The organism is Tildeniella sp. (assembly GCF_059505325.1).
Genome location: NZ_JCACKI010000039.1, coordinates 1 through 52165, shown reverse-complemented (window position 1 = coordinate 52165; position 52165 = coordinate 1). Strand labels below are relative to the sequence as shown.

General features: G+C 51.0%; 54 protein-coding genes and 1 tRNA gene. 27 read left to right on the top strand and 28 right to left on the bottom strand.

All coding sequences use genetic code 11. From position 1 onward, the window contains the following. Positions 1–160: 160 nt before the first annotated feature. On the bottom strand, positions 161–1060 hold the full coding sequence (locus AC5JO6_RS14825) for a carbohydrate ABC transporter permease (RefSeq protein WP_496081840.1): 900 nt from the start codon (positions 1058–1060) through the stop codon (positions 161–163). Positions 1061–1284: 224 nt separating this feature from the next. On the opposite strand from AC5JO6_RS14825, the gene AC5JO6_RS14820 reads away from it, so the two are divergent. Both AC5JO6_RS14820 and purN read left to right on the top strand, forming a co-directional pair. Further along, on the top strand, positions 1285–1914 hold the full coding sequence (locus AC5JO6_RS14820) for a hypothetical protein (RefSeq protein WP_496081839.1): 630 nt from the start codon (positions 1285–1287) through the stop codon (positions 1912–1914). A 117-nt stretch (positions 1915–2031) separates the two neighbouring features. Next, positions 2032–2685, top strand: coding sequence for a phosphoribosylglycinamide formyltransferase (gene purN / locus AC5JO6_RS14815; protein ID WP_496081842.1), 654 nt, complete (start codon positions 2032–2034; stop codon positions 2683–2685). Positions 2686–2786: 101 nt separating this feature from the next. Here the strand turns inward: purN and AC5JO6_RS14810 are convergent, their stop codons facing one another. After that, positions 2787–3266 carry a DUF3122 domain-containing protein gene (locus AC5JO6_RS14810; RefSeq protein WP_496081838.1) on the bottom strand — a complete coding sequence of 160 codons (480 nt, stop codon included), beginning with the start codon at positions 3264–3266 and terminating at the stop codon, positions 2787–2789. Positions 3267–3525: 259 nt separating this feature from the next. Here AC5JO6_RS14810 and AC5JO6_RS14805 point away from each other — a divergent pair, with 259 nt between their 5' ends. The 3 genes from AC5JO6_RS14805 (at position 3526) to vapC (ending at position 4912) form a co-directional block, all read left to right on the top strand. After that, on the top strand, positions 3526–4146 hold the full coding sequence (locus AC5JO6_RS14805; RefSeq protein ID WP_496081837.1) for a hypothetical protein: 621 nt from the start codon (positions 3526–3528) through the stop codon (positions 4144–4146). Positions 4147–4290: 144 nt separating this feature from the next. Further along, positions 4291–4503: a type II toxin-antitoxin system VapB family antitoxin gene (locus AC5JO6_RS14800; RefSeq protein ID WP_496081836.1), complete on the top strand. Its 213-nt coding sequence runs from the start codon at positions 4291–4293 to the stop codon at positions 4501–4503. After that, entirely contained in the window at positions 4490–4912 is a 423-nt protein-coding gene (vapC, locus tag AC5JO6_RS14795; RefSeq protein ID WP_496081835.1) for a type II toxin-antitoxin system VapC family toxin, read from the top strand. Before AC5JO6_RS14800 ends, vapC begins: the two co-directional genes overlap by 14 nt. A gap of 56 nt (positions 4913–4968) precedes the next feature. Here the strand turns inward: vapC and AC5JO6_RS14790 are convergent, their stop codons facing one another. From AC5JO6_RS14790 to AC5JO6_RS14780, 3 genes are all read right to left on the bottom strand, one after another. Beyond that, entirely contained in the window at positions 4969–5886 is a 918-nt protein-coding gene (locus AC5JO6_RS14790; protein WP_496081834.1) for a hypothetical protein, read from the bottom strand. A 31-nt stretch (positions 5887–5917) separates the two neighbouring features. Continuing rightward, positions 5918–6781: an alpha/beta fold hydrolase gene (locus tag AC5JO6_RS14785; protein ID WP_496081833.1), complete on the bottom strand. Its 864-nt coding sequence runs from the start codon at positions 6779–6781 to the stop codon at positions 5918–5920. A gap of 91 nt (positions 6782–6872) precedes the next feature. Continuing rightward, positions 6873–7598 carry a hypothetical protein gene (locus AC5JO6_RS14780; protein ID WP_496081832.1) on the bottom strand — a complete coding sequence of 242 codons (726 nt, stop codon included), beginning with the start codon at positions 7596–7598 and terminating at the stop codon, positions 6873–6875. A 231-nt stretch (positions 7599–7829) separates the two neighbouring features. Here AC5JO6_RS14780 and AC5JO6_RS14775 point away from each other — a divergent pair, with 231 nt between their 5' ends. The 3 genes from AC5JO6_RS14775 (at position 7830) to AC5JO6_RS14765 (ending at position 9606) form a co-directional block, all read left to right on the top strand. Further along, positions 7830–8351 (top strand): GNAT family N-acetyltransferase, encoded by a 522-nt coding sequence (locus AC5JO6_RS14775; protein WP_496081831.1) that lies wholly within the window; start codon positions 7830–7832, stop codon positions 8349–8351. Between the two features lie 315 nt (positions 8352–8666). Then, positions 8667–8740, top strand: a tRNA-Pro gene (locus tag AC5JO6_RS14770). A 662-nt stretch (positions 8741–9402) separates the two neighbouring features. Next, positions 9403–9606, top strand: a complete 204-nt coding sequence (locus AC5JO6_RS14765; RefSeq protein WP_496081841.1) for a hypothetical protein — start codon at positions 9403–9405, stop codon at positions 9604–9606. A 27-nt stretch (positions 9607–9633) separates the two neighbouring features. Here AC5JO6_RS14765 and rlmN read toward each other — a convergent pair whose 3' ends face one another. The 3 genes from rlmN to pds all read right to left on the bottom strand — a co-directional run bounded on the left by rlmN (position 9634) and on the right by pds (position 13506). Next, a complete protein-coding gene (gene rlmN, locus AC5JO6_RS14760) occupies positions 9634–10824 on the bottom strand; it encodes a dual-specificity RNA methyltransferase RlmN (protein WP_496081830.1) in 1191 nt (396 codons plus the stop codon). 94 nt (positions 10825–10918) lie between these two features. Beyond that, positions 10919–11851 (bottom strand): 15-cis-phytoene synthase CrtB, encoded by a 933-nt coding sequence (crtB, locus tag AC5JO6_RS14755; RefSeq protein ID WP_496081829.1) that lies wholly within the window; start codon positions 11849–11851, stop codon positions 10919–10921. A 218-nt stretch (positions 11852–12069) separates the two neighbouring features. After that, positions 12070–13506: a 15-cis-phytoene desaturase gene (gene pds, locus AC5JO6_RS14750; RefSeq protein ID WP_496081828.1), complete on the bottom strand. Its 1437-nt coding sequence runs from the start codon at positions 13504–13506 to the stop codon at positions 12070–12072. 602 nt (positions 13507–14108) lie between these two features. Between pds and AC5JO6_RS14745 the strand changes: the two genes are divergently transcribed. Continuing rightward, positions 14109–17363, top strand: coding sequence for a phosphorylase b kinase regulatory subunit alpha/beta (locus tag AC5JO6_RS14745; protein ID WP_496081827.1), 3255 nt, complete (start codon positions 14109–14111; stop codon positions 17361–17363). A gap of 52 nt (positions 17364–17415) precedes the next feature. Here AC5JO6_RS14745 and AC5JO6_RS14740 read toward each other — a convergent pair whose 3' ends face one another. Then, positions 17416–17991 (bottom strand): Uma2 family endonuclease, encoded by a 576-nt coding sequence (locus tag AC5JO6_RS14740; RefSeq protein WP_496081826.1) that lies wholly within the window; start codon positions 17989–17991, stop codon positions 17416–17418. 174 nt (positions 17992–18165) lie between these two features. On the opposite strand from AC5JO6_RS14740, the gene AC5JO6_RS14735 reads away from it, so the two are divergent. From AC5JO6_RS14735 to AC5JO6_RS14725, 3 genes are all read left to right on the top strand, one after another. Then, positions 18166–18522 (top strand): Spx/MgsR family RNA polymerase-binding regulatory protein, encoded by a 357-nt coding sequence (locus tag AC5JO6_RS14735; RefSeq protein WP_496081825.1) that lies wholly within the window; start codon positions 18166–18168, stop codon positions 18520–18522. 163 nt (positions 18523–18685) lie between these two features. After that, positions 18686–19315 carry a ribonuclease H-like domain-containing protein gene (locus tag AC5JO6_RS14730; protein WP_496081824.1) on the top strand — a complete coding sequence of 210 codons (630 nt, stop codon included), beginning with the start codon at positions 18686–18688 and terminating at the stop codon, positions 19313–19315. Positions 19316–19435: 120 nt separating this feature from the next. Continuing rightward, positions 19436–19930 (top strand): DUF427 domain-containing protein, encoded by a 495-nt coding sequence (locus AC5JO6_RS14725; RefSeq protein WP_496081823.1) that lies wholly within the window; start codon positions 19436–19438, stop codon positions 19928–19930. A 58-nt stretch (positions 19931–19988) separates the two neighbouring features. Here the strand turns inward: AC5JO6_RS14725 and AC5JO6_RS14720 are convergent, their stop codons facing one another. Both AC5JO6_RS14720 and AC5JO6_RS14715 read right to left on the bottom strand, forming a co-directional pair. Continuing rightward, positions 19989–20522 (bottom strand): phycobiliprotein lyase, encoded by a 534-nt coding sequence (locus AC5JO6_RS14720; protein ID WP_496081822.1) that lies wholly within the window; start codon positions 20520–20522, stop codon positions 19989–19991. A 329-nt stretch (positions 20523–20851) separates the two neighbouring features. Beyond that, positions 20852–21727, bottom strand: a complete 876-nt coding sequence (locus AC5JO6_RS14715; RefSeq protein WP_496081821.1) for a hypothetical protein — start codon at positions 21725–21727, stop codon at positions 20852–20854. A gap of 180 nt (positions 21728–21907) precedes the next feature. Here AC5JO6_RS14715 and AC5JO6_RS14710 point away from each other — a divergent pair, with 180 nt between their 5' ends. Next, positions 21908–22039, top strand: a complete 132-nt coding sequence (locus tag AC5JO6_RS14710) for a hypothetical protein (RefSeq protein WP_496081820.1) — start codon at positions 21908–21910, stop codon at positions 22037–22039. Positions 22040–22652: 613 nt separating this feature from the next. On the opposite strand, the gene AC5JO6_RS14705 is transcribed toward AC5JO6_RS14710, so the two are convergent. Both AC5JO6_RS14705 and AC5JO6_RS14700 read right to left on the bottom strand, forming a co-directional pair. Then, positions 22653–23366, bottom strand: a complete 714-nt coding sequence (locus AC5JO6_RS14705; RefSeq protein WP_496081819.1) for an ABC transporter ATP-binding protein — start codon at positions 23364–23366, stop codon at positions 22653–22655. A gap of 41 nt (positions 23367–23407) precedes the next feature. Then, positions 23408–24214 carry an ABC transporter ATP-binding protein gene (locus AC5JO6_RS14700; protein WP_496081818.1) on the bottom strand — a complete coding sequence of 269 codons (807 nt, stop codon included), beginning with the start codon at positions 24212–24214 and terminating at the stop codon, positions 23408–23410. A 103-nt stretch (positions 24215–24317) separates the two neighbouring features. Here AC5JO6_RS14700 and AC5JO6_RS14695 point away from each other — a divergent pair, with 103 nt between their 5' ends. Next, complete coding sequence (locus AC5JO6_RS14695) at positions 24318–25541, top strand: acyltransferase family protein (RefSeq protein ID WP_496081817.1); 1224 nt, start codon at positions 24318–24320, stop codon at positions 25539–25541. Positions 25542–25571: 30 nt separating this feature from the next. Here AC5JO6_RS14695 and AC5JO6_RS14690 read toward each other — a convergent pair whose 3' ends face one another. Further along, complete coding sequence (locus AC5JO6_RS14690; RefSeq protein ID WP_496081816.1) at positions 25572–26498, bottom strand: branched-chain amino acid ABC transporter permease; 927 nt, start codon at positions 26496–26498, stop codon at positions 25572–25574. Between the two features lie 55 nt (positions 26499–26553). Between AC5JO6_RS14690 and AC5JO6_RS14685 the strand changes: the two genes are divergently transcribed. Further along, complete coding sequence (locus AC5JO6_RS14685) at positions 26554–26988, top strand: GxxExxY protein (protein WP_496081815.1); 435 nt, start codon at positions 26554–26556, stop codon at positions 26986–26988. A gap of 34 nt (positions 26989–27022) precedes the next feature. Here the strand turns inward: AC5JO6_RS14685 and tyrS are convergent, their stop codons facing one another. Beyond that, positions 27023–28228, bottom strand: a complete 1206-nt coding sequence (gene tyrS, locus AC5JO6_RS14680) for a tyrosine--tRNA ligase (protein ID WP_496081814.1) — start codon at positions 28226–28228, stop codon at positions 27023–27025. Positions 28229–28465: 237 nt separating this feature from the next. Here tyrS and AC5JO6_RS14675 point away from each other — a divergent pair, with 237 nt between their 5' ends. Then, positions 28466–30379 (top strand): transglycosylase domain-containing protein, encoded by a 1914-nt coding sequence (locus AC5JO6_RS14675; RefSeq protein WP_496081813.1) that lies wholly within the window; start codon positions 28466–28468, stop codon positions 30377–30379. A gap of 74 nt (positions 30380–30453) precedes the next feature. Here the strand turns inward: AC5JO6_RS14675 and AC5JO6_RS14670 are convergent, their stop codons facing one another. Together AC5JO6_RS14670 and holA are read right to left on the bottom strand one after the other, a co-directional pair. After that, positions 30454–30777: a DUF1825 family protein gene (locus AC5JO6_RS14670; protein ID WP_496081812.1), complete on the bottom strand. Its 324-nt coding sequence runs from the start codon at positions 30775–30777 to the stop codon at positions 30454–30456. 256 nt (positions 30778–31033) lie between these two features. Further along, positions 31034–32014: a DNA polymerase III subunit delta gene (gene holA / locus AC5JO6_RS14665; RefSeq protein ID WP_496081811.1), complete on the bottom strand. Its 981-nt coding sequence runs from the start codon at positions 32012–32014 to the stop codon at positions 31034–31036. Positions 32015–32347: 333 nt separating this feature from the next. Between holA and AC5JO6_RS14660 the strand changes: the two genes are divergently transcribed. The 4 genes from AC5JO6_RS14660 (at position 32348) to biuH (ending at position 36178) form a co-directional block, all read left to right on the top strand. Next, positions 32348–33133: a DUF1868 domain-containing protein gene (locus AC5JO6_RS14660; RefSeq protein WP_496081810.1), complete on the top strand. Its 786-nt coding sequence runs from the start codon at positions 32348–32350 to the stop codon at positions 33131–33133. A gap of 379 nt (positions 33134–33512) precedes the next feature. Further along, a complete protein-coding gene (locus AC5JO6_RS14655; RefSeq protein ID WP_496081809.1) occupies positions 33513–33983 on the top strand; it encodes a DUF4168 domain-containing protein in 471 nt (156 codons plus the stop codon). Between the two features lie 368 nt (positions 33984–34351). Next, positions 34352–35401, top strand: a complete 1050-nt coding sequence (locus AC5JO6_RS14650) for a formamidase (RefSeq protein WP_496081808.1) — start codon at positions 34352–34354, stop codon at positions 35399–35401. 96 nt (positions 35402–35497) lie between these two features. Continuing rightward, complete coding sequence (gene biuH, locus AC5JO6_RS14645; protein ID WP_496081807.1) at positions 35498–36178, top strand: biuret amidohydrolase; 681 nt, start codon at positions 35498–35500, stop codon at positions 36176–36178. Positions 36179–36240: 62 nt separating this feature from the next. On the opposite strand, the gene AC5JO6_RS14640 is transcribed toward biuH, so the two are convergent. The 4 genes from AC5JO6_RS14640 to AC5JO6_RS14625 all read right to left on the bottom strand — a co-directional run bounded on the left by AC5JO6_RS14640 (position 36241) and on the right by AC5JO6_RS14625 (position 40056). Further along, positions 36241–36822 carry a Uma2 family endonuclease gene (locus AC5JO6_RS14640; RefSeq protein WP_496081806.1) on the bottom strand — a complete coding sequence of 194 codons (582 nt, stop codon included), beginning with the start codon at positions 36820–36822 and terminating at the stop codon, positions 36241–36243. 62 nt (positions 36823–36884) lie between these two features. Next, entirely contained in the window at positions 36885–37880 is a 996-nt protein-coding gene (locus tag AC5JO6_RS14635) for a DnaJ C-terminal domain-containing protein (RefSeq protein ID WP_496081805.1), read from the bottom strand. A 241-nt stretch (positions 37881–38121) separates the two neighbouring features. Further along, the gene (locus AC5JO6_RS14630; protein ID WP_496081804.1) at positions 38122–38682 is read right to left on the bottom strand and encodes an AAA family ATPase; all 561 of its coding nucleotides are present in this window, start codon (positions 38680–38682) and stop codon (positions 38122–38124) included. Positions 38683–38757: 75 nt separating this feature from the next. Next, entirely contained in the window at positions 38758–40056 is a 1299-nt protein-coding gene (locus tag AC5JO6_RS14625; protein ID WP_496081803.1) for a glucose-1-phosphate adenylyltransferase, read from the bottom strand. A 140-nt stretch (positions 40057–40196) separates the two neighbouring features. Here AC5JO6_RS14625 and AC5JO6_RS14620 point away from each other — a divergent pair, with 140 nt between their 5' ends. Beyond that, a complete protein-coding gene (locus tag AC5JO6_RS14620) occupies positions 40197–40355 on the top strand; it encodes a hypothetical protein (RefSeq protein ID WP_496081802.1) in 159 nt (52 codons plus the stop codon). A gap of 161 nt (positions 40356–40516) precedes the next feature. Beyond that, positions 40517–41503 (top strand): Hpt domain-containing protein, encoded by a 987-nt coding sequence (locus AC5JO6_RS14615; protein ID WP_496081801.1) that lies wholly within the window; start codon positions 40517–40519, stop codon positions 41501–41503. A 110-nt stretch (positions 41504–41613) separates the two neighbouring features. On the opposite strand, the gene AC5JO6_RS14610 is transcribed toward AC5JO6_RS14615, so the two are convergent. The 3 genes from AC5JO6_RS14610 to def all read right to left on the bottom strand — a co-directional run bounded on the left by AC5JO6_RS14610 (position 41614) and on the right by def (position 43966). Further along, the gene (locus AC5JO6_RS14610; RefSeq protein WP_496081800.1) at positions 41614–43020 is read right to left on the bottom strand and encodes a PrsW family glutamic-type intramembrane protease; all 1407 of its coding nucleotides are present in this window, start codon (positions 43018–43020) and stop codon (positions 41614–41616) included. Between the two features lie 101 nt (positions 43021–43121). Then, positions 43122–43316 (bottom strand): hypothetical protein, encoded by a 195-nt coding sequence (locus AC5JO6_RS14605; protein WP_496081799.1) that lies wholly within the window; start codon positions 43314–43316, stop codon positions 43122–43124. Between the two features lie 83 nt (positions 43317–43399). Beyond that, positions 43400–43966 (bottom strand): peptide deformylase, encoded by a 567-nt coding sequence (def, locus tag AC5JO6_RS14600; RefSeq protein ID WP_496081798.1) that lies wholly within the window; start codon positions 43964–43966, stop codon positions 43400–43402. Between the two features lie 226 nt (positions 43967–44192). Here def and mscL point away from each other — a divergent pair, with 226 nt between their 5' ends. Next, positions 44193–44618: a large conductance mechanosensitive channel protein MscL gene (gene mscL / locus AC5JO6_RS14595; RefSeq protein WP_496081797.1), complete on the top strand. Its 426-nt coding sequence runs from the start codon at positions 44193–44195 to the stop codon at positions 44616–44618. 3 nt (positions 44619–44621) lie between these two features. On the opposite strand, the gene AC5JO6_RS14590 is transcribed toward mscL, so the two are convergent. Further along, entirely contained in the window at positions 44622–45044 is a 423-nt protein-coding gene (locus tag AC5JO6_RS14590; protein ID WP_496081796.1) for a fasciclin domain-containing protein, read from the bottom strand. 84 nt (positions 45045–45128) lie between these two features. After that, on the bottom strand, positions 45129–46109 hold the full coding sequence (locus AC5JO6_RS14585) for an ABC transporter ATP-binding protein (protein WP_496081795.1): 981 nt from the start codon (positions 46107–46109) through the stop codon (positions 45129–45131). 388 nt (positions 46110–46497) lie between these two features. Between AC5JO6_RS14585 and AC5JO6_RS14580 the strand changes: the two genes are divergently transcribed. The 3 genes from AC5JO6_RS14580 (at position 46498) to AC5JO6_RS14570 (ending at position 48297) form a co-directional block, all read left to right on the top strand. Then, positions 46498–46671, top strand: a complete 174-nt coding sequence (locus AC5JO6_RS14580; RefSeq protein ID WP_496081794.1) for a hypothetical protein — start codon at positions 46498–46500, stop codon at positions 46669–46671. A gap of 4 nt (positions 46672–46675) precedes the next feature. Continuing rightward, positions 46676–47668, top strand: a complete 993-nt coding sequence (locus tag AC5JO6_RS14575; RefSeq protein ID WP_496081793.1) for an endonuclease/exonuclease/phosphatase family protein — start codon at positions 46676–46678, stop codon at positions 47666–47668. A 155-nt stretch (positions 47669–47823) separates the two neighbouring features. After that, positions 47824–48297, top strand: a complete 474-nt coding sequence (locus AC5JO6_RS14570; protein ID WP_496081792.1) for a tellurite resistance TerB family protein — start codon at positions 47824–47826, stop codon at positions 48295–48297. Positions 48298–48754: 457 nt separating this feature from the next. Here the strand turns inward: AC5JO6_RS14570 and AC5JO6_RS14565 are convergent, their stop codons facing one another. Next, positions 48755–50365, bottom strand: coding sequence for a YcjF family protein (locus AC5JO6_RS14565; RefSeq protein ID WP_496081791.1), 1611 nt, complete (start codon positions 50363–50365; stop codon positions 48755–48757). A gap of 196 nt (positions 50366–50561) precedes the next feature. Between AC5JO6_RS14565 and AC5JO6_RS14560 the strand changes: the two genes are divergently transcribed. Next, the gene (locus AC5JO6_RS14560; RefSeq protein WP_496081790.1) at positions 50562–51083 is read left to right on the top strand and encodes a DUF937 domain-containing protein; all 522 of its coding nucleotides are present in this window, start codon (positions 50562–50564) and stop codon (positions 51081–51083) included. A 131-nt stretch (positions 51084–51214) separates the two neighbouring features. Here AC5JO6_RS14560 and AC5JO6_RS14555 read toward each other — a convergent pair whose 3' ends face one another. Beyond that, positions 51215–52051: a Cof-type HAD-IIB family hydrolase gene (locus tag AC5JO6_RS14555; protein ID WP_496081789.1), complete on the bottom strand. Its 837-nt coding sequence runs from the start codon at positions 52049–52051 to the stop codon at positions 51215–51217. Positions 52052–52165 lie beyond the last annotated feature (114 nt).

Sequence of the window (52165 nt, the reverse complement as noted above, 5' to 3'; positions counted from 1 at the left end):
TTCCTGATTTTGCTACCTTTCCTCCCCTTCACAATGGACAAAGTCGAGCTAAGAGCTTGTTTGGAAAGTGTCTGGCGGTTAAAACCGCGACTATGAAAACAAAGTCTGCCAATGCAGACTACTGAGCTGCAAGGGCTTTATAACTGCGGCGGCAGGTTTGCTACAGTTCAGTGTCTTCCCGTCCTGCTCTGAGCTGTACGTACACCAACACGAGCGTTGCGCCTAGCAGTAGCGTTGCTGCTGCTGCTGCATAACCAAAGTCAAACTGAGCAAACGCTTGTTCATAAATGTAGTAGACCAACAGATTAGTCGTGTTGAGCGGTCCACCACCTGTAATCACATAAACCTGCTCGAAGCTCCGCAAGGTGAAGATAGCCGTCGTCACTGCAGCGAAGATCAGCGTGGGACGTAAGCCCGGAAGCGTAATGTGCCAGAACTGTTGCCACGGTGCAGCGCCATCCAGTTCGGCAGCTTCATAGCGACTCACAGGAATCGTTTGGAGTCCAGCGAGAAAGACTACCAGGTTAAAGCCAAGCTGTTTCCAGATGCTTAAAAGAATGAGGACAGGCATCGCCCAGACAGTGCTGCTCAACCAGGGGATGGGGGCAATGCCAAGCACTTCTAGCCATTGATTGAGCGGTCCTTCCATTTGAAAGAGCCAACGCCAGCCTAAACCAACGGCAACCAGGGAGGTGATGGATGGCAGAAAGTAAGCAGCCCGCAGGAGGTCACGAAAGGCGATCGCGCGATCGAGTAACACGGCTAAACCCAACGGCAGCAGCAAGCTAGGAATCACGGTCGCTAACGTGAAATAGAGGGTATTTTCTAACACTTGCCAAAAGTCAGGATTCAGCAGCAAGCGCCAGTAGTTGTTCAAGCCAACCCAGTGAATGCCCGCTCTTGTAAAGCTGCCTGTTGTGAAGCTGAGGTAGAACAGGTACACGATCGGATATAGGACGAAAATGCCCAGCAAGAGGAGGGCAGGCGCTAGAAAAATCCAGGCAGCCACTCCATCATTGTCAAAATCAATGAGTGTGCGCGGTGTCTTCTCAAGTGCCATGCTAGATTGATCACTCTAAAGTGATGGATTATAGCTGTCGCCATAAAAGTTAAGACATTGGGATTAAAAGGGGTGTGGGGGCTTCGCCCCCAGCCAGGGGTTTCACCCCTGCACCCCGTCCTAACCCGTGTGACTGTCGCTATACTAAACAGCTTGCATTTTAGCAGTCGGGCGATCGACGGTTTGCGCTGGTAAGATGCTGGTAATCCGCTGGCAGTCTGTTCATGCAACAATCCACTCGAAGGCACCGTTCCACTATTAGCAACAGTTTCCTTGGGCAATCAGCTTACCGCGATCGCGCTGTCCTGCTGATCGGTCAGACGATCGCATGTTTAGTTATTGGATGCTTCACGTTGGCTAGTTTTGTAGCGGTCTTGTTTCCCGATCGGGCGCTAAGTGCAGTCCCAACGCCTGTTCTGGTTGTGCCATCGCCGTCATTGCCCACGGTTAAACCAGAGTCGGTTGCGCCGCTTCCTGTTGCCAAGCGAATTTTGGGGCAATGGTTGGCGAAGGAACCGCTAGAAGGCGATACGATCATGTTTGTCTTTGCACCCGATGGGAAAGCGTTCATTGTGTCAGGCGCAGCGGCATCGGGGAATGCGATCGCGACCCAATTCCAATACCGCCTTGATGCCAAACCCCAGCCGATGCATCTGGACATCGTTCTAACACCGGATACTACGGTTGAAACCCTGTTTGAATTCACCACGAACGGTGATCTGCGCTTGCAAATGTTGGGTACGCGCCCTGGTAAGCCTCGTCCTGTAAAGCTGACAGATCATGCCACGCTGTTTCAAAAGATTTCTGACGATACCACTCCGCCATCGGGCACTGAGATTAAGCCGTTCCGTTAACTAGCTCGGTTGTAAGCGCTGAATGTTGCACTCTAAGGAGATCACAGCGACTGAGTGTAAAGCGTTTCAACCATTCCAATGCTGCGTTCGCTATTCAATATTGACCAGAGAGCTTGTATGAGCGGCATGACAACAGTTGCTAGTTTGATTTCGCCCACAGTGCCCGTTTCTGTAACGCTCGATCGCCCTTTGAAATTGGGCGTGATGGCATCTGGCAGCGGCAGTAATTTTGAGGCGATCGCCCAGGCAATTGCTGATCGACAACTCAATGCTCAGGTACAAGTCCTGCTTTATAACAATCCTGGCGCAAAGGCGGCTGCCAGAGCTGATCGTTGGGGCATTCCGTCGGTGCTGCTCAACCATCGTGAGTTTGCCAGTCGGGAAGCACTGGATGCGGCGATCGTCGCCACGTTGCAACAGCATGAGGTGGAATGGGTCATCATGGCGGGCTGGATGCGGATTGTCACACCTGTTTTGATCAATGCCTTCCACAGACGTATTCTGAACATCCATCCCAGCTTGCTTCCCAGCTTTAAGGGCAACCGAGCCGTCGAGCAAGCGCTGGCAGCAGGCGTAAAAATCACGGGCTGCACAGTGCATCTCGTCGTACCAGAAGTCGATAGCGGCGACATTATCATTCAGGCTGCGGTGCCTGTGTTGTTCGGTGACACACTGGAGACACTCCACGATCGCATCCACACGCAGGAACATCGTATCTTTCCATACGCGATCGCGCTGGCAGCACAGGCTCAACAGCACTCAAAATCTTGAAGCTATTAGCTATCAGCTATCAGCTATCAGCTTTCAGCTCTAAATTCAAGGCTGACGGCTGACCGCTGACGGCTGACCGCTGACCGCTGACCGCTGACCGCTCACTCCTGAGCCACCTGTCGCCATTCTTCAACTACAAACGGCGGAATGGGCAGTTCGATCGCCGTTCCCTCAAGTGGCAACGTCAACCGCAGCGGTGTCGTCGAGTTCAACTGGCGCATCACTTCAAACAGGTCATACTCAGCAACGTTGACGGCATTGGTCACGGGCGCTGTCTCTGCTGCCAGCCAAACACGCTCCGTTCCTGTCGTAATTTTCAGCGGATGAGGATGCTCCAACGCTGACCCGCCTGGAAAGCCGACTAATCGCAAATGAATGCTCTCAGTTTGTCCTCCCTGCATTCGCTTGTAGAAAACGACCTGCCACGCCTGATCAGTACGATCGCGCAACGTTTGTAAGGAGCGGTACATCACGCGATCGTTGCCTTCGGGATAAGTATGCACAGACGCTAACCCATCAGGCATACCCAACGCTAAAAAAAGCGCAAGAACTGTCCCGATGAACGATAAAAGCCGATCCATCTCGTGATTCTCCTGCCTATCTCTTTTGCATCGAGTTTACTGTAACCAAAGTATAGATGGAATAAATTCCAAAGCTTTACAGAAGCTTTCTACTTATCTATTCACATCAGAGTTAGTATGCAGACACATCCCTTTCATCCACTACATTTAGATGGACAGCAGCAACCAATCTGCTCATTTCTTCAGTAGATAACTGAACGAAAAGCTCTATTCAACAGTTGCCATATCTCATTGATTAACTATTTAGTGGTATCGAATTATGTCTAGTAGCAACTACCCGAAAGCGTGGTCGCGTTTTACTACCCAGATGCGTAAGCCAGATGGTGAAACTCCTAAAGAGTTAGTGGATAATTTTGGGCAGTTAGCTAGATGGTCGGCTCGATTTAGACTAGCAAAAAGCTTCAAATCACTAGATTTAGGCGATGCCTATTCAGGCTCAGATACGCCTCAACTGTATTCAGCAATTACTAGAATTTTTCTTGTTTACTCAGCCTTTGAGATTTATTGCGACATCATCTGTTTCAAGTCTAGTAAAGAATCTCAAATAAAAGCGCTTCAAGATGCTCTATCGCAACAAGCAACTATTAAAACCATTCGTGACTTAGATCCGCAGAATGCTTTTGCAACATTTCTTTTACAGCATTTGACAGGTGTCAAGCTAAAACGAACGATGTGTGATTTCATAGGCAACGAAAAGGAGATTAATGTTAGTTGTTTAGCTAAATCTATACGCCATGTTTTTGCTCACGGCATCTTAACAGCTAACGCGATGGGTTTATCGCCAAAACGATTTGATCAAGTGTCTCAAATCATCTCAGACTTCTTGTTAAATTGTATGGATAAAGATTTTGATGAGCGTATACCTGCAAACCTTGACTAATCAAACTCGCCAAACTCTAGAATGGGGCTAGTTTGTTCTAGTGTAGGGTAGTCGCTTAGCAGGTTGGCGATCGCTGTTTCAATCCCTTAGCTATACTAAATTGAAGACCGATCGCCCTGAAGCTGAGCGCCCTGTAGTTACGCCATGCAAACCACTATCAATCTTGATGAAGTCCTTCTCAACGAAGCTTTCCAATTAACCAATCTTACCAATCAGGAAGAGCTCATTAATCTGGCGTTGCAAGAACTTGTAAGGGCGCGCAGAAAGAAGAACCTTCTCGACCTCGCTGGACAAATTCGCTTGGCTCCAGACTTCGACCACAAGGCACTGCGCGCAACTCGTCATGTTGCTGATTGACACATCAGTTTGGGTCAGCGTCTTTCGCGATGGTCTTCGACCGACCGAAGGTCAACGAAGTGGTCAAATCCGCCAGCAACTAGAGACACTAATCGCCGATCGTGAAGTCCTACTGACCCGCTTCACTCAGCTTGAACTGCTTCAAGGTAGCCTGAACGAGCAAGAATGGACTCTCCTCTCAACCTACCTTGCGACACAAGATTACATTGAACTCACAGTTCATTCCTGGCAAGCTGCTGCACGCATTTACTATGATTTGCGTCGCCAAGGCTTGACCGTTCGCAGTCCAATCGATTGCTGTATTGCTCAAGCCGCACTAGAAAATAATTTACTTTTGATCCACAACGATCGCGACTTTGAAACCATTGCCCAAGTGCTATCGCTCCAACATCTCCGCTTTCAAGCTTGAGCGTTTCCCTTGAAGCCTGGATAGTCGTCTATGGTCGAGAAGCAAAATGCTATCAACTAATCAAACTCGCCGAATTCTAGAATGGGGCTGGTTTGTTCTAGTGTGGGGTAGTCGCCCAGCAGGTTGGCGATCGCCAAATTCGCTACCCGACTGCTCCTCCAATAGCGGCTGTGGTCTGCCATCAATCCAAGCGCCATCGTCACATCGCCCATCTGCCGTTTGAGGAAATTACGTTCGCCCAGGTAATGGTCACGAAAGTACAGCGATGAGTCGTCTAGCTCCAGACTAGCACGTATGGGGTACGCAAAGATATCTGACGCGTGGATGACATTGACCCAGCGCAGCGGCTCAGACGTATAGCGGCTGGCAAACTGCTTTAAGCGTTTTGCATTAGGGCTGAGAAGCTGGTTGAAAATAAGAATAGGGGAGCCGATCGTGGTGATGCTTCTGAGTTTCACTTTGCGCCCTTCACTTGCTCCACTCAACCCCTTAATCGCATTGCGGACATAGAACGCGGGATCAGAGCTATCAAAGCTGTCTGAAAACAAAAGATCCCAGAGAATGACGCTGCCAAGAGAATGCGCCACGATATGCAGGTCTTCCTCAAACGGGTTGTCGGTCAAAAAGGTGAGAAACTGCACTGCGATCGTTCGCCTTGCTTCGCGCCCTTGCATTGTGTTGAGATAGTGAAAAATGTCGTTGAAGAAGCCTGTAATCAGTTGTTCTCGACGCAGACGATAGTGAAACACGTCATCAATGTCAGTCTGAGGCTGATCCCACTTAAACGCTTCCAGATCTTGCTGAATCCAGTCCCAAAGCTGATTGGTGCTGCCCAGAGTATCGCCCCAGAAGCAAGCATAGAACTCTGGAACCGACAGCCCTTGATCGGAAAACTCACTAATAATGCGCGATCGCAACGGGTCGGCATAGCCACTTTGCCTCACCGATGCTCCATGCATAAACCAGACCAACATTGCACCCGCTCCCAAACGATCGCGCTAAAACTCATGCATCATACCTGGCAAGAATGGTTTGCAGTTGAGCCGCAACCGCTGCCGTTTGCTCCACCATCGCCATGTGTCCACAATCGCTAATTTCAGCCACGTTCGCTCCACACGCTTCAAACAGGGGATGAAAGCTTGCCAAATGGCGCACATACTGCGGCTCCATAATTGGGTCTTGTGCCCCAGCAATAAAATAAACGGGTTGCTGCAACCGAGCCACGACTTGCGGTAAACAGTGGACTTCTGCTTCGGTGGTCGAGTCCAGGAGCATTCCTAGTGCGGCTTCGGCATCTGCCGTCACAAAGTCAATTAAGCGCTGCCGTCCCCACCGACGCTCGATCGTCCGTGCCACACTTGCCCGCGTAAACAGCAAATCAAGCAATGGCACCTGACACAACCAGCGCGGACGCAACTTTACCAACTGTTGTCCTGCTGCCCGAAAGCGATCGAACTCTTCCTTCAGATAAATGCCCCCACCCGAATTCAGGCAAATCACGCCCTTTACCTGCGGCAGTTGGTCTGCTGCCCACAAAGCAATGCTGCCGCCGATCGAATGCCCCACTAACCAGGCAGTTTCAAGCTGCAATTGCTTCAGCAACAGCGCTAAATCCTTGGCATAATCAATCAAGCTATAGCCAGTGCAAGCGCGATACTTTACCTCTGTCGCTTGAGCTAGTTGAGAATCACCAAAGCCACGCAAATCATAAGATAGGCATTGATAGCGTGGTGACAGTTGCTCAATCAACGGTTGCCAATAGTGGCGGCTAAGGAGCCAACCGTGAATAAAAACCAACACATCGTTTGAGGCAGTGGGAGCGGTCAGCTCGTAAGCGTGTGGCACTCCCAGAATGTCGATCGTCTGCATAGCTCTATCGTAACCCGATAGGAGAAGGCTAAAGGCTAAAGGCTAAGGGCTAAAAATTTTAGCCTTCGTACGTTAGCCTTCATACTTTCTTCTAAAACCGCCTGCCCAAGAGACGTTGCTTCACCCCTTCCGCAATTTTTTGCCCCAGATACTCTGGGATGAGGCTTTCATTTGGTCCTAGCAGATAGAGGATCAGGCGCGTGCGACCACGCCAGACCAGCAGGTTAGCATTCACCACCAGCAGATCTTCCTGCCAGATCGCATACATCACTTTGTAAAACAATCCTGGTTGGTTATCGGCTTCAATCAACAGCGCTGGTAGGTGAAACACGGGGTCAACGTAGAACTCAGTTTCGACCTGCTCCAATCCGGCATCCAGATTGAACTCGACTGCCAGCATTTCCTCCACTTCAAAGCGCCCTGCTAACGCTTCCCGAACGGCTCGGCAGACGTTCTCGGCGGTCTTCTCGCTCAACGTCTTGCCACTGCGAGACACAATGAGCTTGATGAAGACCAGCATCGGAGGATAAATTTGACCATACAGGCTCAGACTGTGAATGGTTAGCCCATAGGCAGCCAGTACACCAAAAATGTCGCTGAGCAAGAAAGACTGGTTGCGATACGCAAAATGGAGGGCGCTCTTGCTACCCTCTTGCTTGAGTTCGATGACAGCCTGTTTGGTTTTGTAAAGATGGTACGCCAGTCGTAGATTTTGTAGTTGAATCTCGCTGCTGACAAACTGCTCATAAAACTGTGGAAACGCTCGGTTGAAGCGCTTCAACAGTTCTAGCGTCGATGACTTTAAGCCGAGCGCCATAATCAGAAAACTCGTTTGGTTAGGTTAAGCCCATCTGTACAAGGAGCCGATCGTCTGCTGTTGAAGCTTTAACTTTAGGTCAATGCTCACCACATTTCCAAGCTCTGTCGTCATTTTCCCAGGAGAATGATGACTTGTTATAAATCCAGCGTGGCAAAACCACACGAGGAAAGAGCACAGAGCGTATACTATTCATTACTGTGACTTTACTACTACCTTAACCACGCTCGCATGGGTTTTTGGAAAAGCCTGTTTAGCAGTTCTGATGCTACCTCCGCACCTCAGGCGCTGCAGATGGAGGACTATACCAGCAGAGCTACTGGCGATCGCGCTAACGCTCGAATTTTCTTCAGTACAGAGCGAGAAATCGATCTGTATGAGCTAGAAGAACTATGTGACGCAGTCGGCTGGTCTCGTCGCCCTCTGCGAAAAGTTAAAAAAGCGATTCAACACAGTTTCTTAGTCGTTTCGATGTGGGAACAACAGGGTTCGCATCGGCGACTGATTGGTTTTTCACGCGCCACGTCTGATCACGCCTTTAACGCCACCATTTGGGATGTTGTGGTTCATCCAGATTTCCAGAGCAAAGGGCTAGGCAAGGCACTCATGAAGCAGGTGATCAAAAAACTGCGGAGCGAAGATATTAGCAACATTACGTTATTTGCCGATCCTCAAGTAGTCGATTTTTACCGGAATTTGGGCTTTATGTCTGATCCAGAAGGCATTAAAGGTATGTTCTGGTATCCAGATTAAGCAGTGAGTTGGTATTGAGGCTGAGCAACGAAACACTCAGACTTTCAGATTGCCCATCAACCTTAGCCTTCTACCACGAGTTTGATCGATCGCAGGTTCAGCTCAGACAGCCTTGGTTGCCAAATCTATACGTCTACATGCCATCCGGCTAGAGTATATTTTGCTGCGTGCCCAAGGTAGTGACTCTTTGGTAGAAGTCCCTTTTCTGACATTGAAGCCGATCGCCTTACCCCTGCGTTTCCTGCTTAACGGGCTGTATTCACGCTGTCAAGCAAAATTAGGGTGACCAGGATATGTTAAGCTAAAGACCGACGACGGGATGTAGCGCAGCTTGGTAGCGCGCCTGCTTTGGGAGCAGGATGCCGCAGGTTCGAATCCTGTCATCCCGATTGAGCTTCAAAGATTAAGCTACACACTAGAGAAAATTAGCAGTTTGAGTTAAGGCTCAAGCTTTTTTTGGCGTACGCATGGTGACGGGCTGGCATTGGGAGCAAGAACGTACATCATCATGCCCTCTCCCCCCTTGATTCCATATCTTTGCAGGCAGCCTAACTTGCTGTCTACATCTCTCAACGTCTTAAAGCATTGTCGTCTTCGTTACCTACAAGCTGATCCGTCTTTGTGATCAGTTGGAACTGATATAGCAGTCCTAAATTATTCATGAAAAGTATGCATTGGTTAAGCACTCAGCGGTCAGCCGTCAGCTTGGACATGAGGGCTGACCGCTGAAAGCTAGGAGTTGAAAGCTAACCCAGCACAACTTTCACAAATCCAACAGGATTGCTATAGCACCAGACTCAAAACGTTTAGAAAAGCGTTGATCCCTGACTAGAACGTGTGCAAAACAAGCGATCTCTAACCAGGGTCTCATTGCCAATCGGCAGCAATATCGACATAATAAGGAGATAAGCCGGAGCGATTAAACGTTCGTATCACGCTTTTGCTTTGTTGTTTTTGATACATCTTTCTGATAACAATTTAGAACGGTGCAGGGTGACGATCGCCCTTTAGCTCAATGTTCCAAACTGCGCTGAATCCGAAAGCACTTAATATGTCTACTGTTTTAGATTTAGAGACACCGACTGCTTTAGATGTTCATTGCCCCAATTGCGGTAGCCACGCCGAACGTTACTATCTCACCATTGATCACTTGACCAGAACGCAATGCTCAGCCTGTGATTATTTGATGGTCACCTGTTCACAAACGGGTAGGGTAATTGAAGCTTACGCGCCTGGTCTTTACGCCTGTCGTTAGAAAGCAACTCTGGTTATAGTGCAAGTATCACTTCGTAGCAGACGCACGTAGCTGACCGCAGGCGGCATCGGCTGCAAGCCCACGCGACTGGCGGACGCTGACGACGATATGCTTGGCTTTCAGAGCGTTGACAAACGTTTGAATGCGCTGAGGGCTGGGTCTCTGATAATCAACCTCAGAGATAGGATTGTAAGGGATCAAGTTCACGTGGCTCTGGAAGCCACGTAGATGCTTTGCTAGCTCGATCGCGTGTTCTGGGCAGTCATTCAACCCGGCCAGCAAAATGTATTCAAACGTGACTCGCCGACCTGTGATCTGAACATAGTCACGACACTCGTCTAGCAGCGCTTCTAACGGGTAATGTCGAGCGCTAGGAATGAGTTTCTCTCGTAATGTTTGGTTAGAGGCATGGAGGCTGACCGCAAGAGTTGCGCGGAGCTGACTTGCAGCAAGCTTACGGATGCGATCGGGAATACCAACCGTAGAGACGGTCATAGTACGCTGCCCAATGCCCACGTCCTGGTTTAAGCAGCGTAGTGCAGCCACCACATTCTCTGTGTTCAGCAACGGTTCACCCATGCCCATGAAAACAACGTTGCTCACACGCTGCTGGAAATCAGCCTGCACGGTCAGCACTTGATCCACGATCTCTGCTGTGGTCAAGTTACGAACAAATCCGCCTTTGCCAGTCGCGCAGAAATCACACGCCATTGGGCAACCGACCTGTGAAGAAACGCAGACGGTAAGGCGATCGAGAGAGGGGTGTGGGGTGTAGGGTGTGGGATGAGGTAAGGGCGTTGTTAGTTTTCGGTTGTTAGTTGTCGGCAATGAGGTTTCCTCATTCCACTGATTTTCCCACTCCTCTCTCCTCTCTCCTCTCTCCTCTCCCCTTTCCTGATCCCAGTTGAAGGTGGGGATGCCTACCGTTTCAATGATTTGACCGTCGGCAAGGCGCAGAAGAAACTTGACGGTGCCATCTGGAGCCGCAGACCGCTGGTGTAAGGTCGATCGCCCGATGTCAACATGCTCTAACTCAGCACGCCATTGTTTGGGAAAGACAGAAATATCAGTGAGCGATCGTACCCCTTTTTGGTAAAGCCATTCGTGTAGCTGTTTCCCCCGATAAGCACGCTGTCCACGCTGCTGTACCCACTCGGTTAACTCAGCAAGAGACTTGCCCAATAATGGCGATGATGTTTCTAGTGATACAGAAGACATAGGAGGAATCAAGAGGATAAGAGTAAAGAGCTTGAAATTTTAAGTTGGCTCTTTTCACTCAAAACTCAACGCTCATCACTTAAAACTAACAAAATCACAGCACGGCTGCTCTCAAACGGGCGATCGGCAGACACGTTAGCTTACGAGCGCTGGGCACATATGCCCGATAGCGAAACACATCATAGTCATTGCGCTCAATCTCATCCAGAATGCCGCTGTAGAGCATTAGGGCTGCCCAGACCGGGAAGCGGGCATCTCGATCGAGTGCGCGGATGCCGCGTTCGGCAGAGGTGAAAAACTTGCGGGCACGCTGAATTTGGAAGCGCATCAGTTCGCGCCAACGTTCATCCACCACACCGTTGAATAAGTCTTGCTCGGTGTAGTTGAACAGCGCTAACTCATCTAACGGTATGTAAATTCTGCCACGGCTTGCGTCTTCACCGACATCGCGCAGAATATTGGTGAGTTGGTTGGCAATGCCGAGAGCAACGGCTTCGTCGGTTGGGTCGGTCTTGACCTTGCGGTAGAGATCCCAGGGAGCGGTGCGTAGAGTGGCATCAATGCCCATTACAGGAGTGGTCATTAAGCCAACCGTGCCTGCGACCCGATAGCAGTAGAGCTTCAGTGCTTCAAAGGTTTCGTAGCGCGATCGGTGCAAGTCCATGCGTTGACCAGCGATCATATCTCGAAATGGCTGAATCTTGATGGGAAAGCGTTCTAGCGTATCCACCAAGGCTACGTCGGGGTCTTCAACAGGATGACCTGCGAAGACCGATTCTAGCTGTCTTTCCCACTGATCGAGTGTTTCAGAGGTTGTTAAGCTGGCGCGGGGACCATCCACTAGTTCGTCGGTACGACGACACCAGACGTAAATTGACCAGATTGCACGACGTTTGACCTCGGGCATCAGCATCGTGCCCAGGTAGAACGTTTTCGAGTACTTTGCCGTAATCTGACGACAGAGTTCGTAGGCATCGTCTAAGGAAGCGAGAGTCCTCACGCACGAATAATCAGGCAATTTCAGCATTTCCTTGAGAACGCTTGGCGAATATAGCAGGGAAGCAGGTTCAATTTAGGCAGTGGTTCGATCGACAGAAAAGGGAGGTAACGCGCTGTCTAGATTGCTCCAACGACAGAGCTTTTCGCCCTTAGCCCCAGTTTTCTAGTGGCATCATTCACTCATGCTGTTGACTGAGAGAACCAGCATCCAGTCAAAAGTATGACCATTATATCGATCGCGAACGGTTAGACATTCGCCATTGGCTGGGGCTGATTACTTGTGGTGGTTGGTTTCACAACGTCAGTCACTGAGCGACTGTTCACAAGTGCCTGCGCTGTCAGCTTACCAGAAAGTACGGCACCCTCCATACTGCCAAGATACCGTTGCATGGTGTAACTGCCTGAAAGAAAGAAATTCGGGATCGGTGTTACTTGATCAGGGCGGTATGCTTGTCGCCCTGGCGTAGCGGTATAAACCGATCGTGGCGTTTTGACGACTTTAAATTTTCGCAGCTTAGCAGGATTCTCAGTGCCAAAATGCTGCGGGAATAGTCGCTCTAAATCTTTCATCGTTGCGGCAATAATCTCGTCATCAGATCGATCGATCCAATCTTTTGCAGGTGCCAGCACTAGCTCCAGCATGGAGCGATCGGGATCGGCATACTCTTTGCAGGTCACGCTCATGTCAGCGTAGACACTCAGCAAGTCCGATCGCGAGAAGAGGAGTTGATCAATATCCGTCAGCTTGCGATCGAACCACAGATGCAGGTTGATGACAGGCACACCTTCTAAGCCGTCGAGCTTTTGGAAGAACGCCATCGACTTCCAGGCAGGCGGCATCAACACCTTCATCACATCAACTGACATGGCAGAGACGTATGCATCGGCAGTAATCACCTCATCCGCCGCCCCATCCAAACCGCGCATCAGGAATCCACGCACCGTCCCATCATCGTGAAGCTGGATTTCCTTCAGCGGCTTCTTGAGATGGACTTCGCCACCTCCTTCTGTGATGTGATCGACGATCGGCTGACACAATCGCTCCGTCGGCGAGCCATCCAGAAAGGCAATCTTAGAGCCGTAGCGTTCTTGCAGAAAGCGATTCAGAGCCGTGAGAAGAATCGTTGATGAGACCTCATCGGGGTTGATAAACGTGAGCGCTTTGCACGCCGCGATAAAGACATCACTGCTTACTTTTTCGCCGATTCCCTGCCGTTCCAGCCATGCTGCAAAGCTGTACTGATCCATCTCCTCAACGTACTTTTGACCGCGCACGATCGCAGGAGTCAACCCGATCGCAAAGCGGATCTTTTGTTCCCACGTCAGCATGTCATTGTTGCGTAGAATCGACACAATCACGTTGAACGGTGCAGGAATATCCGGCACGTCGAAGCGCGACAGCACTCCAGGCTTGTCGGGCTGGTTAAAAATCAGCGCATGCTGCTTCCACTGAAGTCGGTCTGCAATGCCGAGTTCTGCCATCAGTTGCAGCATATTGGGGTAGGCTCCAAAAAAGGCATGGAGTCCCGTTTCGTACCAGTCACCGTCTTCATCTTTCCAGGCAGCGACCAGTCCGCCTAAAACATCTCGGCTTTCTAAAACAATGGGGGTATGTCCCGCATCGATCAGGTACTTAGCACAGGAAAGACCTGCCAGACCTGCTCCAGCGATCGCAACTCGCATGTGGCTTCTTTAAACTTCTTCAAGGTTGGCTAGCCCTCATTATACGTTGCAAACCGTTACATTTGGCGTGAGGGTGCTCCGGACTTGAGAAGACTGACTGAAAAGAAAAAGCCCCGACTACAAGAGCCGAGGACTATGATCAGGGTGCATCTACCACTACATTGTTCCCATTTTTCGCAGCCGATCCGGAGCAAACGGGAGCTTTGCTTAAATTACGCAAACCTCGGCGGTTGGAAGCAAGCATCGCGCATCGTACCCAACGTGGTCGCTTAAACCTCCGAGGTTTTAGTCAATGCTTAAAACGCCTCTGCGTGTAAACGGCGACGACAGTGCAGACCGAAAAGGCGATAATGAAAAAATTTAACAGTGCGATCGCTGGTTTCTTCACCAGACGCTCACTTTCATTTTCATACTCATTACTTCATAACCACTGCTACTGTACTAGGACTTACGAAGGGGTTTAGATCCCCGACTTCTGATGAAACCTCAGCCATCAAAGCCTGCGCCCTTGTAGAAGTCGGGGATCTTTGCGTAAGTCCAATGTACGCTGCTACTTTTTATAAACTCTGTTTGCGTCCCTTCTCAGCCCGTTTGAACAGAGTATGTCGATGCGAACTGCGACGTTACAAGAACGACTCGATAGCTATTACGAACAGATTCAGGCAATTATCCTGGTGCGTCAGAATCCCATCACGGGGTTGCTGCCAGCCAGTACAGCGGTCAATGCTCACGGTGACTACACCGATGCCTGGGTGAGAGATAACGTCTATAGCATTCTCGCCGTTTGGGGGCTGGGATTAGCGTATCGCCGTCTGGATGACGATCGCGGGCGCACTTTTGAGCTGGAACACAGCGTCATTAAGCTCATGCGCGGGTTGCTGTTTGCCATGATGCGGCAGGTACAGAAAGTCGAACGCTTCAAAGAGACTCAATTACCGTTAGATGCGCTGCACGCCAAGTACGATACCCACACGGGCGGTACCGTTGTGGGAGATGACCAATGGGGGCACCTACAGCTGGATGCGACCTCGATCTTTCTGCTCATTCTGGCGCAGATGACGGCTTCCGGACTACACATCGTCTTCACAACCGATGAAGTCAACTTTATTCAAAATCTGGTCTATTACATTGGACGCGCCTATCGCACACCCGACTTTGGCATTTGGGAGCGAGGCAACAAAATCAACCACGGCAACCCAGAACTAAACGCGAGTTCTGTCGGCATGGCAAAAGCGGCACTGGAAGCCATGAGCGGGCTTAACTTATTTGGCGCGTACGGTAGCCAAACGTCTGTGATTCACGTGCTGCCCGATGAAATTGCCCGATCGCGCATCACTCTCGAATCGCTCTTGCCGAGAGAATCCAGTTCTAAGGAAGTCGATGCAGCACTCTTGAGCGTCATTGGCTTTCCGGCTTTTGCGGTGGACAATGAAGCACTGCGCGATCGCACTCGCAACGACATTGTGACCAAGCTTGAGGGCAAGTACGGCTGCAAACGCTTTTTGCGCGATGGGCACCAGACAGTGCTGGAAGACACCAGCCGTCTGCACTACGAACCGTGGGAACTAAAGCAGTTTGAGCATATTGAGTGTGAATGGCCCCTGTTTTTTACCTATCTGCTGCTGGATGCGGTGTTTCGGGGCGATCGTGAACAGATAGACGCATACCAGCAAAAGCTACAGGCAGTTTTGGTAGAACGAGACGGACTGCATCTGCTGCCAGAGCTGTACTATGTCTCAGCAGACTGCGTAGAGGCAGAACAGGCAGAACCTCAAAGTCAAGACCGCCTGCCAAACGAGAATGTTCCGTTGGTGTGGGCACAAAGCCTTTATCTGCTGGGGCAACTCTTGAGCGAAAAACTGCTGGCGGTTGGTGACATCGATCCACTCGGTCGCCATCTTCACGTGCGACAGCAACGAAAACCGCCAGTGCAGCTTGCGCTCTTAGCCGAAAATGAAGCACTCCAGTCGCAGTTAGCAGGTTATGGCATTGCCACTCAAACGCCAACTCAGGCAGAAGCCTTCCAGGTGCGGGAAGCACAGGAGTTAGCCGCCATTTATACTCAAATTGGGCGCAACGATAAGTTAGGACTGACGGGTCGTCCTGCCCGTCGCTTACGGAGCCTCACGACATCGCGCATTTTTCAAATTCGGGGCGATCGCATCGTCTTCCTACCGTCCATTCTGGATAAACAGCACTTTTACCTCACCTTCGATCCACATTTTCTAGTCACCCAAATTCGTACCGAACTGGCACACATTCAACGACACTGGAGCCAGCTTGGACGACCGACAATGACACTGCTCGTGACCCAAGACATGCTGGCAGCCGACAACCTGGAAGCCAGCGATACAATGCCCTTGCTAACGCTTCTAAAGGAATTAAACAGCGGCGACTGTAACGGCGTTCAAGTGAAACTGGGACGGCTAAACCAGTTGATGCTGACCTCGGCAGTCGAACGCATTGATTTTCTGCACGATTTCGACTTCACCCGATCGCCCGTACAGGATGCGCTGCCCGAAACCCCGTACCTGAGCTTTCATCCCGACAGTTTGGTGCCACTCAGTATCACTCAAGAATTCAAGCTAGAGTGCCAAACGAACATTACGCTCTTGCTCTCCAGCCTCAAGCAATCTGCCAACCTGTATGAACAAGTCGAACTCTTGAGTACACTAGTGCGGCTGAAAGGTTTGGACTTTGATACGGGCTTTGGACAACCCGCTCGATCGATCACCGTCGGCAATTTGCTGGATGAAATTTACGCCAAAGCGGGCAAGCTGAAACTCTGGGCGATCGTCCGTCGGGCTGCTGGACTCCGCAACAAGGTGGACATGAGTCTCGTCGATGCAGTCATTGACATTTTAGTACGGCAAAAGCAAATTGCTGTCGGTCGTGCCTATAGTGAAGCCTCGCTGATCACCCGACCCGGAACGCCACCCGAAATGCTGGAGAAAATCGCTGAATTCTGTCGAGAAGACATTCGCGATCGGATGCTCACCCAGGAGATTCTGGTTTACCTGAGCCTGTTAATCAAAGCCAACCCCTCGCTGTTTGATGGACTGCTTACCCTGAGAGTCGGCTACCTCATTTTGTTAATTACTAGCGAACTGGCGTGGGAACTGGATGTGCCTCAAGATGAAGCATACGAACGTCTCATGCAGCTCAGCCCCCACGAAATCCAGACTCGTTTACAGCATGTACTAGAAGGCTATCAAGGCTTGGACAAAGCTCTCTTTCAGCAGGAGTCGTTGCCCGTCAAACAGCGGCAGATGAACATTGAATGGGTCGTGCGATCGGATCAAGAACTAACCAGCGATGGCTCTCAGCCTGCGATCGAAAACTGGTGGCGCAAACGCCAGCTTGATGGCTCGTTGAACCGTGTACCCAAAGATTTTTACCCTAGCGTCTGGAACCTGCTGAAGCACTGCAAAGGCTTAGTCATTGGGGACAAGCTAGAACGCCGCAACCGTTTGGATAGCGATTTGTTGCTGGCAGAAACCACCCCCGGCGAGAAAAACTTTGCCCTTCAGGTGGAGCACCTGCTCAACAAAATGCAAGCGCCCGAATACCGCCAGGTCAACATCGAAGCACTCATGGAACTGAGTGCGATCGGCGATCGCAACCCCAACTTACAAATCGAAGACTACATTGTTCTGGATGTGCTGGTCGGTCACGCCGTTCGTCTGGCATGGCTGGAGCAGCATCCTGATCATCGCGATCGCTACGATGAACACAAGGCGGCGGCATGGCGATCGTTCTACGCCAGTTCACCTTACGATTGCGCTAGCTATGTGGCGAAGGCGCTACGCTTCCTGACAGAATTGGCGCAAACGGCGGGAGTAGGGAGTAGGGAGTAGGGAGTAGGGTTTTGTTTTTAGTTGTACAGGCACTTTGAACTAACAAGGCTTTCTAGCGATCGCCACCCAACTTCAACCAGCCAAATAATTCCCCTATGGTCAAATGTAAATCCCCTGCAAAAGCTGGAACAGGCAGCAAATCAGTTGCTTCCTCAAAAAAGCTAGGTTGTTGACTGGGTGCATATGCCAACACCATTTGCTCCTCTGGATCGATCAACCAACCGATCTGAGTGCCGTGCGTGAGGCAATGCAGAATATTTTTAGTGACTTTTATATACTTTTGATCGGGAGAAAGAATCTCAATCGTCCAATCAGGAGCCGATTGGAACACATTTGCCACATCGCCGCGATCGTCCAGGGGAATGCGCGACCAGGTAAAGACCGCGATGTCTGGCACAATCGATCGTCCACCAAACGTACAACGCAGCTCAGGAAATGCGAGAGCAACTTGTTGAGGCTTAACAATGGCGTTGATTTGGGTCACCAGTTCACCCTGAAGTCTGCTGTGCTTTCCCTGCGGCATTGGTTTTTGAATAATTTGTCCATCGATATATTCACTCGCAGGTTTTGTCTCTGGCAGTTGCAGAAACGCGTCCAACGTCAGTGTTTTTTCAGGGACTTGTACCATTTTTACGCCTCCTAACCCTGTCGCTCTTCTCTTAGTGGCTACCAGATCCCCGACTTTTCCAAAAAGTCGGGGATCTCAATCCGGCTATGCGTTGATGTTGGCGATCGTACGACTTTGCTTATGAACGATCAGCGTGAGCCTAAACTAAGAAAAGCTGTATCGCATCATTCAAGCATGTCTCTTCAAGTCTATGGCATTCCCAACTGTGGCACCTGCAAGAAAGCCTTTAGCTGGCTGGACAGCAACAGTGTCGCGTATGACTTCATCAACACGAAGGAGAACCCGCCCGATCAAGCGCTCATCCAAAGCTGGGTCGAGGCGATCGGTGCCAAACCCATGCGAAACACGTCTGGTCAGTCTTACCGCGCTCTAGGGACTACCAAAGATGATTGGACAGATGCACAATGGGTAGCGGCATTTGCTAACGATGCCATGCTGCTCAAGCGTCCCCTTTTTGTCAAAGATGGCACGGCTGTCATGGTCGGCTTCAAAGACAAGCCCGAAGTCATTCGTGAAAAATTGGGACTGTGATGATCAAGCACCTACCGCTCTTTGGCTGCGAACACAGGTCAGGGAATTGACAAAGCGCTAATAAAAATCTCGTTCTTTAGGCGAATCAGCGATTACGAGTAATGCTAAACTGCCTCCCCGATACCCTGTACCCTAGTGGTTGTACCTTACTCTCTAACTCACGATGGCATTGGTAGATTTCCAGATTTGCGATCGCGATCTCTCTGAACAACAGCTTGCAGGCTATTTGCAGGCAGAGTCGATCGCGGTTGACACAGAGACGATGGGACTACTGCCTCAGCGCGATCGACTTTGCTTGGTGCAACTCTGCAATCCCCTCGACCAAGTGACCGTCGTGCAGATTGTCCGTGGACAAACCGATGCACCGAACCTTAAGCGGCTACTAGAAGCTGAAAGCAGTGTGAAAGTCTTTCATTTCGCTCGCTTTGATGTGGCGACGTTGCAATACCATTTAGAAATCAGTGTCAACCCGCTTTTCTGCACAAAAGTTGCCAGCAAGCTTGCTCGTACCTATACACCCAAACATGGGCTGAAAGACCTGGTGCAGGAGCTTGAGCAGGTTGAACTCGACAAAAGCGCTCAAAGCTCGGACTGGGGCAACGCAGCCAATTTATCGCCCGAACAGCTCCGCTACGCTGCGAATGATGTCCGCTATTTACTCAGCGCTCGTCAGAAGTTGATCATGATGTTGAAGCGCGAAGAACGGTGGGAACTGGCGCAGCAGTGCTTTCAGTGCATTCCGACGATCGCCAAGCTCGACCTGCTGCAATATCAAGGCTTGTTTGAGCATTGATGTTGGACGGTAGAGCGGTCGCCCTTAGCAACAATCTTCCCTGCTTCAAACAACGTTCCATCACGTTTGACCAAGAGCAACTGGCTTCAAACGTCCCTATGCCGCTGTTAAAATAGCCGTATGAGCCAACAACGCCTTGAACCTCAACCCGGACAGGAATCCGTTTGGGATTATCCACGTCCGCCTCGACTGGAAGTTACCCACAAGCACATCCAGATTATTTTTAATGGTGTCACGATCGCCGACACACATCAGGCACAGCGCGTCTTAGAAACCAGTCATCCTCCGGTTTACTACATTCCACTTGATGATATCAAGCAGGAATACCTCATCAAAAGCACACGATCGACCTTCTGTGAATGGAAAGGGCACGGTGCCTACTACAGTCTCGCCGTCAACGAGAAGCGAGTTGATGATGTCGCCTGGTACTATCCTGAACCAACGCCTGCCTTTGCAGCGATCGCCAACTACGTCGCGTTCTATCCAGCACCAATGGATGCCTGCTACGTTGATGGCGAGAAAGTAGAGCCACAGCCCGGAAACTTCTATGGTGGCTGGATCACCAGCGATATCGTGGGACCGTTCAAAGGCTCGTTAGGAACATGGGGCTGGTAGAAAGGCAACAGGACAGCATTTCCTTAGCGTTGCCTTTTCCCGCTGTCATCGCCTTCAGCTAAAGTCGTTTTTCCAGGTACTGACCAATCATCTGTTGCTCTCCCGCACGGGAGATGATGGTTTGGCGAGTACGGTAGTTTTGCCCAACGAGCTTCAGCTCTTCCTCAAACACAGACCCTTTGTATTCTGTCCGTAAGCAAAGCGTCAACGGGTTAGGGAAGTAGAATGTGGCTGAAACTGGTTTAGTCGTGGCAAACCCACGATCGCGATACAAGATTGATCCAGACGCACCAAACACGGTAGAACCCTCCGATTGTGGCTTGCCGGTCGCCGAATCATGGCTGTCCCAAAGAACTTCAGCACCGCAACTCAGCAACGCTGCATCAACACCATGTAGAGATGCCAAATGACATAGCTCAGGGCTGTTTTGCTCTAAAAATCGAATGGTAATCAAGCTCACGACTTCCTTAGTTTCTCCATCTGGGAGAGTGTAGTAGCGTCGCTCGGATTTCCAACGCCCTGCTGATTGCCGAAAAAAGTCAGCAATGAGGGACACCTCAGCCGTTTGGGTTGCATGCAGTAAAGAAGTCACTTTGTTCAATCCTCACTCAAAGCGTAAACAACGTTTTTGTACCGAATTGCAGATTGTTCAGCACTCCCATTTGTTACTTTTCTTAATGTAACACTTCGTCACCATCTAGCCTCTGCCGAAAGTGCATCATCTTGCAGCCAGACAGTACAGGTTGTAGCTCAAGATACACCTGTTTCGCCCAGTATGCGTTTATGTACACCAAGCGGTTCATCAGCCGTTTGCTGTCTCGCTGCTTACTGTTCTAACCATTTGCAAACAGATTCACTACCCCCTCAAGGGTACTTTTGAGTCATTCAACCTGGGCAAATCATTGGGTGCCTGCTATTCCGTTACTGGTTAACCGCCCGCCCTTCGCGGTAGCCCTTTAGATCGATCGGTTGCTGTAAATCGAGCGATGCGTCGTCCAAGCGGAATCTCAAGTGACTTCCTTCTACCACAATGTCACCTAAAGCAGTTGTGACATACAGCTTGCCCTGGCGAAACCGCAGCACTTGCTTTAGCTCAGAACGAGAGCCATCGTCCAACGCGTCTCGTTTGCTCAAGAAGGCAGGCGGTATAGATACAGGCTGCTGCTCTTTGTGAGCAATGCTAGGTTGAAGTGGTGAGTTTAACGGTTGTAGCGATCGGGCGGGTACTGGCGAAATCTGTAGTTCGGCGCTATCGGGTCGTGATGGAGGCAGTTGACGCAGCCATGTAAGCTGCTCACTACTCTCAAACGAAACCTCGCTCACCAAAGTCGTAACGAACAGTGAACCCTGACTACAAACAATATTGCGAATGGGGTACCAGGTGTCGCGGACAAAAATAAGTATGTCCATATAGATGCCCTGACTACTTCTCTTGCGGGCAGTTCTCCACCATTCTTTCCACAACACGTTTGCTGTAGCGTAGGTTGCTTCATAGCCTGACGGAATTTCGTCTGCCCGGTACTGCTCGAAGCCCGATTGGTCGCCCACCCCTGCGACTGGAACAAATCGACGGGCAAGCAGGATCTGACGCATAGTGGCGCTGTAGTCGGTTTGTTGCCGTAGCAAGACGGTTTGACGGCTGCCACTCCGCTTCATTGTGGCAATTAACCCTCCCCGTTTTGCCATTAACTGCACACTGTTGAACGCAGGTTCGATTCTCAGTTTTTGGTTCGCCGCTAACGTCGCTTCGCCGCTGATAAATTGCTGCATTAACGTAATGTCATCGAGTATGTGCATGATTCAAAAGATGCTGTGAATAGTGATGCATTACGGGCAACCAGGGTGAATTTCACCCTGGTCAGGCGCTTGACAGAGGACAAAAAGATGGACGAAGCAACGTGCGATCGAAGCGAGTGGGCTAACCCTTTGTCAAGGGGGCAAGGCAAAAAACTGAATTGAACGTCTCTTATTCCGGTTATGGGGCGGTTACCTTGTGAGGACTTTAAGCAGTCACCTTTAAAGCGCAACGTGACAGTCTATTACCCACAGTGGCGGCACAGTCCTGCCATTCAGGCAACGGCTAAAGGCATCAGAACTGACGCATTTTGACCAAAACCTCGGAGGTTTAAGCGACTACATTGGTGACGATGCTTGGTGAAAACCTCGGAGGTTTGCATCAGCCCCAGGTATTTCAGAGCGCGACTGTATGACTACGTTGGTTTTCATCAGCACCACAGGCAAACGCCAATGTGTGCAAACGTTCAATCGACCAACATTTGTTTTGAGGGCTGTATGGAGAGCCTTGAGGCGACGGCAAGGTCACAGCTCTGATAACGCCCTAAGTTTTACAGATTTGCCTAGTGTCGGGGCTGCTTACAAGGCGATCGGCTGCTTTTTAAGTCAACGACGGACGGCGTTACGGCTCATAGAACGACTGAGAGAGACATTTGAACGTTCTTGTAGCCTGCTAGGTGGGGGCACCATGCTTGCTGCGTTGCTACTAATGGTTCGTTCGAGAAGGTTTCAATGCCAGTAGATCGATCACCCAAGAACCGTTATTCCCTATAGGTAGAATCATAGTAAGGTTGCGGAATCGTCGGCAGCATCTTTATCGAGTCTTTGAAGAACGGGACGGCTTTCTAAGCAAGAGATGAAGTTGACAGAAACAAAGCTCTTAGGCAGCAAGCCAGCCAAGCTTTAACAGCGTAAAAGCAGTGTAGTTTTAGCCCAGGTAGGCTTTTCTGACTTGATCATTGGTCAATAGCTGGTCAGCAGCGCCTGTGAGGGTAATGCGTCCAGCTTCCAAGACATAACCACGATCGGCGTGTTGCAGCGCCAGAGTAGCGTTTTGCTCTACTAGCAGAATGGTAACGTCGGTCGCATGAAGGTTTTGAATGATAGTGAAAAGTTCACGGACGATCGCGGGTGCAAGTCCTAAGCTGGGTTCATCGAGCAGCAGCAGTTGAGGGCGGCTCATGAGGGCACGGGCGATCGCCAGCATTTGCTGTTCCCCGCCACTAAGGGTACCTGCCAATTGATCACGACGTTCTGCAAGACGTGGAAAGGTAAGAAACTGTTGTTCGATATCAGCTTTGATGCCGAGGCGATCGGAGCGGGTGTAAGCGCCTAGCTGCAAATTGTCGAGCACAGTTTGGCGTGCCAAGATCCTGCGCCCTTCGGGGCTATGGGCGATGCCTAATTTGACCACCGTATGAGCTGGTTCGCGGGTAATATTCCGCCCCTTGTACATAATTGAACCATCACCAATGTTGAGCAGGCGGGAAATCGCTTTGAGTGTTGTAGTTTTGCCTGCGCCGTTTGCTCCAATGAGCGTGACAATTTCGCCCCTGTTGATTTCTAGATCGATCGCCTGCAACGCCTGAATGCCGCCATAGTTCACGCTAAGCTTTTGGATTTCGAGCAAGGGGATGGACATGAGGGCAGAGGGCAGAGGGCAGAGGGCAGAAGAAGAGTGAGTTATTCAGCGCCTAGATAGGCTTCGATGACGGCTGGATCGGTTCTGACTTGGGCTGGCTCGCCCAAGGCAATGAGTTGTCCAAAGTCGAGCACAGCGATGCGATCGCACAAGCCCATGACGAGCGGCACATGATGCTCGATCAGCAGTATGGTCAAGTTGAACTGGTCACGAATTTGTCGGATAAAGTCACTGAGCTGATGCTTTTCGTTGGGGTTCATGCCAGCGGCGGGTTCATCGAGTAGCAAAACTTGCGGTTGTAGTGCCAGGGCGCGGGCGATTTCGAGACGACGTTGGTTGCCGTAAGCGAAGTTCTGAGCTGGTTCGTCAGCGCGATCGCTCAGCCCCACTAGCTCCAGTAGTTCCATCCCCCTCTGGCGAATTGTCCGCTCCTCTTGAGGTGCTGGCGGCAACCCCAACACTCCAGTGAATACGCCACTTCGGCTATGCACATGCTGAGCAATCATCACATTTTCTAGCGCGGAGAGGTTACCAAACAGCCGAATATTTTGAAAGGTTCGAGCAATCCCCTTCGTTGCTACCTGATGCGGACGCAAGCGAGAAATTTCTGTCCCTTGGTAAAGCATTTGTCCATTGGACGGTGGGATCAACCCTGTAATCAAGTTGAAGAAGGTTGTCTTACCTGCTCCGTTGGGACCAATCAACCCAAAGATTTCGCCTTTGTTGACGGTAAAGGAGACATCGTTGACGGCAATAAGTCCGCCAAAGCGTCGAGTCAGTCCTTTTGCTTCAAGTGCCAAATCACTTTTGAATTCTGGGCTAACATTGACAGGTTCCGTTTGAGGCATGGAGTAGTGAGGGAAAAGCACAATTGACCGCAGATGCTTTCATTGTCTCCGATCGCGCCCAATTTTCGATCTTGAACTGAAAATTAGCTCACGGCTCCTCGTTATGACACTTACCAGCATTTTTCCTGCGATCGGTCTTAGCATTCTGTTCTTTGGGGCTGCAAAATTAGTTGTCAGCCGCTCAGTTTTTTATCAATCAGCTATTCAGACTGCTAATAAAGCACAGTTTAAAGCATTAGATGGCTTAAGGGGTTTCTTAGCGTTGGGAGTGTTTTTTCACCACGCGGTTGTGAGTTATCAGTATTTTCAGCTTGGCATTTGGCAATCAGCACCATCAAACGTGTATGCCTTTTTGGGACAGGGAGCGGTTGTTTTCTTTTTTATGATCACCGGATTTTTATTCTGGTCAAAGATCATAGTTGAGCCTAAATTTAATATCAAGCGTTTCTACATCAGGCGAGCATTAAGAGTGTTGCCAGCTTATTGGTTTTCACTTGCTATCATGATTCTGATCGTTCTGATCATGTCCAATTTTTCACTAAGGGTTAGTCTGCCAAGATTCTTGCTGCAAGTTGGTAGTTGGCTGATTTGTGGCATCTATGGTTTCTCTGATGCTGACAAGGTTCTGTTTCCTGATATAAACTATGGCTCCGTTGGCTTGATTAATGCTTCAGTGCAGTGGACATTGAGGTACGAGCTACAGTTCTATCTCTTGCTGCCGCTGCTTGCCTGGTTTGTGAAGCCTTTGAGGTTTATAGGATTATTCGTTGCATTGCTTGCGTGCATTCTGTTGACACGTTACTTCCCGCTGCTAACGTTGATGAACTTTATGTTTGGCATGGCGGCGGCTTATCTGGTGAAACGGTTTGAGTCGAAAAAATGGTTTCTCGATCGACGAGTGTCGCTAGGTATTATTTTTCTCTTGGCGGCGATTCCCCTTTTGATTCCACAACCTTATATTTCAAATCAGTGGGCGATCGTGCTCATTTTTTGTGCCTTTGTCTTCATTGCTAGTGGTAATGATCTGTTTGGTTTGCTGACTGCACCTGCATCTAAATATCTTGGCACTATTAGCTACAGCGTTTATCTGCTGCATGGCATTGTTCTTTTTTGCGTCTTACGGCTTGTCAATCTGGTCTATCCCATTAAGGGAATGCACCCGCTTTATTTCTGGGTGTTGGCAGGTGTTTGTGGCTTGCTTGTAATTGGCTTGTCAGGCATTACTTACCGCTTTATCGAGCACCCTTTTCTACAATTAAAGCCATCATCAAGTGCTGTGAAAAAACCAGACATTATTCAAACGAACTTCTACTCGGCTAAAAAGTGAATACTACGCTGTGATGATAGCTTGGTATTTTTATACTCTCTGTCGTCGTTTGCGTGGTTTAAACAGGTTCAGAGTCACCAATCCTTGAGGAAAGAAGACAGTGCCGATCACAATCAGAAGACCAAATAAAATGAGGCGACCATCACGTAGAAACTGAGCCAACCACAGGGGTAGCCCGGGAGTGTCAGCGGCAGCACGCAGAATTTCTGGTAAAGCGGTGAAGACCATACCACCTATAACAGGACCAACGACCGTTCTGGAGCCGCCGATCAGTACAAACGTGAGGTAGATGATGCTGGCATCAAAGGTGCCTTGACGGGTATTCCAGGTGTTGAGGAAGTGGGCACTGACAGCACCGACAATGCCTGCCAGCATAGCACCCAGCGCAAACGCCAACACTTTGTAGTAAGTCGGGTTGATACCCATGGCATCGGCGGCGAGTTCGTCTTCGCGAATGGCAATGAAGGCGCGACCAACCCGGATATTTTCTAGCCGATAGACAAAGGCGATGCTGATTACTATTAAGGGCAGGACGATCCAGAGATACTCGATCGCCGTCTGAAACGGTTGAGGAATGCCGAAAATACCAACAGCGCCGCCTGTGATGTCCAGATTTAGCGCCAGAATGCGGAGAATTTCGACAAAGGCAATGGTGGCGATCGCCAGATAAATGCCCCGTAACCGCAAGGCTGGAATGCCTACCACGATTCCCACTAAGCCACAAATGACTCCAGCAAGAAGCATTTCTAACAGCAGGAGGGGGATGGGAAAGCTGCCCTCTATTTTAAAGACCTGGGTGGATAAGATGGCGGCAATGTAACCACCCAGCGCATAAAAGCCGGGACTGGCTAACGACAGTTGTCCCGCCATCAAAGGTAGATAGAGTGATAGACCTAACATTGCTCCCAATAGCATGGAGACGATGAGAAAGCCGTAGGTGGAAAGAAAATCGGGCATTTGTAAGGGAGTTTTGGGAATGCTAACAGAAGAGTTTGAGACAGGAGAATAGAGGATGAACCGCAGAGACGCGGAGGCGCAGAGTTTCAGTGAGTTGACACGGCAGACGATCGGGTCGTGTATTGAGGTGCATCGTCATCTTGGTCCGGGATTGTTAGAGTCTGCTTATGAACACTGTCTCTGTCATGAATTGTCGTTAGTGGGTCTGGTGTTTGAGCGACAAAAACCTTTGCCAGTCGTCTATAAGGGTGTGCGGCTAGATTGCGGGTATCGCCTGGATTTGGTGGTAGAAAGCAGATTAATTCTGGAACTGAAAGCCGTTGAAACGCTTTTACCAATCCACGACGCGCAACTATTAACCTATCTCAAACTCTCTCGATTAACGCTGGGATTGCTGATCAACTTCAACGTCCCCGTCCTAAAAAGTGGTCTAAAGCGGATCGCCAACAACTTCCAAGAATCCTCAGCGTTCTCTGCGCCTCAGCGGTGATATCAAACCGCAGAGATGCAGAGTTCGTTTGGCTTTAGACGACAAAGCGAACAAACTTGTTTTTGCCGAGTTGCAAGACTTTGCCAACCAGATCGTCTGGCGCATCGAAGGTGCGATCGACTGCATCAACCTTCTCACCATCTAACCGCACGGCACCACCTTGAATCTGCCGTCGTGCATCGGAACTGCTTTTACACAACCCACTGGTGCTGACCAAAAAGAAGAGCTTGGCAGGAAACTGCACGGAGGACAAGGAAAACTCTGGGACGGTATCAGCCTGGGACGTATTGCCTTGTGTGAGCGCGATCGCATCTTGCTGTGCCTGTTTTGCGGCTGCTTCACCGTGATATTGAGTGACGATCGTCAACGCCAGCAGTTTCTGTGCTTCGCGGGGATTGTCGGGAAGTTGGTCGATCGATAAATCGGTCAGCAGTTCAAAGTACGATTTCAACAGCGTATCAGGTGTTTTCTCTAGCTTGGAGTACATCGTGAGCGGGTCTTCTGATAGCGCCACATAGTTGCCAAGCGATTTCGACATCTTCTGTACGCCATCGGTGCCCAGCAAAATCGGCACCAGTAGCCCAAATTGAGGGCGCAGACTAAAATGACGCTGGAGATCTCGACCGATCGCAATGTTGAATTTCTGATCGGTGCCACCCAGTTCCACATCGGATTCAATCGCCACAGAATCATAGCCCTGCATCAACGGATAGAGAAATTCGTGCAGGTAAATGGGGTCGCCCTTGTCGTAGCGCTCCGAAAAGCCCTCTTTTGCCAGCATTTGCCCGACGGTTGTGGTCGCCAGCAGTTGCAGAATCTTGCTCAAATCCAGGTTGGACAACCACTCCGAGTTGTAGCGAATTTCTAAGCGTCCTGGCGTGTCAAAGTCCAGAATGGGGCGCACTTGCTTGAGATACGTCTGGGCATTGGCGCGAACCTCGTCTGCGCTCAACTGGCGACGTACTTCGGATTTGCCTGTAGGGTCGCCAATGCGGGCAGTGAAATCACCGATGATTAAAACAGCCGTGTGACCAACATCCTGGAACGATCGTAGCTTTCGCATGGCAATACTGTGCCCCAAATGGATATCGGTGCCTGTAGGATCGATGCCCAGCTTGATACGGAGGGGGCGATCGCTCTGCGCCCACCGCTGTGTCAGATTTTCCTCACTGCTAGAGGACTCCGCCTGATTGGGGAAAATCTCGCTAACGCCGCGCCGCAGCCAGGATTGATTAGACATCGTATGCAAGGGTTGCTCAGACACAGGATTATGGCTCAATTGATCGCATGTTGTTTGCCATTAATTTAACTCGGTTTGTCATCCGTCCCGTAGTTATGATGTTAACGTTGCTGCTAAAGCCATGCTGATACCTTCGTTTAAGGCATGAATAGTATGATTGGGTACTTGTGCAGCGCGATTTGAAAGTCGCACATGCAAGCCCTGCCCGTTCAATCGTTGTAAGGATCTAAAGTCGTCGTGGCATCCAATACTCTTCAACAACGCAAACAACCTGGCGCGCCAGAGACGATCTATCAGGTCGTCAAAACCGTTGGCAAAGTGACAGGCGGCATGGTGCTTGGTGTGGCAATGCTGTCGAGTTCGGTGGTAGCAGGTGGATTGGTTGGTTTAGCCATCAGCTTTCGCAATTTGCCCGATGTTCGCATCCTTCGCAGCTATGTGCCCAGCGAAACTACTCATATTTACGATGTCAAAGGCGCACTGCTAACGAGCATCCACGGTGAAGCAAACCGAGAAGTGGTGCCGCTCGATAAAATTTCTCCCGATTTGAAGCGAGCAGTACTGGCGATCGAAGACAGCTACTTCTACTCCCATCATGGCGTGAATCCGGGTGCTGTCCTGCGAGCCTTTTTAGCCAACTGGCATCAGGGCGAAACGGTTGAAGGCGGCTCTACGCTGACGATGCAGCTAGTCAAAAACCTGTTCCTCACGCCCAAACGCGCCTTTAGCCGCAAAGTGGCAGAATCAGTGCTGGCATTACGGCTGGAGCAAATCTTCTCAAAACAGCAGGTGTTTGAGATGTACATGAACCAGGTGTACTGGGGGCACAATACCTACGGGGCTGAGACTGCTGCTGAGAGCTACTTTGGTAAATCGTCTGCCGACCTGACACTAGCCGAATCTGCCATGATGGCAGGGCTGATTCAGGCACCTGAGAGCTTGAGTCCGTTTATTGACTATAAAGCTGCAAAGCGGCGACAGGCAATCGTGCTTCACCGCATGAAAGAACTGAACTGGATCACACCCCAACAGGAAGCCGCTGCCCGTAAGCAAACCATCAAACTGGGCAAAATCACGTCTTTTCAGGGCAGTACGATTCCCTATGTCACTGAAGCCGCAGTGCAGGAGTTGACGAAGCGGTTTGGGAAGGATGCGGTGCTCAAAGGTGGTATGCGTGTGCAGACAACGGTGGACACGAAGCTACAGCGTCTTGCTGAAGATGTGGTGAAACGAGGACATGCAAATCTAGTGAACCAGGGCATCTATGCCGATCAGATGGCGCTCGTAGCGGTTGACCCGCGCACCCATTTTGTGAAAGCAATGGTAGGCGGGGTCAATTACCGCAAGAGCCAGTACAACCGAGCAATGCAATCGCTGCGACAGCCCGGTTCTGCCTTTAAGCCGTTTGTTTACTATACGGCGTTCGCGTCTGGTCGCTACAGCCCTGATTCCACGATCGCCGATACACCCGTCAGCTATCCCGATGGCTACGAGTACTACTCGCCCCAGAACTATGACAATTCGTTTCACGGTCCCATGCCCATTCGGACGGCGCTGGAGCAATCCCGCAATGTGCCAGCAGTACGGCTTGGGCAAGAAGTGGGGCTGAATAAGGTCATTGACGTGGTACGCACGATCGGCATTCGTAGCCCGATCGAGCCTGTCGTTTCCTTACCACTTGGTGCCGTTGATCTGACCCCTTTAGAAATGGCTGGCGCTTACGCAACCTTTGCCAGCAACGGCTGGTATTCTGAGACGACGCTTATTGTGCAGGTGACGGATAGCACAGGCAATATCTTGCTAGATAACACGCCCAAACCGCAACTGGTGCTCGATCCGTGGGCAACGGCAGCGCTGACAAACGTCTTGCAAGGAGCCGTCGATCGCGGTACAGGTGCATCGGCAAGGCTCGATCGTCCTGTGGCTGGCAAGACGGGCACAACATCTTCTGAGCGCGACATCTGGTTTGTGGGCTACGTGCCTCAGCTAGCAACCGCGGTCTGGGTGGGCAATGATGACTATCGCCCGATCGGTAAAGGCGCAACGGGTGGTGGCTACGTTGCTCCAGTGTGGCGCGACTTTATGCAGCAAGCGTTGCAAGGGGTTCCGGTTGAGAACTTTCGATCGCCCACCGAATTTAACCGACCCTGAAACCAGTTGTTAGTGATTGGTTTTTAGTTTTTAGACAATCTTTCTAGCAACTAAAAACCAACAACCAAAAACTGTTACAGCGTTTTCTCTACATCCGCTTTCATCCGTTCCAGAGTCCTGTTCATCTGCTCGAACATTTGCTGGGGTGTCATACCAAACTGACCAAGCTGTGTGCGGAGTTGCTCTACTGTCATCTGAGCCATGAAGTCTTCCGACAGTTCAAAGCGCTTCATAAAGATACGGTAGCGATCCATAATCGCTTCCATCTGCTCAATGAACAGCTTTTTACCCTCACGATCGAACTTGCCATAGTCAGATCCAAGCGCCATCAACGATTGATAGTCTTCAAAGAGCTGCTTGGCTTCTTGCTGTACGATTTCAGAATCAAAAAATCCCATCGCTTCAAATCTTCACTAATGACTTTTACTGGAGCAATTACCGCTCGCCGGGTCTTTTAAACACAAAGTTTTCTAAACACGGGTCTTCTAGACACGACTATCTTAATTCAATGACCTGGTGTATTTAAACCGTTGGTAAGTAGGGGTTTCACTACCTGAAGGCTGAAGTGTAGCTGAATCGGACGGTGGCGATGTTGTAAGTGTGGCGAACGATCGTAACAAGGCTCAAGACGCACACCTCGCTTATAACGCGCACTCATCGACAACATTCACAAAGCTCGATGATCTTCGTTTGTAATGTCAGCAGTTCATCAGCTCCTCGTTTGAGGCTGGCTTCCAGGTCTAGCAACAAGGGCAGCGTTTGCAGGAGTGTTTGGGCTGACAGCGATTCGACCTCTTTTTGAAGAAAATAGAGGCGCTTTGGGTTTCTGAGTTCTGCGGCTTGAGCGATCGCCTGTTCATTCCGCTCGCCTGCTTCCCGCATCACTTTAATCCAGACCCAGGTGCGAAACTGCGTAACCAGGCTACTAACGATGCGGAGGGCGGGTTCGTTCTGGCGGAGCAGGTCGGCGATCAGGTCAAGCGCTTGAGCCGTTTGCCCCTGACGGATGGCAGCGGCTAACTGGATTGTGCTCTGGCTGCTGGCTGTAACGAGGGTGGCGATCGCGGCTTCATCGATCGGCTGTTTTGAGTTGCCGACATAGAGCCGCAGTTTTTCTAACTCACTATGCAGTTGACGGGTATCGTTGCCAACCAGGTCTGCCAGCAATTCTGCACCGTGCGCTGTCAGCTTGACACCACTCTCTTGGGCAACTTGCTTCACCTGCTTCACCAATAAATCGGTTTTCCAGGTAGGAATCAGCCCAAACTCCTGGATAGTGGCGTACTTTTGCAGCAGCTTGGTCGATTTCAAGCGACTATCAGGTTTGCTACCCGTTGTCAGCAGCAGCGTTGTGGTTTCGGGAAGCTCCGGTAGGGTACGTTCCAGTTCGCTCAGGAGGGCTTCTGGGCATCGCTGGCAAAGTGACGTGTCTGCCAGCCAAACGAGACGGTTAGCCGCGCCAAAGGGTGGTGTCATCGCTTGATTCAGGCATTGCCTGATACCATCGGGTTGGTCAGCAGTAATTTTGTCATAGTTAAAGCTGCTCCAGACGGGATCAAGCAACTGTCGGTGGAGTGCCGTTGCTGCCTCGGCGATCGCAAAATCATCCTCGCCCCAGTAAAGGTAAATTGGCATTTAGAATACCTCCTGCTGTCGCCTGTAATTGTATTGTCCTAAGGCGCGTCATCAATTAACGGTCAAAAGCCTACGGCATCAGTCTGACCGCGCCCGCCCCAAAAAGCAGGCTAGGAGCTGTAGACTTGCCATTATCAGGACTCTGATTGTAATTGATGACAGCCCCTAGCAATCCTGTCAGACTGGATTTAGATTATGGTGGGAATCAAGTCCTCCTGGAGACGAAGCATCACAGGCAAGCCCTCGCATCATCAATAGTGAGCAGATCATGTAGAGGGTTCCTGACACAGCCAGTCATAGATATGATTAAGTAACCTTGAGAGGCGATCGACATTGGACGAGAACTACCAAACTTACCTGAATCGGGCTGTACGTTTGACCTTACCGGAAACGTATCGCTCCCAGGTGCAGCATCTTCAGGAATCTCCCAAGTTTCAGCTAGAGGCAGCAAAAGGGCGACAACCCGCTCCGTTTCCTGGCTATACGATTGTGACACCACCAGGGAAAGAGGACGCAAAAAACGCTGCGTTGCACGAAAGCCTGACGCAGTATCAACAGCAGCTTTTACATAAACTGGGTGCAGAACTATTTGTGCCAGTGCCGCCCGCAAGTTTTCATATGACGCTTGCAGACTTGATCTGGGACAACGCCTATCGTGATGCCAGTCAAGAAAAGCCTGAGTTTGAGGTGCAGCTTCAAGACCAGATTGCGACGATCTTTCGTCAATCCCACGCGATGACCGAGGGCAAACCGCTACAGTTTCAGGCGTTAGGTCTCATGGTGATGCCACGAGCGATCGCGGTCTGCCTCGCACCAGCAGATGAACACTCGTATGATCGTGTGCTCAAACTCCGTCGTGCCGTCTTCCAAAATTCTGATCTGATTGGACTGGGTATTGAACAACAGTACTACTTTACGCCTCATATTACCTTGGGTTACTTCGGCTCCATTCCATCACCCGAAGCATTGGTTGAGTTGGGCGACAGTTTTGTGCAGCTCAACCAGCAATGGCTAGAGCAAGAGACAAAGGCGTTTTGGGTCGATCGAGCTGAGTTACGCAAGTTTGACGACATGACCCACTATTATCGCAAGCCTGATTGGGCAATGTTTGAGTTTTGAGCGGGCTGGCAATAGTGAGGGGTAGGCGATATCAAGGCTTTACGGCAGCGAACGCGCGATCGCATCAGGGGCAATGGCTTCAATTTTGGGGCACACCGCAGACTTATTTCCGTCACTACAATTAATGCCCAGTAGTTTCTAATACAGCCAAGGCTTGAACTTCTGACTGAGAGGGTTAAGCAATGCGTTCTTGAAAGTCAGCTTCGTCACTCATTAGCGATAAGTTGCAAACTCGCTGCTGTTTACCAACCGTTCTAACTTTAACAAGCGCTAACTCAGTTTTAAATCCTTGCTCATTGCTGGAACTTATCGCGTCTAAAATAATTCAAAGCTTATTGAAACCTCTCGTGTGCTAGTTTTTGCAGTGTCACACACAACTATGATGCAACGTTCTGTTAGCCTTTTACGACCTTCTCTCAATACCGTTACACGACTTTTCCTTATAAGCGCACTCTCGACGGTGGGCTTAGTTGCCAGTGATGCTTCACACTTGATGCGGCGATCGACTTGGAACCTCAGCAATGCTGCGTATGCCCAAGCCAGTGCGCCTCAGGTGAGCCAGTATGCCCGCGCTGCTTTTTACATTGAGCAACAGCGCCAGCAAGACTATGCTGAGGCAAAAAAAATTATGAGTGGCAACGTGCCAGAGGATGTCTGTCGGCAGCAGAACATTCCCTCGGCTGTCCAGGATATCTGTGGTCGCTTCCTCAAGCGCTCCGCCGAGATTATCAAGGAAAACGGCTTGACCATCTCTCAATTCAACGACATCACACGCCGTAAAGAAGGCGATCCTAACCTTCAGCAGCAAATTCAAAGCGAGTTGCTAAAGCTACAAAAGACAACGCCCTAGTAGTCTGTGGCGTAAATCTAGCCACCCTTCCGTAGCGCAGTCGCCTCGACTGCCAGCAGGCAAGATGCATGCCCTACGGTTGCCGAACTTCCGCCTGTACTAGTTTAAGTCGGCTCGGCGATCGAGTTGATGACGTGAATCGCGTACTAAAGTCGTAAAAAGTGATGTTTGATACTCACTGAGTGTCCATGATTCTGTAAACCCTTATTGTGAGCACAGTAATGGCTTAAACCTTTGACTAAAGACTCTGGATTATTGACTGGAACCGATTTGAGTTTGCGATCGGGCTATGTAATCTAGAGCCTTACGTTAGAAGTCCAGCGCCCATTGCTGTATTCTGACAACAGCGCAATCAGTAGGAGGTTTGCATGAGTGGACTCGGCGGTTTAAACAAGTCACCCGATGGTGTCGTCCTCGGCTTGGTGCAGCTACAACTGCCCACTGTCGTTACCCCCGACGATCTATCAGCGCAAACTCAGCGCCTTGTAGCGATGGTTGCCAAAGCACGGCGCAACATGCCAACGATGGATCTGGTCGTTTTTCCAGAATATGCGCTGCACGGTCTGTCGATGGATACCAATCCAGAGATTATGTGCCGCTTGGATGGACCCGAAGTGCAGGCGTTTAGCGCTGCCTGTCGAGAGCACAAAATCTGGGGCTGTTTTTCCATCATGGAGTACAACCCTCACGGCAACCCTTATAACAGCGGCATTATTCTAGACGACAAGGGCGAACTGAAGCTCTACTACCGCAAGCTGCATCCTTGGGTGCCGGTCGAACCGTGGGAACCCGGCAATTTGGGCATTCCTGTTTGTGAAGGACCGAACGGCAGCACACTAGCGCTCATCATCTGTCACGATGGCATGTTTCCTGAAATGGCGCGTGAATGTGCCTACAAAGGCGCTGATATTATGCTGCGAACGGCAGGTTACACGGCACCCATCCGTCATTCCTGGCAAATTACCAATCAGGCGAACGCGTTCTGCAACCTGATCTATACAGCGTCGGTCTGTATGTGTGGGTCAGACGGCTCGTTTGACTCAATGGGCGAAGGCATGATTGTCAACTATGACGGCGTGCCGATCGTGATGGGAACAGGTCGCCCCAATGAAATCATTACCGCAGAGGTGCGCCCGAAACTGCTTCAGGAAGCTCGCCGCCATTGGTCAGTTGAAAACAACATCTACCAGTTTGGGCATCGAGGCTACGTTGCTGTCAAAGGCGGCGCACAGGACTGTCCCTACACGTACATGCAGGATTTAGTGAACGGTGCATACCGTCTGCCCTGGGAAGAGGAAGTCGTTTACACGGACGGCACTTCCTGCGGCTTCCCTGCGCCGACCCGGACGTATGAGACTGCTCCACTAGCGGCGAACACACCTGAGAAACTGCTTGCCGTCGATCGCGCTGAGGGTTAGGGGCTGAGAGTGGCTGAGTCATAAACATCGCGCTGAGTTCAGCACTGATGTATAGGAGCGTACCGCTGCACAAAGCACTTCTTCTGGAGATTAATAATGGGACGCTATGTTACTTCAGAGCCGTATCCGTATCCGTTCAATGGCGACCTGCGCCCAGAGAACACCGTTTTTCTGATCATCGACATGCAGACCGATTTTTGCGGCATCGGAGGCTATGTCGATCAGATGGGTTACGATTTGTCGCTGACGCGGGCACCGATCGCCCCGATCAAAACAGTGCTGGATGTGATGCGATCGCAGGGCTTCCACGTCATGCATACCCGCGAAGGGCATCGTCCCGATCTCGCAGATTTGCCAGCAAACAAACAGTGGCGATCGCGCCAGATTGGTGCAGGCATTGGCGATCCAGGTCCCTGCGGTAAAGTGCTGGTGCGCGGCGAAGCAGGCTGGGACATCATCCCCGAACTGGCTCCTCTACCAGGCGAACCCATTATCGACAAACCGGGTAAAGGCTCCTTCTACGCCACCGATCTAGATTTGCTTTTGAAACGTCAAGGCATTCAGAACATTTTGCTGGCAGGTATTACTACTGATGTTTGTGTGCATACCACCATGCGCGATGCGAACGATCGCGGCTACGAGTGCCTCCTGCTCTCTGACTGCACCGCTGCTACTGACCACGGCAACCATCTCGCAGCCCTCAATATGGTCAAAATGCAAGGGGGCGTGTTTGGAGCGGTCGCCAATTCTCAAGCGCTGCTGGCAGCCATCCAATAGTTGTTGGTTGTAAGAGCCTCAGCTTCTTGAAGAAGTTGAGGCTCTTACATTTGCCCTCAAAACTAACTGGTGGCAGAAATTTGGGTCACAGTCAGAGCAAGTTCGGGAAAAGTGGGAAAAAGCACCCGTCGATCGCCGCTGTAGCAGCCCGCTTCTCGATAATTGTTTTGTTCTAAAACCAGCACCGTCAATGTCTGCGCCTCTGGGTCAACAATGACATATTCAGGAATGCCAACTGCCGCATACTGAGCACGTTTACGGACATAATCCCGATGGCGGTTTGTTTGCCCCGGACTGACCACTTCCAGCACAAAACGAGGCGGCGGCATTTCTAAGGTAATGGTGTTGCGCTTTTCGATCAACCGCAGATGCTCGTCGCTTAAAATCACTAAATCAGGATAACGGTTTGCTGCATCACCTCGCTCCAAAACAGGAGTTTGGACTTCGCAGCAATAGGGTTTGATGTGGGTGAAGGGAACGTCGATCGCTAGCAAGTGCGCCACTACAAACATCACAATACTGCTATTCAACCCAGCTTCCGGTGGCAATTCGATTAACTCTCCATCAATCAGTTCCGCAGGGCACTCAAGCTCACACGCGTCCAGCGTGAGGTAGTCTTCAAAAGAGAGTTTGGTGTATGTCATTGCGATCGCCCCGTGCGTGTCATGCTCCAAGTACCTTATTTTAGTGCGATCGCCTCAGCCGCTTACAGCTTCACATCTTTCAGGTTCTTGCGTGGATCAAAGCTGCGGTTGGAGCGGATTTTTTCGTAGTATTCACGTTCGATCGCGCTGATCTCTTTAGGAGTAGCAATCACAACGCGAACCATCTGATCCGTCCGATCGCCTTTCGGATTCCGCCAACCCTTGCCTTTTAGCCGCAGCGATTGACCAGAGCGGATGCCAGCCGGAATATTAACTGTTACGGTGCCGTCTGGCGTAGGTACTTCGATTGGGGCACCTAGAACCGCTTCATCCGGCGCGATCGCCACTTCGCAGACAAGATTATCGCCCTCAAACTGGAAAAAGGCGTGAGGCGCGATCGCCACCATGAGATACAAATCACCACGCTGCCCAGGAGCATAGGAACTGCTCCGCCCTTTCCCTTTGATCCGAATCCGGCTACCTGGCTTGGCACCAGGAGGAATGCGCACTTCAAACTCCTCGCTGCCCAAAACCAGGCGCTTTTGCGCCCCGCGAAACGCATCCGCAAGCGTTAACGTAATAGTGGCTTCTGCATCCAGTCCTGTACCGCTTGAGTCGTACCCAGAAAAATCACCAAATCCACCAGGGGCACTTCTTGATGTACGGGCACCCGTTCCAGAACGCCCAAAACCAGGGTCATTGCCCATCCGACCCAGCAGTTCGTTGATGAACTCGTCGAAGTTGCGGTATTGCCCAAATTCAAAGTTATCAAAGTCACTGCCAGCACGAGGCTGGGAGCCAAAGGGAGAGCCACCCTGCCCTGCTTGCTTCCAATACTGACCAAACTGGTCATATTTCTGCCGCTTCTCTGGATCTGACAAAACCTCGTATGCCTCGCTGACTTCCTTAAAGCGAGCCTCAGCCGCTTTGTCTCCGGGGTTCATATCCGGATGATACTTCCGCGCCAGCTTGCGATAGGCTTTTTTCAGCTCATCGGCATTGACGGTTTTAGCCACTCCCAGAATGGCGTAATAGTCTTTGAAATCAGTCGCAGCCATTCATCCTTCTCCTCTGAGGATTCAGCCTATTTCTCTAAGTACGTCTGAGCAACGGTTTCAGGGTGAGATGTTCTCGGTATGACTCGTAGCAAAGCATGAAGCATCCGCGTTCCTTCTACTCTACACCCCGTATTCAAACCAGTTCTTGCTGCCTTGACGTTCTTTTCACGTCTAATCTACCAAAAACGTCGAGTTCAGTGGGTGCGGCTCCTGCAACGGTTGAGGGCGCAATTGCCGTACTCTATGGTTCACCGTTGTCACTCAGTTCAATGTCATTCAGTTCAATTAGTCGATCGCACCCATCATTAACACTCGGCGGGGCACCGACTAAACAACGGTGCATTCGCAGGATGACGGCATCAGGCACTTGGCGATCGCGCTGTTGATTGCGTTGCAGGCAGACTTCTAGTGGTGTGTTGACCCATACACTAACGATATCGGTAAAGCCATAAGCACGAGCAAGGGCGATCGCACGACAGCGATCGCGGCGAACCGCATTAGTCGCGTCATAAATCGCCTCCGATGCCTGTCTCATCGTGCGTTGTTGGGCTATCTGCTGAAATTGCCGACCCACTTCTCGCCAAACCTTGAGCCAGTGCCCTTGAGCCGCTTCGTCACCAAACAAGCGCGATCGAATCGCATCAGTCGAAACTAGGTGGCGCTGTGAACAAGCCTGCAACAGCATGGTGGCAAGTGACGATTTACCACTACCGGGTAGTCCGATGAGGATGACTAACCGGACAGACGAAGCCTCTAGTGGCGGCAGGCTAAGAGGGAGGGGGCGATCGCAAAAAGAAGACAAGAAGCAAGTCCTTACATACCCTTAGCTAAAAGCTGCGATCGATGATTTGCAAGCTCCGATCGAGAATCCCAGTCCTTAAATCACTGTGCCGTCTGGAATGACTGCATTCTTCAGCACCACCACAATGCCACTGCGAATGTAAAATCCCTGACTCTCTCGCTCTGCTTCTTGCACCCGATCTTTGTTGATAATCTGCACATTGCAACCAATGCGAGCATTCTTGTCGATGATGGCACGTCGAACGAAGGTATCAGCACCAATACCCAGAGGTACCTGGTCATTGTGGCAGTCGTCGCTGGACTGACGCTCAGCAAACGGCTGGTAGTAATCTGCGCCCATAATCAGCGTATCTTCGATCGTGCAACCCGCTTCCACACGCGATCGTACTCCCAGCACCGAATGGGTGATAGAGCAATTTTTCAGAATGCAGCCTTCGCTGATGATGGATTCCCGCACATGGCAGTCCAACAGCTTGCTGGGTGGCAAATAGCGCTGGCGAGTATAAATCGGTGCGTCTTCGTCGTAAAAGCTGAACGGTGGACGCGGCTGCTGCGTAAGCGCCAGGTTGGCATCGTAAAAGGACTCGATCGTCCCGATATCTTCCCAGTAATCGTTGAAAAGATATGCCTGGAGATTACATTCCTTCGACGAGGCTGGAATAATCTCTTTACCAAAATCGGTCTGCTCCGGAAAATCGCGCAGCAGTTTGACTAACGCTTCCCGCTTGAAGACATAAATGCCCATGGAGGCAATGTAGGGATTTTTTTTCGCCTCTTCTGGAGTTAGCCCCAAGATAGTAGTATCAACGCCCATCGCTGTTAAAGCATCGCCTTTGGGCTTCTCGCTAAAGTCGATAATGCGTCCAGCGTCATCAATCTTCATCAAACCAAAATCAGACGCTCGGCGATGATCCATTGGCACCACCGAAATGGTGACATCTGCCCCAGTCTCGCGGTGACGACGTATAAAATCGCCATAGTCCATCCGGTAAAGATGATCTCCTGACAAAATCAAATACTCATCCGCTTTCCATTCTTGAAACAGCCAAAGGTATTGCCGTACAGCATCAGCCGTACCCTGAAACCAGTTAGGGTTTTCTGGCGTTTGCTGAGCAGCCAGCACTTCGACAAAGCCCTCACTGAAGCCCGTCGTGAAATTGTACGCACGCGAAATATGGCGATTAAGCGAAGCAGAGTTGAACTGGGTCAGGACGTAAATCTTAAAAATGTCTGAATTGATGCAGTTACTAACTGGAATATCAATGAGACGATACTTACCCGCGATCGGCACAGCAGGCTTGGCGCGCAGCTTGGTCAATGGATAAAGACGAGTGCCAGCACCGCCTCCAAGAATTATGGCTAAAACTTTTTTCACAAGAAACCTCTCATCTTCCCACTCTGCTCCAAGTCTAGTGTGAGCCTGTATGGTTAAGTTTGCAAGGGCTGAAAGAAAGAAGATCAAAATTGTGGATCGGGTGAAGGGAAGAAGCTTTCCAGTACTTGCAGCTATGTGTTGTGGCTAACATTCACCAAGGACGTGGGTGGCGGGTTTCAGTCACGTCATGCCCTGCCATCCGCTATACGCCTCTCTTCGCCATACAGCCAAACACCCTATATTTACGTCGATCGCGGTGGGGTGCGATCGTGGTCGATAAAAGGCTGAACGCCATATAAGGTGGCAATGAGTGACGATGCTTGCTTCCTGATTAAAACCTCCGAGGTTTGCGTCAGTTCTAAAGATAAAAGTTTAATGAGAATGGGAACACTGAGAAAGGGTTCTGTAACATAACAGACCGCTTTAGCTCGTACAAGTTAGCACTCTGAGGGATAGGCTCGTGCAGGCGACGAAACAGCAGCAAATCTTGGGTTACTTCATTGAGGAGGCTAAAGAGCACCTCGATACGATCGAGCGAGGCTTGTTAGATTTACAAGCCACTATGGCAGATACAGAGCGGCTCAACGAGCTGTTCCGCGCTGCTCACTCCGTCAAAGGCGGCGCTGCCATGTTGGGCTTTAGTAGCATTCACAAAGTGGGGCATTATTTAGAGGATTGCTTCAAGCTTTTGACCGATCACCCCGTCAAGATCGATCAAACGTTAGAGAACTTGTTTTTGCAGGGGTTCGACATTCTCAAAGAACTGGTGGAAGAACTCCAATCGCCCTACGGTCTCAAAGAAGACGATGCCGCTCAGACGGTTAAGGCAGCGGAGCCTACCTTTAGAGAGCTACAAAATTATCTTAACCGCTTACTGCAAGCAGAACGGGTCAATCCTGCGATCGGCATTGCTCAGCCTGTACCTGCCAATCCAGAGTTGGCAAATCGGCTGAATGGTGCTCTCAAGATGATGCTGCAACTCTTCAAGCAAGGGGATACGCCAACCAACCGACAGCAACTGGCGACCCTGTGCAGTCGCATGGTACAGCTACATGGCGCACCAGAGTGGCGCAGGCTCTTACAGGCGGTTCACGGCGCTCTTACTCAGTCCCGTAACGCCTATGCCACAATGGCTCCATTGGTGATTAAGGAACTCAAACTGGCTGGCGATCTGTTGCTAGTAGGACGAGCCAATGAAATTATTCCTAGCAGTGCCCTACAGAAGCTAACGCCCACGGCAAGCCCGGTTCCGACACCTCAGCCGATCGCTCAACCACTTCCAGAGGCAACACATCAACCCGCTACACGAGCAGTAACTACCGCCAAACCCCAGCAAATTACCATTCCTGCCGAACCAAGAGCGGCTGCCAGAGCGCTTTTAGAGGCATTCAATCGGTCACAGTTGATTGAGCTGGCAGAATTTTTGATGAAAGCGATTCAGTCATAAGCGGTCAGCGATCAGCGATCAGCCGTCAGCGATCAGCGGTTAATCAAAAGCTGATCGCTAATGATGAAGACTATCGGTAGCGATAGGACGGTTCGGTTTAAACCTCAAAACTACTTGTAGAAGCGTGTGGCGAAGTTTTGCGATCGCGTCGGTGACAACTCCCTTGCTTTGAGAATGGCAGCGGCAAGAAACGCGTAGGACAGCAGACCGACGAGCGCCAGAAAAACGGGACTGATGCTGCCCATTGTGTTCCAAAGCGCGTGGAGTCCAGAGGCAGTGAAATAGCCAATGCCCAGAATGAGCCAACGTCGTCGCGATCGCAACACGCTTAGCCCGATAAAATAACCGAGATAGCCGCTGTATGCCATGTGCCCTGCTACTGAACCCAGAACGCGGGGAATCAGTAGTTGCAAACTGGCAAGTTGCGCTGCCCCTTCACCAGATGACAGCGTGGCTCTGTACACTTCAGGCAAATACTGTGCCAACGTTTCCAGCAATGTGAAGCCAACGGCTGATGCACTGCCCAGCAAGATACCATCCAGCGGTTCCCAAACGCCAATGCGCTCGCGGTAGGGCGATCGCAGCCGTGTACCCAGCCAATAGGCGGCAAAAACGGGAGTTGCTTTCAGCAATTCCTCCATCAGCCCTGCGCCAAAGAACATTTTAATCAGCAGTATCGGGAAGGCGATCGGTGTATCGCCTGTTGGCAACTCGCCGGGTAAGACGTGCCGAAACACAAACACAAACAGCTTAAGCACGGGGCTGACCAGCAGCAGCAGCGTAAACACAGCCGCACCAGAGAGAATCCACCAGGGTTTATGCTTGCCGCACAGCTCGTAGACAAAGTAGTAAGCTGCACCCGCTAGATACGCTGCTAAGAGCATATTGAACGCAAGAGGATTGCCAACCGCAACAAACATCAGCACTACGAAGGCAACGGTAATGCCGCCCGGAAGCAAGTATGCTTTGTGGGTCAGTTGCCGCCCTGTAGAAAGAATGGGGAAAAGCTGCGTCAGGCTAATGGCATCCGGTTCGCGGCGGCGCGGTGGTGGGCTAGTGGCAGCAAGGCGATCGGGTGCAGAAGCCAGTTTGCGACGAGTCACAGACGGCAACTTTACATTCGCTGGTGGTGCCAATGGAACAGGATTCGCTCTGGGCTGGCACTCAAAAACAAATTCAGGACCATTCTGACCCAGCGCGAGGCGATCGCCCGGTTGCAAAACCCGGTAATCTTTCAGTCGCTCTCCATTTAGAAACGTGCCATTCGCGCTGGCAAGGTCGCCAACCTGCCAAAAGCGTGTTCCGTCGGGCGACTCACAGCCTAGCACTGGCTTTACTTCTGCATGTCGCCGCGATACAGCCCGATGTACCAGCGGATCCAAAACTACCTGACAGTGCGGATCGCGCCCAAGTATCACCGTCTCCGTCAGTGACAGCGGGTACAGGGGTTGCCCTCCAGCATTGTCACCGGAGGGCAACAGCCGCAAAAATGTCGTGTAGTGATCCGTTCCCGTCATCGTCGGGGGATTCTGACCAGCTTCTAAAGGGGCTAAATAAAGACAAGCGATCGCTGCGTTTCGTCCTCTCTACACCCTACACTGTCTACCCTACCTTCTGTCTACTGGTTTGCCCGTGTATCGCGTACAGCCGCCAGAAAAAACACGACACTGAGCGGTACGCTGACTGCTAGAATCACTCCGGTCAAGACGTTGCCGAGCTGCGGGATACCGGACGACAGTTCAAAGACGGAACCGACGGCAGCGATCGCGGTAATACACGAGCCGCCTAAAAACACACCACTCTTTGGAGTCACGCTACTTTAATCCCGATTGAGTTTGAAGTTTTGAGTGAGATTTTACAGCCTGAAAATCTAGCTCACTCTCAGTTTCTCACAGGTCAGTGTCCCAAAGACTTCACTGCCTGAGCCGAAAAACCATGCTTGGCTAGTTCTTCGTTCAGCATGAGCGCGTTTTCAACTCGATCGACGAATAAAACTCCGTTTAGATGGTCAATTTCGTGCTGGATGCAGCAGGCTAATAGCCCTGTCGCGGAGAGCTTTTGTGGGCGACCGTGTTCATCTTTGTAGGCGACTTCGATCGCAGCGGGACGCTTGACATCCAAATAAACGCCAGGAATGCTAAGACAGCCTTCTTGAGTGACCGTAAGATCGCGGCTTGCCTGCTTCACAACGGGGTTGATCAAAATCAAAGGTGGCGTTGCGGCTTCATCAGGCTCACAGTCAATGACGATGAGCTGCTTGTTCACAGCGGCTTGCGGTGCTGCCAGCCCAATACCATCCGCGCTGTACATCGTTTGCAGCATTTCACGAATGAGCAATTTCACCTCAGTATCGACCTTGGCAATGCGCTTGGCAGGCTGGCGCAATACGCGATCGCCCAACCGATAAATTGCCAGGGGTGGCTTTGCTAATTTCTTTTTCTCAACCAAAACCTCAGCAGTCATGAATCTATCACTCGCAGCGAACGTCTGATGTCGGAATGATTCCGCCTTAACTCTATAGTAGCCAATTCTGACTGGGGACTAGCGCCTGCGAACAATTGTTTTTTGTGCCAAGCGATCGTTCCCGCCTATTGATGTCCGATCGCGCAAAGTAGTGAGCATCATTTGGCTGAGTGGCGACTTTGCCCTACAATGCAACCAACCAAAGCAGGGAGGGCGAGGAGAGTTTATGACACGGACGAATGGCGGGTTTTGGGCTGATTTTCAAAAATTCATCATGCGAGGCAATGTCATTGATCTGGCGGTGGCTGTGATCATTGGTAGCGCGTTTGGCAAAATTGTCGAGTCGTTTGTGGGCGATATCATTACACCCGCGCTGCTAACACCTGCCTTACAGGCGGCTGGTGTTGACGGCATCGAAAAATTGTCAGCCAACGGCATTAAATATGGTTTGTTTCTTTCTGCCATCATCAATTTCTTGGTAATTGCCTTTGTCATTTTCTTGATGATTCGTGCGTTTGAAAAGGCGAAGAAGCGCTTCTTCCGCCAGGACGGTACGGAAGAAACTGCGCCTGATCCACTAGTTGTAGCGCAGGAACGTACCTCAAGCGCCCTCGATCGCCTCTCAAGAGCGCTAGAAACGCGCAATCTGTAGTTGCTACGAATGACCAGCTATGATGGCAGGCATTAAGACACCATTGATGACATGAATCACACCGTTGTCAGTCAAGATATCCATTTTGACGACTGTGGCATCGTTTACCTTAATACTGCCGTTGCTATGCTCGATCGCCAAAATTGATCCTTCCTCAGTGGGTGCTTCGTCAATTTGGGCTAAATCGTCCGATCGTGCATCCCCAGACAGGATGTGGTACATCACAATGCGCTTGAGCTTGGGAAGATCGTGCAGAAGCTCGTCTAACGTGCCCTCTGGCAGTTTGGCGAAAGCTTCATCAGTGGGAGCAAAGACGGTCAGCGATCCTTCGCTTTCCAGAAAGCTCTTGACTCCGGTTGCATCGATCGCTGCCAGTAGCGTTTTAAAGTTACCTGCACTAGCGGCTGTTTCAATTAGATTTGCCATCGGTTTGCTCAACTCCCGTAAACTACCTGTCTACAAATAGAGGCTGGATGGTTATGGTGCATCCATCACAGGAGAGACACTGCCCTAGCTGCTGGTGTGCAGACCGCGATCGCTCAGTTGCCGAATAAAAAACTCTTCTAGCGAGGGACGTGCCAAATTAACCGTCATAATTTGGGCACCCATGAGATTGAGGCTGGCAAGAAAATCGTATGGATCGCCCTTAAGCTGTCCCTGCCAGTAGCCATCCCGAAATTCTAGATTCAGCATTCGCTTCTTAATCACATCCAAGCTGCCGCCACGACCCTTGATTGTATAGGTTTCGGCAACGCCCAGAAGCTCTTGCAAAGAACCGCTGCAAATCAAGTCACCTTCAGCCAGAATAGCGATGCGATCGCACACGATCTCCACATCAGACAGCACGTGACTGTTGAAAAAAATGGTCTTACCCTGCGCCTTGAGCGAAAGAATGATCTCTCGAATCTGATAGCGCCCCATTGGATCGAGTCCCGACATCGGTTCATCCAGAAAGACCAGCTCTGGATCGTTAATTAACGCCTGCGCCAAACCGATGCGCTGTAGCATCCCTTTAGAATACTGACGCAACTGCTTTTTGCGGGCGGCTGACGGCGCTAGACCAACGAGATCGAGCAGTTGGGGAATGCGCTGCCGCTGCACCGATCGCGGAATTTGGAACAGTCCGGCAGTAAATTCAAGGATCTCCCAGCCTGTGAGGTAATCGTAGAAGTAGGCGTTTTCAGGTAGGTAGCCGATGCGTTGCTTGACAGCGCGATCGCCCAACGGTGCTCCTAGCAGCAGCCCCCGCCCTGCATTAGGGCGCACAATCCCCAACAGCGTTTTCAGGAGCGTCGTCTTACCAGCACCGTTCGGTCCCAAGAGTCCAAAGGTTTCTCCCTGCAACACTTTCAGCGTGCAGCCTTTCAGAGAGACAACTTTCTGATTCAGCCAAAACCCAGCCCGGTAGGTTTTCCTCAGTTCGTACGTTTCTACAACGGCTGGACGATCAACGGGGGAAAGTGCATTAGTCGAGTCAATGACAGTAGCCATGTTGATTCAAAGGTCTGGCAGATTTGCGGATTAGACGTTCCAGCAGTCGAGGGTTTGGGTCATTGCAGACGGTGAATAGACTGTAGACTTTAACAGATTTACGGTCACAGCTTTACACGAGTACTTCCATAATCGATGGTCGAGAGCCTTTGGTGCCATGTTCAGCATCGTGGATTCCCTATTTTGCCGATTATTGGCACGATTCGGGGCGGTTCACTAAGATTCTGCATAAACGCTTAAACTTTGTTTATATGTTTTTGGCGTTTGACCGCTATTTGAGGAAGGAGAGGCTTCGCTGCTGCATTGCCTTTGTCTGTGCTCAGGTTGCCCAACGAACGCCGCTTTGTGACAGAGGTAGGCGAACCAATAGTGATGAAAAGGAGAAACGATGGATCGATCGAAAATTGTGGCGATTGTAACAGGAGCGATCGCGGTGGCGCTCAGTCTGGCTTACCTGTTGGTTGTACAACTGCTGGATATGCGTGGCGAGATGGTGCCTGCGCCGATGAGTGTGCTACCACAAGCAACGGCGATCGCTCAGTTCGTGTCCGAATCCACATGAGATTGTGACTGTTTTGGCTCAGGTTTTGCGGCGATCGTCCTTGCGGTGGCTCTCCACCATAGGGCTGCTGCTGGTTGCCAGTTTTGCCACAGTGCTGTCGTTCACAGGTTATTTAGGAGAGCTGCACTGGTATTTGGATTTGACCTCACATTTCAAACGGCAATATCTGCTGGTTGGTGTTGTTACGCTCGTGTGTGGCTGGTGGGGCGATCGACGTTGGCGCAAAGCGTTGATTGGCGTTAGCTTGCTTTGCGTGGTGCTCAATCTCGTCGAAATTGTGCCGTGGTATCTCCCTCAGAAGGCAACCACCTTGCCGTCAGCAGTACCATTACGCTTGCTGCATTCAAACGTGCTGGTGCGGAATCGGCAGTACGCCAGCGTCATTTCTCTGGTAAGGGAGACGAAGCCAGACATCGCCGTTTTTCAGGAGGTGAATGCTGGATGGCTAACTGCGTTGGAAGTCATTCGGGATCAACTCCCGTATACCTATGCCGAACCGGATGCTGTTGGCTTTGGCAATGTAATCTACAGTGTGCTGCCGCTAGAGCAACCGTCGGTACAGTTCCTCGGTCAGACGAAGGTATCGAGCCTTGTGGCACAGGTCAGAAAAGGGGCGCAATCGGTGACCCTGATCACGACTCACCCACCGCCACCGATTCGAGCAGCACTGTTTCAGTCGCGCAATCAACTGCTGACCGCGATCGCGCCATATGTACGATCGCAAACGAGTCCAGTCATTCTTCTAGGCGACTTCAACATCAGTCTATGGTCGCCTTACTATAAGCGCCTGGAGGCTGACAGTGGACTGCGAAACAGCCGAGCTGGCTTCGGTCTGTTACCGAGCTGGTCTCCACGAGCTTGGCTATCGTTGCTGGCGATTCCCATTGACCACTGCCTGGTCAGCCCAGGCATCACAGTGCTAAAAACCCAAACGGGGCGAAATGTTGGATCGGATCACTTGCCCCTAATTGTTGATGTCGCGGTGCCACGGGGGTAAGCGTCTAGCATCCCCAAAACTGGTGACATGGAGACACTTCCAAAGGTGTTCTACCGGAACAGCGAATGGGAAGACTAAGGTCAACCTGATTGGGTCTATTAACGTCAGCAGATCCAGTCAAGGTGCTGTTTATCAAATGAACCTTAGGAGAAACGATGGCTAACCGTAAACTTCCTCGTGGTGGTGGCACTCAAGTTGCTTTAAGCCCAGAATTGGCGATCGCCGCGATCGGGCTTTTTTCTGTTTATGCTGACGGAGAATCAGCCGAGGACGTGGAAACCGAGGCACTCGGCGAGATGTTATCGGCGATCGACCTGTATGAAGATTACTCTGAGGAAGATTTTTCTGCTCTGGGCGCTGAGATTGCCAATTTGATCAACGAAGAAGGGATTGAAGCTGTGGTGGCACAGGCAATTGCAACGGCAAGAGATGAAGGCATTCAAGAAGCAGCGTTTATGATCGCAGTCATTGTCATCGCGGCGGATGGCGAAGTGCCGGAAGAAGAGCAGGAATATGTCAATAGCCTGTTTCAAGCGCTAGGCATTTCAGAAAACCGGGCGAACGCTATTATCGATGAGCTTTTCTCGGAAGACGAAGAAGCAGGCGAAGAGGAAGAGGACGAAGAATAACCGTCGCTCAGGTCACTGCTACTCATAAAACTCATCCCCTGTAGCTCAACGTCGGCTTCAGGGGTTTTTAATGTGATTAGGGCTTTGCGGTTTAATCACCGACCAATGAACCAGGTTTCGACGGCGCTCAACCTTCAGTCATAGCGGGTTGAGCGTAGCCAAAACCCAAACCACTGGTATCTTATTTTCTTGCAATCCCCTTACTCTTTACATAGCAGTCCCAAATTCAGTGAAGTACAGTCGCAAAGAGGCAGAAGGCAGACTTCGGCGTGAGCGCTCAGTCGAACGAGGGCAGAGGGCAGAAGTGAAAGAGCACGGCAGCTTTCCTTCTGCCTTCTGCCTCCTGCCTTCTGCCTTCTGCCTCCTGCCTTAAAACCTAACTTGACCACACTCCAACGAGAGCTGCTATACCAAGTTGTGAGATGGCGTGAAATTATATTCACAGGTATGACAGCGTTTACGATCGGTTCCATGCTTCTAAGTCTGCATCCAGTTTGGCTTTGATTTCGAGCGGGAGCTTGACTTCTGGTAGGAGTGGTTGGTCGTCTGTGTCTGGTGGTTCGCGATCGAGATTCAGCGGTTTTACAACGCGAGTAATCGCTTCCTGAACAAACGCACGGACGAACTCATCCTTGCGATTTAGCTGAAACTGCCGCTGCACCACTTCAGTCATGCCACCGTCGCCCCAATCCTGGTCATGACGAAAGTATTCGATAAAGCTTTTGCCTGCGATGCGTGTGAGATAGGCAGCGCTTACGCCTTGAATCGCGCGCCCAACCAGCATTCCACCCAGGCTAAACTCCAGGGCAGTCGCCACTAACGTCAATACACCTTTGACAATGCCCAAACTCGCCAGCGTTTTACCTAACGACAACGCCAGTTCTCGTCCCCGTTCCATGTTGATCTCGCAGCCGTAGACGCGCCCAAGTTCAACCACCATTTGAGCGTTAATGGCAGCCGTTGCCAGCAGATCTACCACTGGTAAGGGGGTGACGGCAATGACCCCGGCGCTAATCCACTGGAAGCGATCGACAATTTTTTCTGCCTGTCGTCGGCGTTGGGCATCAATCAGGTAGCGAGCTTTCTCACCGAGCCGCTGGGATTGCAGCAAGATGTTGTCGGCAATCAAATCCTCGCCCTCAGCGCGCAATACGGCAACCATCCGGCGAATGAGGGGCATGATGTCTGGATCAGGGTAGAGGGTTTCGCCCTCGACAACGATCGCGGCAGGATTGGCAGCCGTCGCAATCACATCGGCAGGAGCAACCAGGCTACGCAGCCGTCCCCGCAACTGCGCCAGAATGGTATCGCGATCGCTCTCTGGATACAGGTCAGACTTGTTGAGAATGATGAGCGATCGCTTGCCAATTTCCGCCAGGGTTTGCAGCGGGTCGTATTCGGACTGACGCAGATCGTTGTCCAGTACAAACAGCAGCAAATCGGCTTCTGTTGCCAGTTGGCGTGCTAGTTGTTCGCGTTCTGTCCCCGCTACGCCCGCTTCGAGAATGCCCGGTGTATCAATGATCAGAATTTCACGGTTCAAGCCTTTTAGCTTTAGCGAATAAGTCTCACCGACTTCAGTTGTGCCCATTGCGGCACCAACTTTGCCTGCCATGCGTCCAATCAGCGCATTCACCAGCGATGTTTTGCCTGCTGACCCTGTGCCAAAAACAACAATTTGCAGGTTGCCACGTGAGAGAGTTTGCTCGATTTCGCGCGATCGCATTAGCAATTCTTGCCGCGCCACCTCATCTTGAATCTGGCTTACCTGCTGACGCACAGCTTTCAGGGTTTCTTCAGCCGCCTCTGTTTTTTCAGCAGGTACCTGGGGCTGTCGTCGTGGTTGCTTGCGTCGTTTTTGTGTGCGAGGCAGCACAAACAGGTAATAGATTAAGGCTCCAACGAGCACTGTCAGCAGCGCCACGATCAGCACCAGCAGTGCCTGAGACAGCAGCGGGTAGGCGTAAAGCTGCCAGGAAAGCCGCGTGAGCGAATCAATTAACCAAATCACCAGCCCCAAAATCAGGGCTAGACCAGCAATGAGAATGAGAAGGCGCGACGGCGGCATGAAGGCATCTGTGGTGCATCTGCCTCTCATTCTAGTGCCCTGAACTTTTTTAGCGATCGCCTCGTTTGCCCGGAAAGATTGTTAAGTCTGCCGCAGTGGGTACTTTGGAGGGCTACTGTAACCACAGACAGTAGGTGATGAGTCCGTTGTCTGATAACTTAAGTCAAACCTACAAAACGCTTGAAAGAGGGATCTTATGGGACTTTTTGATGCAGTGATGAGCGCGGTCAGTAATCCTGGTCAGCAAGGAAGCCCGGATCAGCTTGGTGCCATTCTTAATACTGTGCAGCAACTGAGTGGCAGTCATGGGGCGGATGCAGGTACAACACAAACGCTTGTGTCGGTGGTCGGTGGCTATGTGCGATCGGCACTGCAACAACAGCAGGCAACCGCAGGCACTGAACAGGCGCAGGCAACCGTCAATCAATACGGCGGTACTGGGGCAAACCCGCAGGCTGTAGAGGCTGTGTTGGGTCCAGTCATGCAGCAACAGGTCGTGCAAGATTTAGTGCAGCGAACTGGACTTGACCCGCAAACAGTGCAGTCAATGCTGCCAACACTGGTGCCACTCGCGCTCAAGTTTTTGCAGAGCGGAGCGCATACTGACAATCCTCAGGCTGGCAACCCCGTGCTCAGTGCCTTTTTGGATGGCAACCAGGATGGCAACATTGACTTGGGCGATGCTCTTAGTGTGGCTGGTAAATTTTTTGGGCGTTGAAGCGGTCAGCGGTCAGCGGTCAGCGGTCAGCAAGAGGCGGGTCAGTGGTTAGCGGTTAGCGGTTAGCGGTCAGCAAGATGCGGTCAGCGGTTAGCGGTCAGCGGTCAGCAAGATGCGGGTTGCGGCTGTCGCTAAAGCAAGAACGCTTCGATCGCGGCAGCGGCTCCGTCCTTTTCAACGTCAGGGGCGACCCAGTTTGCTAAAGCTTGAACAGGTGCTGGTGCATTGCCCATCGCTACGCCAACGCCAGCATACTCAATCATCTCAACGTCGTTGAAGTTGTCGCCGATCGCCATCACGTTTTCTGCCTTCAGTCCTAAATGTTCTTCTGCCAAATAGCGTACCGCTGTTCCTTTGCTGACCAGCGGATTGGTTGCCTCAAAAAACGTTGCCACCGATTTTGTGAGGTAGAGTTCGGCGGGCGTGTAGAGACTCTGCAAATTGCCTAAGAGTGTGCTGATTAAATCGACATCATCACTCAGCGCCAGCACTTTCGTCGGTTCGGTGGTGAGTGCTGTCCGCAAATCGCCTATAGGAATGGGCTGCACGTTGGAACGAATAGCATACTCTTTGGTCTCAGCGGTGATTTCACGCACGTAAAGCTGGTCGTTGATGTAAAAATGCACGGAGAGCAGCGATCGCAGCTCTGGTTGCTCAAAATAGTCTAAAAGCTGAAGTACCAGTGACTTCGGTACGGTCCAGTGGCGATACACAGTATCCGTTCTTGGGTCTTGAATCAGAGCACCTTGATACGCCATGAGCGGCAGCGTAGAACCGATCGCCTCATGAAAACGGATGGCAGCACGATACATTCGCCCTGTGGCGATCGCCACTTGAACCCCCTTTGCCTGTGCCGCACGGACTGCTTCAATTACAGGCTTACGAATCTCGTTTGAAACGCCCGCGATCGTGCCATCAATATCGAGTACGAGGAGTTTGATCTCTGCGGAAGTAGCTTGGTTTGGCATAAGAGGAAAGGATAAAGGATAAAGAATTTTGAGTTTTGGGAGCGGTCAGCAGTCAGCGGTCAGCTATCAGCTATCAGCTATCAGCTATCAGCTATCAGCTATCAGCTATCAGCT

Coding starts and splice junctions, on each gene's coding strand:
- rlmN (WP_496081830.1), bottom strand. CDS start 10,824: ATGTCTTCTGTATCACTAGAAACATCATCGCCATTATTGGGCAAGTCT.
- AC5JO6_RS14610 (WP_496081800.1), bottom strand. CDS start 43,020: ATGACGGGAACGGATCACTACACGACATTTTTGCGGCTGTTGCCCTCC.
- AC5JO6_RS14560 (WP_496081790.1), top strand. CDS start 50,562: ATGGGACTTTTTGATGCAGTGATGAGCGCGGTCAGTAATCCTGGTCAG.
- AC5JO6_RS14765 (WP_496081841.1), top strand. CDS start 9,403: ATGTCTACTGTTTTAGATTTAGAGACACCGACTGCTTTAGATGTTCAT.
- AC5JO6_RS14585 (WP_496081795.1), bottom strand. CDS start 46,109: ATGGCTACTGTCATTGACTCGACTAATGCACTTTCCCCCGTTGATCGT.
- def (WP_496081798.1), bottom strand. CDS start 43,966: ATGACTGCTGAGGTTTTGGTTGAGAAAAAGAAATTAGCAAAGCCACCC.
- AC5JO6_RS14735 (WP_496081825.1), top strand. CDS start 18,166: ATGTCTCTTCAAGTCTATGGCATTCCCAACTGTGGCACCTGCAAGAAA.
- AC5JO6_RS14790 (WP_496081834.1), bottom strand. CDS start 5,886: ATGTTGGTCTGGTTTATGCATGGAGCATCGGTGAGGCAAAGTGGCTAT.
- AC5JO6_RS14690 (WP_496081816.1), bottom strand. CDS start 26,498: ATGCCCGATTTTCTTTCCACCTACGGCTTTCTCATCGTCTCCATGCTA.
- AC5JO6_RS14825 (WP_496081840.1), bottom strand. CDS start 1,060: ATGGCACTTGAGAAGACACCGCGCACACTCATTGATTTTGACAATGAT.
- AC5JO6_RS14705 (WP_496081819.1), bottom strand. CDS start 23,366: ATGTCCATCCCCTTGCTCGAAATCCAAAAGCTTAGCGTGAACTATGGC.
- AC5JO6_RS14800 (WP_496081836.1), top strand. CDS start 4,291: ATGCAAACCACTATCAATCTTGATGAAGTCCTTCTCAACGAAGCTTTC.
- crtB (WP_496081829.1), bottom strand. CDS start 11,851: ATGCTGAAATTGCCTGATTATTCGTGCGTGAGGACTCTCGCTTCCTTA.
- AC5JO6_RS14590 (WP_496081796.1), bottom strand. CDS start 45,044: ATGGCAAATCTAATTGAAACAGCCGCTAGTGCAGGTAACTTTAAAACG.
- pds (WP_496081828.1), bottom strand. CDS start 13,506: ATGCGAGTTGCGATCGCTGGAGCAGGTCTGGCAGGTCTTTCCTGTGCT.
- AC5JO6_RS14635 (WP_496081805.1), bottom strand. CDS start 37,880: ATGGCTGCGACTGATTTCAAAGACTATTACGCCATTCTGGGAGTGGCT.
- AC5JO6_RS14775 (WP_496081831.1), top strand. CDS start 7,830: ATGGGTTTTTGGAAAAGCCTGTTTAGCAGTTCTGATGCTACCTCCGCA.
- vapC (WP_496081835.1), top strand. CDS start 4,490: ATGTTGCTGATTGACACATCAGTTTGGGTCAGCGTCTTTCGCGATGGT.
- AC5JO6_RS14715 (WP_496081821.1), bottom strand. CDS start 21,727: ATGCACATACTCGATGACATTACGTTAATGCAGCAATTTATCAGCGGC.
- AC5JO6_RS14740 (WP_496081826.1), bottom strand. CDS start 17,991: ATGGTACAAGTCCCTGAAAAAACACTGACGTTGGACGCGTTTCTGCAA.
- AC5JO6_RS14695 (WP_496081817.1), top strand. CDS start 24,318: ATGACACTTACCAGCATTTTTCCTGCGATCGGTCTTAGCATTCTGTTC.
- AC5JO6_RS14555 (WP_496081789.1), bottom strand. CDS start 52,051: ATGCCAAACCAAGCTACTTCCGCAGAGATCAAACTCCTCGTACTCGAT.
- AC5JO6_RS14805 (WP_496081837.1), top strand. CDS start 3,526: ATGTCTAGTAGCAACTACCCGAAAGCGTGGTCGCGTTTTACTACCCAG.
- biuH (WP_496081807.1), top strand. CDS start 35,498: ATGGGACGCTATGTTACTTCAGAGCCGTATCCGTATCCGTTCAATGGC.
- AC5JO6_RS14570 (WP_496081792.1), top strand. CDS start 47,824: ATGGCTAACCGTAAACTTCCTCGTGGTGGTGGCACTCAAGTTGCTTTA.
- AC5JO6_RS14650 (WP_496081808.1), top strand. CDS start 34,352: ATGAGTGGACTCGGCGGTTTAAACAAGTCACCCGATGGTGTCGTCCTC.
- tyrS (WP_496081814.1), bottom strand. CDS start 28,228: ATGTCTAATCAATCCTGGCTGCGGCGCGGCGTTAGCGAGATTTTCCCC.
- AC5JO6_RS14670 (WP_496081812.1), bottom strand. CDS start 30,777: ATGGGATTTTTTGATTCTGAAATCGTACAGCAAGAAGCCAAGCAGCTC.
- AC5JO6_RS14785 (WP_496081833.1), bottom strand. CDS start 6,781: ATGCAGACGATCGACATTCTGGGAGTGCCACACGCTTACGAGCTGACC.
- AC5JO6_RS14725 (WP_496081823.1), top strand. CDS start 19,436: ATGAGCCAACAACGCCTTGAACCTCAACCCGGACAGGAATCCGTTTGG.
- AC5JO6_RS14655 (WP_496081809.1), top strand. CDS start 33,513: ATGATGCAACGTTCTGTTAGCCTTTTACGACCTTCTCTCAATACCGTT.
- AC5JO6_RS14780 (WP_496081832.1), bottom strand. CDS start 7,598: ATGGCGCTCGGCTTAAAGTCATCGACGCTAGAACTGTTGAAGCGCTTC.
- AC5JO6_RS14580 (WP_496081794.1), top strand. CDS start 46,498: ATGGATCGATCGAAAATTGTGGCGATTGTAACAGGAGCGATCGCGGTG.
- mscL (WP_496081797.1), top strand. CDS start 44,193: ATGACACGGACGAATGGCGGGTTTTGGGCTGATTTTCAAAAATTCATC.
- AC5JO6_RS14745 (WP_496081827.1), top strand. CDS start 14,109: ATGTCGATGCGAACTGCGACGTTACAAGAACGACTCGATAGCTATTAC.
- holA (WP_496081811.1), bottom strand. CDS start 32,014: ATGCCAATTTACCTTTACTGGGGCGAGGATGATTTTGCGATCGCCGAG.
- AC5JO6_RS14565 (WP_496081791.1), bottom strand. CDS start 50,365: ATGCCGCCGTCGCGCCTTCTCATTCTCATTGCTGGTCTAGCCCTGATT.
- purN (WP_496081842.1), top strand. CDS start 2,032: ATGAGCGGCATGACAACAGTTGCTAGTTTGATTTCGCCCACAGTGCCC.
- AC5JO6_RS14640 (WP_496081806.1), bottom strand. CDS start 36,822: ATGACATACACCAAACTCTCTTTTGAAGACTACCTCACGCTGGACGCG.
- AC5JO6_RS14710 (WP_496081820.1), top strand. CDS start 21,908: ATGGGGCGGTTACCTTGTGAGGACTTTAAGCAGTCACCTTTAAAGCGC.
- AC5JO6_RS14820 (WP_496081839.1), top strand. CDS start 1,285: ATGCAACAATCCACTCGAAGGCACCGTTCCACTATTAGCAACAGTTTC.
- AC5JO6_RS14700 (WP_496081818.1), bottom strand. CDS start 24,214: ATGCCTCAAACGGAACCTGTCAATGTTAGCCCAGAATTCAAAAGTGAT.
- AC5JO6_RS14685 (WP_496081815.1), top strand. CDS start 26,554: ATGAACCGCAGAGACGCGGAGGCGCAGAGTTTCAGTGAGTTGACACGG.
- AC5JO6_RS14810 (WP_496081838.1), bottom strand. CDS start 3,266: ATGGATCGGCTTTTATCGTTCATCGGGACAGTTCTTGCGCTTTTTTTA.
- AC5JO6_RS14730 (WP_496081824.1), top strand. CDS start 18,686: ATGGCATTGGTAGATTTCCAGATTTGCGATCGCGATCTCTCTGAACAA.